The organism is Paraburkholderia phenoliruptrix (assembly GCF_902859825.1).
In the GTDB taxonomy this organism is placed as follows: domain Bacteria; phylum Pseudomonadota; class Gammaproteobacteria; order Burkholderiales; family Burkholderiaceae; genus Paraburkholderia; species Paraburkholderia phenoliruptrix.
Map to the genome: position 1 here is coordinate 1 of NZ_CADIKB010000019.1, position 57044 is coordinate 57044.

Below are 57044 nucleotides of genomic sequence, written 5' to 3' on the forward strand. Positions count from 1 at the left end.
TTGCCTTCCAGGACGGCGAGCCGGTGCAAGACGATCAACCGGGTCAGCAGAAACTCGCCGCTTGACGTCGCCCGCTATCAACTGCCCATACACCAGACTTGACCTTATCTCGTGGAACGGTCGTTCCGTGCCGTCGCCTGGGGGGGCAAGTCATCGGCCTCTACGGACGCTTAGACCCGTGAGTTGGTGAGGCGGCTTGGCTACCCGCGCGGGCGGCTTTTGCGCTCATGCAGCAGCCTCGCGCATCAGTCGTTCGCGCGTCATCCGCAGATTGCTTAGAGCGAACAGCGTATGCAACTCTGCGTGTTCTTCATCAAGCCGCGATAGCGCACTTTAGATGCCACCGTGCGCGGCGATGAACATGGCGACGGCCGACCGGCAATAGGACTCGATTTCGTTGTCGTCAATTGCCCTCGCCTCATCGAAGCGTGCGATAAGCAGCAGATCGCATCCTTTGAAGAGCGCGCCAAACAAGCGGGCGGACCGGTGAGCATCGGGCACGTTCAGAATCGCTTTCGCGTGCAACTGACGCAACACGGCCTCGATTTGGGCGATGACATAGGCGGGCCCGGCTTCGTAATGGAGCTTGCTTAACGACCTTTGATTCGTCTTGTCGGCCAAAACCATGGCTTCGACACTGCGGACGTCCGGGCTCAACAGCGTGCGAAGCAGAGATGATCCGACCGCCATGAGCTGATCTTCGGCCGAACCGTCGATGCCTTCAGAAAGGGCCTGCGGTGCAAATTGATTGCAGCGGGCCACCATGGCCGCGCTGAACAGCGCCTCCTTGTTCTCGAAGTGCCGATAGATGCTGAGCTTGGATATCTTCGCGCGCTGGGCGACCTTATCCATGGTCGTCGCTTGAAAACCCAATTCCACAAAGAGTTCGCAGGCAGCGTCGACGATCGTTTGGCGAAGCGCCTCGTTGGCGGGCCGGCCGCGCCGGCCGTGGCTATTTTCGGTCACGACAATTCCAGTACTTGACAGTATTCAAATTCTTGAATTACGATACCATTAAGTATCGAAAGGTGCAAGCCAAGGGTAGGTTTCCCCCGGGCCGACCGGCGATATCGAGCGGCATTGTCGGGCTGGTCAATACAGCCATGGGCAGCTTCTTACCAATGTCGAAGCCGTGCTCGCTGACTGTCTCAAACGCGTATCGCCGGACGATGTTGCACACCACGCTCAGCCAACCTTCCATCCGCAACACGGAGCCCATCACCATGAATGACGTCATCATCATCGGCGGCAGCTTTGCTGGCCTCGCTGCTGCCCTGCAGCTTGGCCGTGCCCGCCGCAAGGTCACCGTTCTCGATACCGGCCGGCCGCGCAACCGCTTTGCCGGCCACTCGCATGGCCTGCTCGGCCACGATCACAAGCCGCCGCTGGACATCCTGGTCGAGGCGCGGCAGCAGTTGTCGCGCTATCCAACAATCAGCCTCGTCAATGCCCGGGCAGAGAGCGTGTCTGGCGCCATCGACGATTTCTGCGTCGTTACTGAGGATCACGAAAGACTGAGGGCGCGCCGCTTGATCCTGAGCTATGGCGTCGCCGACCAGATGCCTGATGTTCCGGGCTTTGCCGAAAGCTGGGGCACGTCCATCGTGCCCTGCCCCTATTGCGACGGATTTGAAGTCGCCGGCCAGCATTGGGGCCTCGTCTGGTCCAGCCCGCAGTCGTACCAGTCTGCCAGGCTGTTCCGCGATTGGACCGACAAGTTGACTGTCTTCGCCGATGGCCATGACATTGCGCCCGATATCCAGGCCGATCTGGCGCGCCGCAACATATCTCTCATCGATGGCCGGATGGTCGAGATCGCCCACCAGAATGGCCATATCACCACCGTCAATCTCGATACCCGCCGCAATGTCGCGGTCGACGTCCTGTTCGCCCATCCGCGCAACAAGCCGTCCGCAAGCCTGCATGAATCACTGGGCCTCGCCACGGTCGACACCCCCACGGGCATCGTCCTCAAGGTCGACGAGCGCCGCCAAACCAGCATGCCCGGCATCTATGCCGCGGGCGACCTCGCCACGCCCTTCTTGCCCTCGGTCACCCAGGCTTCATCGCAGGGCGCGATGGCGGGTATCTTCGCCCAGCAGTCGATGGTTGTTTGACAGCACACATTGCCTTCTCCCGTTGCGCCCTTGCCTCCGAAAAGGTTGGCGTAGATCGGCGCGGTGATGGACGGATCGTCGAGTCAAGGAGATGACATGGCAGAGCAAAGTGCCGATCAGGTCGGTGACTGGAATGGTCAAAGCGGGGAGCGCTGGGTCGCCAACCGGGCCCGGCTCAACGCTCTGGTGGCGGTGTTCGGCCAGGCCGCGATCGAGGCCGCCGCGCCCGCGACAGGTGAGCGCGTGCTGGACATCGGCTGCGGCGCGGGTGCGTCGAGTCTGGCTCTGGCCGCTCGCGTCGGCGCGGTGGGCCAAGTGCTGGGCGTGGACATATCCGAACCGCTGATCGATCGAGCGCGCGCGCTTGCGCGCCACGATACGCCGGCCCGGTTTCTGGTGGCCGACGCCAGCAGCGCAGAGCTGCCCGAAGGCGCGTTCGACATTCTGTTCTCGCGTTTCGGCGTGATGTTTTTCCCCGATCCGACAGCAGCGTTCGCCCACATGCGACGCGCGCTCCGGCCGGGCGGCCGGGTCGCTTTCGTCTGCTGGCGCGGTGCGGCCGAGAACGATTGGATGCGACTGCCGGTGGGCGCGCTCAAGGACATCGTCCCGCCGAGCGCGCTGCCCGATCCCGAAGCGCCCGGACCGTTCTCGTTTGGCGACCGGGAGCACGTGGAGCGCATCCTCACGGCGGCTGGTTTCACCGAAATCGTTATCTCGCCCTTCGACGCGGCCGTCCCGTTTGGCGAGGGCGAAACGCGGGACGCCGCGATCGACGACGCAGTGAGGATGACGCTTGAGGTCGGCCCGCTGTCGCGTGCGCTCGCTGGTCAGCCCGACGACATCCGCGCCCGTGCCTCCGCCGCAGTTCGTGCCGCCTTCGCGAGCCTCCCTAGCGAGGGGTCGGTGATGATCAACGGCGCGGCGTGGGTCGTCATGGCGCGAAATCCGGCAAGCTGACAGGGATTAGGAGGGGAGACGCCTCCTCTCGGTAGAGCTGGGCGTCGTTGGCCGCTCAGACTGATGTCCCTTCTGGCCGCTGAAGAGCGCTCGCCTTGCGACAATCAGATGGCCGGTTGCGAAGCAGAGCCGACGCCAGAGCGGCCTGCCGGCGGCGCATGTGACCGGCAGTTTGTGGCCGCTTACGGTCCGACGCGTATGCCCGCAGGCGGCCCAGTTCAGTCTTCCGTTCCACGCGTATGAACGTCATGACCGAACTCAACACCAGTCACTCCAGGCGTCGTTCATGCCCGAGCCTGCGCGCGACGCAGCCCTCATTGTGACGGACGCTTTGTCTGCCACGACTGGCCGACGGAGACCGCGGCGTGCGGCATCAGTTCGTTACATCGCGACGCGGTGGCGTGCCGAATTGCCTCGCATATTCCCGGTTGAATTGGGAGGGACTTTCATAGCCCACCTCGTAGGCAACTGTCGACGCGTTCAGGCCCTTGACCAACATCAACCTTCGAGCCTCGGTCAGGCGCAGCCACTTCTGGAACTGCAGCGGACTCATCGATGTGAGGCGCTTGAAGTGGTGGTGGAAGCGGGACACGCTCATGCCCACCCGGGCGGCGAGCTCACCGATGCGCAGGGGCTCACGAAAATGGTTTTTCAGCCAGTCGATGGCCCGAGCGATGCTCTGGTTCTGATCGGCAATGGACGCCATCTGCCACACGTGGTTCTTAACGTCGCTGCGAAGTAGGCGATAAAGGATCTCGCGCTGTAGCAGTGGGGCTAGTTCTGGCAATAACTCGGGCTCGTCCAACAGCCCGATCAGTCGATCCAAAGCAGACAGTAGCCCTGCCGTCGTCCTCCCCAACACGATGCCGGGACCGTTTGCCGCCCGCTCCCGATGATGCTGCAGGCCGGTCTCCACGACTATGTTACTGATCGCACGCGAGTCGAGTCGCAACACCACGCTCAGGAACGGCAAGTCGAGCGAAGCCTGCGCAACCTGCATCGCCACTGGCAGGTCCAACGACGTGAGCAAAAAGCGATGCCTGTCGTAGGCGTAGACCTCGGGGCCCAGCCACGTTTGCTTCACGCCCTGAACCGGCACCGCGATGGCGGGTTCCATCAGGCAGTCGAAGGGCGAATCGGCGTGTGTGTGTCGGTGCAAGGTCAGGCCTGCAATCGCCGGCCTGTACTGCTCGGCGTCGCCAGTCCACCGTGCGATTCGCGCCACCAAGCGGCGTCGATTTGTCTCGAAGTCGTCGTCCATGGGCCCAACTGTAAGAGTAGGCTCTGCCTTCATCAAGAAGATTGGCCTGAGGTCAGGAGGATTAGGCAATTTTCCGGGAGCATCCACCTTCCGCGACCGATCGCGTCGGGCCAAACTGCATTGCGTGCACGACGGGTGTCGTGTCAGGCGTGATCGCCGTTCTGAATACCGCAAAGGAATCCCGATGAAAGCTCATGTGTACCGCCGAAACGGCGAGCCGACCGAAGTGCTCGGCTTCGAAGACATCGCCGCCCCGGCGCAACCTGGTCCCAACGAAGTCACGGTCCGCATCACCAAGCGCATGGTGCATCCGATCGACGACTTGATGGTGCGCGGTTACATCCCCTCGCCGATCCCTGCCGAGGGAACTGTTCCCGGCGGCGACGGTGTCGGTGTCGTTGAACAGGTAGGCGCGGACGTCGATCCCGGCACCGGCATCAAGCCGGGTCAGCGCGTGATGCTCTTCCCGGCGCACGGTACGTGGTCGGAGCGCGTGATCGCACCCGCCATGGCCGTCATTCCGGTCCCGGATGATGTCAGCGATACGACCGCGTGCCAGATCGCCATCAATGGCATCACCGCGATCGTGCTCATGCGTGCGGCACTGGCTGCCTCCGGCGGTGCGCCGTTGCTGGTCACGGCCGCCGGCTCCGGCGTCGGCCGCAACGTGATCGCGCTGGCGCAGATGCGCGGTGCCAAGGCCATCGCGCTGGTGCGCAGCGACACCGGTGCAGCGATCCTGGCGCCCAGCGTTCCCGGCGTGGCCGTCGTCAGCTCGGAGCACGACGGATGGGCTGCCAAGGTGACCGCCGCAGGCGGGCAGGCCCCTGCCGTAGCGATCGATCCGATCGGCGGCGAGATGACCGCCCAGATCCTGAACGTGCTCGCCGATGGTGGCACCTTGCTGACCTATGGTGGCCTCGACCCGCGCCCTTCGGCGATCTCCACGACCCCCCTGACGGTTCGGCAACTGACGTTGAGGGGCCTGAACGCCTATGGCTGGCTTGCGAGCACGCCCGCGCAACGTGCGTCCGACATTGCCGACCTGTTCGAACTGGCGCGCCGGGCGCCGCAGAACTTTGCTGAATACCGCGAGTTCGCTTTCACGCAAGCGACCGAAGCGCTCGCTGCGGTCCACGCGACGCCGCGACGCGGGGCGACGATCTTGACTTCGGAAACTTGAACCATGCAGCAGCTCTTCCCTGACCTCTGGCAGACGCAGACGGAACACCCGTTCCACGGCGTCACCTCGCACGCCTATCTGCTGACGCGGCGGGAAGGCAACATCCTGTTTTACGGCACCGGTGTCTTGGCGGAGCTGCAGCTGATCAAGGATCTGGGCGGGATCGTCCGCCAGTACCTGTCCCACCGGGACGAGGCCGGGCCGGCACTGGCAACGATCAAGCAGATGTTCGGGTCGGCCCTGTGCTGCCACAAGCTGGAGGCCAAGGCCGTCAAGTCGCACTGCCCCATCGACGTGACCTTCGACGCGCGCGAGACGCACCTGGGCAACATCGAGGTCATTCCGACACCGGGGCACACCTCGGGCAGCACCTGCTTCATGTACCGCTCGCCGTACGGCAAGACCTATCTCTTCACCGGTGATTCGCTCTTCCCCAAGGCGCAGTCTTGGGGAACGCTGATCTGGCCCTTCTCGGGAGGGCGAGAATCCAGTCTCAGAGCCAGCCTTGGCCTGCTGCGCGAACTCGATCCCGACGTGGTGATTGCCAGCGCCTGCCAGGGGCCAACGCCCGTCTCGATGACCTCCGCGGATGAATGGCACGCCATCGTGGACCGTGCTATTGAACGGCTATAGTCATACGGCTGCGTTGATCTGATGGTAATTAGCACCGTCGCGAATTTCGTTGACGACAACGATGCGAACTGTCAGCGAATGGGATTGATGCGTGCGGAGGCTGGCAACAGCGGCGCGACGTTCCAACAGTTCGTCGATGCGGTTGACGGCACGATCGGTGATGCGTTCGATGACGTAGTGCAGGTACGTTTCTGGATCGATGCCGTTTAGCCGCGCTGAGCCAATGAGACTGTACATCGCCGCCTCGTCACTTCACAGGCCGGTGCGGGTCGGTCCATTGTGGAACGGGCCAGCATTCTGCCGACGAGTCCAGAGAAAGCGCTGATCGGCCGGATGGGGGCCTATTCGTAATTTCGTGGGCGAGGCATAACATGGGAGTAACTGCTCATGGACATGCCGATGAAGAAGAAACGCACGGTTGCAGCAATATCGGCAAATGCACCGATCTTCGCTCGTCAATGAGCCCCCGCTGTGGCGACAGCCAGCCGCCTGAGAATTCTTCCGTGCAGGTTCAATCGACGAGTTGCGAGCGGCGCCCAAAGCCAGCATTTCGGCTGCAAGTGAACGCACGCTCCGCTCTTGAAGGACTATATAGTGAGTAGACTGTCCGCGCCGGTCGGCACACACGGCTACCGCTGACCGTCGGCGCCGCGCGCCAGGATTGCAGGCATTCAGTTCGCAAAAAAGAAATCGAAGCGGAGACGCGAGATGAGCGAGACAATCGAGGCAGCCTCCATGATCGTCCGACAGTGCAAGCGCTGGACGGTGATTACCAGCGTCTGTCTGCTCGCATCGTGCGGTGGGTCGGTCAATTCGAATACGACCGTGCCCACATCCATCATGCAGATCATGCAAAAGCCGGTTTACAGGAATGCGAGCTGGTCGATGCAAGTGGTCGATCTGGACTCCGGCGGTGTGATCTACGATCTGAACTCAAACACGCAGATGCTCATCGGCTCGGTGCGCAAGCTCTTCTCGACCGGCAACGCGTTCAACGCTCTGGGCGCCGATCATCGCTTCGTCACGCCCGTCTACCGCCAAGGCAGCGTTGCACCGAACGGGACGCTCAACGGCAGTCTCATTCTGGTGGCGAGCGGCGATCTGACGATGGGCGGCCGTGCCAATCCGAACGGTACCACCGCGTTCACCGCCTTCGATCACAACGAAGCGAACGCGCTGGGCAACGCGGTGCTGGCTAGGCCGGACCCCCTTGCGGGCTACAATTCGCTCGCGGCGCAAGTCGCCGCCGCAGGCATCACGACAATCAACGGCGATGTCGTGATCGACGACCGCCTGTTCGAACCATTCAATTTCCGCGACCAGTTCGACGTGCGCCCCATCTTCGTCAACGATGACGTGGTCGACGTGACGCTCGCGCAAAGCGCGGGAGGTGCCGCGGTTCCGTTCGACTGGCGCCCGAAGTCGGCGGCGTTCTCCGTGCAATCCACATTGACAACCGGCAGCGCAACGTCGAAGCTCGCGATCGATCTCAACCCGGAATCGCCGACCTGCATCGGCGCGCCCAATTGCGTGGGCACGGTCAGCGGCAACGTTCCCGCGGGGCTCGTGCCCCCTTTGACGAATGCCTATCCACTGGTGCGCACGTTCCGCGTGACGCAGCCCTCCAATTACGCGCGCACCGTGTTTATTGAAGCCCTCGCGCGTGCGGGCGTGACAGTGACGGCCGCGCCGGTTGAGGCAAATCCCGTGCAACTGTTGCCCGCCAAGGGCGCGTATTCGAGTATCCAGCAAGTGGCGCAACTGACATCGGCGACCTATGCGCAGGACTTGCGATTCGTCAACAAGGTCAGCTACAACATCGGCGCGGACGTGACCTTGATGCAATTCGGTCTCGCTCACAATGGATCGACCACGATGGCGAATTCGCTCGCGGCGGAACAGGGCGAATTGTCCGCCACGTTCAACATCTCGCCGGATCAATATCATTTCATCGACGGCAGCGGCGGTGGCGATACGACGGCCAATGCCCGTGCCGTCATTGCGATGCTGCGCGGAATGAGGACGAAGCCAGCGTTTGCCCCCTATTTCGATACGTTGCCCGTACTCGGCGTGGACGGCTCTCTCGCGAGCATCACCGACTTCGAAGCCGACTCGACGCTCGCGGGTGCGAAAGGACAGGTTCACGCGAAAACAGGAACGTACGTCACCGAGAACCCGGCCACGCCGGGAACGCCGATTCTGAAGGGCCAGGCGCTCGCCGGTTATATCGATGCGAAGAGCGGCCGCCGCATTGCGTTCTTCGTCACGGTCAACAATGTGCCGATCACCGGCATCCCCGACGTCCTCAAGGTGTTCCAGGATGAGGGCACGATAGCGGCGATGCTCTGGAAGATGCTGTGATCGGGACCGTGCGCGAGTTGAGACGACGATTCGCCCTTTCGGCATGCCTCGCCAACACGGTCTATACAATCGTGTTTTCGTCGACGTTGCGCAACGTATTCTCCCTTTCCTCGCTGTTCAGAACTTGTGACGCAGGCCCACGCGCACGCCGAGCTGCTTGTCGGTTGCCGACGGCGCAAATCCGCTGATTGCAGCAACGGAAGACTGCCCGAGCGAATCGCGGCCCGTAGCCCGCTGCAACGCTGCTAGTGCATAGACATCGGTGCGCTTGGAGAGACTGTAGTCTACGGCGAAGTTCAATTGCATGTACTTGGCGCCGCCGTCGCCCTTCACCGAATTGCGCGTCGTATAGTCGAACGCAACACCCGCAAGCAGTGCCGGTGTAACAAAGGTCCGCACGCCCACTTCCGCGCTCGTGAACACCGCGTTGCCGCTATAGCCCAAAGTATTCGGCCCGGAGCTCGACCCGAGGCCTTCGAACCGCGTGTTGGTGACAATCGCGCTCACTGTCGTCTGGCTCAGCACATAGGAAGCGCCGACGCCGATGATCTCGAGCGTATTGGCCGACGCGTAACCAGCGTAAGCGGGCAGCGCCTCCGGCGCCGTTGCAGAGCCGGCCGACCCAATGTTGTTCGCCGTCGCAAGGCCCTTGTTGGGCGTATTGCCGTAGAACGAAACGTTGGGATTGCGCGCATTCAGGTAACCTGCGCCGGCGGAAAACGCGCCGCCGTTGTAACTGACGCCGAGCGACCAGATCTGGTTGCGCGACTGGCTGCCGGCGACTCCGCCGAAACTGTAGAGTGCCCCCGCCTTCAGGCCGCCGAAGCTCGGCGTCGTATATTTGACCGAATTGTTGATGCGGTTCGTGTTCGCGAGATTGTCGATATCGCCGATATGGGATGACATATAGCCGGCCCAGAAAGGCGCGGAAAACTGCTGGATCGACTCCACCACGGGATCGTATTGACGGCCCGCGGTCACCGTGCCGGCGTTCGGCGACGAGAGGCCCACGTATGCCTGGCGGCCGAATTGCGCGCCGCCCTGCGCGAGCGTGCCGCTATTAACCATGAAACCGTTCTCGAGCACGAAGATCGCCTTAAGCTGATTGCCGAGATCTTCGGTGCCACGCAGGCCCCAACGGCTGCCGGATAAGCCGGTGGCGTGTGCGTCGGTCATCGCAACGAGGCTTTTTCCGTTGATCTGACCACCCTGCTTTCCGGCTTGAGCGCTATTCTGATAACTCAGGCCCACATCCACAATGCCATAAAGCGTCACACTGCTTTGCGCATGGGCCGACAAAGCGGTCATGAGAATTGCACCACTGCACACCGTCTTTTTCATTGCGAAGTCTCCATTAGTTTTACTATTAGTTCTACTATTCGTTGTTGCTGCTTCTATCGCGTTGCCGGCTCGAAAGCGGCCGCGCCGCTAGCCGAGTTCCTGCTTGAGCTTGCTTGCGGATGTCATGGCGGTAGTCGCCTCCACCGCTTCACTGCGGCTATCACAGCCGCAATCTGCCGATCTGGTCGCGAATCGGACCGTCACCGCCGCTCCCGCCGCCGCGATCACAATGGCGAGCAGGGTCGCCTGCGAGCTGCCAAAGATCTGTTGCAACGCCCCGCCGATGAAAGGGCCGAGAATCGCGCCGAGCCGTCCGACGGCGAGTTCCATGCCCACCGCGGTCGCGCGCATCCGCGTTTCATATGAAGTCGCCGTGAAATTGTTGAGAACGAACTGACCGCCGATAATGCAGAAGCCCGCCATCGCGCTGCAGACCAGGTTCACCCAATGCGACTGGAGGAACATGAGCGTCAGCACGGCGACCGCGCCCGTTGCCCACCACGCGCAAAGCCAGAATCGCGGACGGCCGGTTCGATCGACGAGGCGTCCGCACACGAGGCCGCCGACAAAGGACATGACCTGCATCAGCGCGCCAAACGCGAAGCTCGCGCCGAAGCTTTCGCCGCGTGCCTGCATCAATGTCGGAATCCAGCCCGAAAGGCCGAAGATGCAAAAGAGGCTCAGAAAACTCGTCAGCCAGATGGCGATGGAAAGCCGGCGATACGGTGCGGCGAGCAGGGCGAGAACAGGTGCCTTTTCGGAGGTGGTGGGCTTTCTGATCGAAAGCGTTCGATAAAGATGAGCCCGCTGCGGCCGCAGCCTGGCGAGAATATCTCTGACCTCGGTCTCACGGCCTCGCAGTAGCGCGAACTTCGGCGACTCCGGCAGGTAGAGGTGCACGAACGGAATCAGCAGAACGGAGAGCGAGCCGATCCAGTATAGCCCCTGCCAGCCCGTGTGCGGCGTGACAAACACGCCGACGAGTCCAGCCGCCGCGCCGCCCGCGGCCCAGCCGAGAGCCACGCCCCATAGCGCGAAGGTGTTCTCGATGCGCCGCGGCGCAAGCTCGTTGATGTAGGTCGTGGAAAGCGGCAATAGCACGCCGAGACCCAGGCCCGTGAGAACGCGCAACGCGCAGAAGCTGGCGAACGAGTCTGCCGCGAGTGCTGTCAGCAGCGAGAAGATCGTTGTGATCCAGAGTCCGCCGATGAGCGTGATACGGCGGCCGAAGCGGTCCGCGATCGCACCATGAATCGCTGCGCCAAAGAGAAAACCGACGAGGCCGCTCGACACGAGCAGCCCTGCCTGCTGCAGCGACAGTTGCCACGGCCCGCGCACATAGTGGATGACGTAAGCGGGATTGAACGTGTCGTAGCCGTCGAATAACGTCATCAACGCGAGCAGAATGCCGAGCTTGATGTGCATGCCGCCGACAGGTGCATCGGCCAGCTCTGCATTCACATCGATAGAATCGTTGCGCATGTGTCTCACTCCATTTTGTATTGTCGAACCCGGCGCATCGCGGCTCGACATTGCCGCGCGCGCCCGTCGTTTTATTGCTCTATTGCTTTATTCCTTCATGCTCTGCTGTGCGTATGAACGACCGTCACGGCTCCAGCTTGAACAGGCGCGCTGCATTGGTTCTGGCGATCTTGATGCGATCGTTTTCGCTAATCGCCGCGTCGTCGAACCATTGCGCCGCATGATCGACGTTTTCAAATGGCCAGTCGGTGGAGAAGAGAATGCGGTCCGAGCCTATTTCGAGCATCGCATCGATCAAGGTCTGCGTCCGGAAATTACCCGACGTGGTAAGCCAGAAGTTCTTGTGAAAGTACTCGGCAATGCGCTTCTTCGCCGGATAGTTCGGCTGGGTCTCGACCCATGCGTTGCGGTTGTCGATGCGCCACATGCTATAGGGCAGCCCTTCTCCCATGTGCCCGAGAATGATCTTCAGTTCCGGGTAATCGTCGAAAAGACCGGAACCCATCAGCCGCAATGCATGCACTGCCGTTTCCTGGCCGAAAGCCCACGTGGGACCAAGCAGCCACGGGTGTCCTTCGTAAATCGGCGCATGCGCGGGCAACGGATTGCGCGGATGCAGATAGAACGGAACGTCGAGCGCCTGCACCACCGACCAGAACTGCCGGTACTGAGGCAAGTCGTAGTAGAGCGCCGTGGCGGACTCCTCGACCTGCGAAAAACCATTGACCAGCGCGCCGACGAAATTCAACTCCTTGACGCAGCGCTCCAGTTCGCGCGCGGCAAGGACCGGAGACTGCATCGGCAACGCGGCAAAACCTTTGAAACGATCCGGCCGCTTCACAATCTGCTCCGCAAGAAAGTCATTGGCGCGGCGCGACAGATCGTAGGCGTCCTTGATATTGGGCACGGCCTGCACGGTCGGCGCATTGAGCGACAGCACCATCAGTTCGACACCATTGCGGTCCATTTCGTCGATGCGACGATCATGAATGTCGAGTAGGCGCCGTTTCAACTCCACCCAATACGACGGCGGCACGAAGCCTGCGGAATCCTGCACCGTCGCGTCAATGGCAAAGTGCTCTTCGAGCGCGATTTTCCGGCTTGCTTTGAAAGCCATGCGATGTCTCCTTCGACTTTAATATTGGCCCTTAGGCTCGAGGCCGAGCGCCATCTGCCCGTACATGGTGCCCACCGTGTCCCAGTTCATGCTGATATGCCGGCCCACCGCATTGACGTCGCGCCATGCGCGCTGAACCGGGTGAGAAAGATCGAGGCCCTGGCCGCCCGTCGACGCATTAAGCGCCTCTGCCGCGCGAATGGCGAGCGACACGGCGAATGCCTGTCCGAGCCGGCTCCTGATGCGCTCCTCGACCGACACCCGTTCGCGCCGGGCAACAGTGGCTTCGCGTTCCCGCAGGTCGCTGAGCAGGATCTTGCGCGCGGCATCCGTATTCGCTGCGGCCTCGGCAACACGCAACTGGATGGTCGGAAATTCAGCCATGCGATTCTGCGCACCGGCCACTGCGCCTCGTGTCACGCGGCGCGCCGTGCGCTCGAGGTAGTCGTCGAACGCGCCCTGTGCGGCCCCAACCGCAACCGATGCAAGGCACGACGGAATCGCGCTCAACATCGGAATGGAAAACCCGGGGTTCCCGCTATAGACGCGCGCACCGGGCGTTTCCCCACTGGTGGTCTCCGAGAAGAACAGCAGGCGATGCTTCGGCACGAAGACGTTATCGAGAACAAGCGTCTTGCTGCCCGTGCCCGCGAGTCCCACTACATGCCAGGTGTCCTCGATCCGATAGTCGGACTCGGGCACGAGCAGGAACGCGGGCGCCGGCTTATCCCTGTCGCCTTCGGGTGGAATCACCGCGGCGCACAGCGACCACTGCGCGCATTCGCAGCCACTCGCAAAACTCCACCGTCCGCTGAGCAGGTAACCGCCTTCGGTTGCCTGTGCCTGACACGCAGGCGCATACGATCCGCAAACAAGCGCATTGGGATTGCTGCTCCACACATCTCGCTGCGCCTCTTCAGCGAACGACGCGACGAGCCACTGGTGCGCCGCGAGAAGCCCCGCCACCCACGCCGTGGAAGCGCAGCTTTTTGCGAGGTCCATGTTCAGATCGACAAGCGCGGAGAAGTCATATTCGAGCCCGCCGAATGCCTTCGGCTTCACGAGATCGAAATAGCCGATGTCGCGCAATGCTTCAATGTTCTGCATCGGCACGCGGCGCTCGGCTTCGACCTTCTGCGCGCGAGATTTAAGCACTGCGCCGAGCGCGGATACGCCGGCACGAATCTGCTCGACCGTGGGCTGCCCAGCCCCATTCACGGCCCGTTCTTCTTTTTCTGCAACAAACATGATGTCCCTCCAGATATTCGATCCCCGCCCGCGTGCGTCCATCCGCCGGGCCGATCTGCGTTGGTGTCACTCAGTAATAAGCCGCGTTTCTATATAGAAGTGGACGGTCGTCTTCGTTTAGCAGCACCTCATCCGCTTGACCGATAAAGATAGTGTGCGTGCCGAACGGAACCGCCGCGACCTTGGTGCAAAACACATTGGCCTGCGCGGTGCCGAGATAGTCGACGCCGCCTTCCGCTATGCGCTTCCAGTCGCCCACATCGAAACGTTGCGCGGCAGGCGTGGCTCCGCTGAATGCGGCGGAAACATCCGCCTGGTCGTACTTGAGAACATTCACGCAGAAGCACCTGGCCGACATCAGGATGTCGTGGAGGAACGTGTTCTGGTTCACGCAGACGATCATGGAGGGCGGTTCCATCGACAACGAACTGACGGCTGTCATGGTCATTCCGTGACGACGTTCGCCATCCGAAGCGGTCACGACTGTCACAGTGGATGCGATGCGTCGCATCGCGGCCCGAAAGGAAGTGGCAATCGGCGCCCGCGCCGGCGGAGCAAGTGGTGGCGATACGGCAGTGGTGTCCATGGCGTCTCCTTGAAATATCGGGCTTCATCACCCTGTTGCACCCACTATAGTTTCATTTGCAACTGTTGGCAATGAAAATAATGAAGCCGAAACTGTTGCTTTGATAGAATCCGCCAATCGATATCGAGGGGCCACACCGTGTACAAGTTCACCGAATCCTTCCCCTATCTGCTGAACCGCGTGGGCGTCCGCATGGGAGATCTGTTCTCGCGCCGCATCGCCTCCTACGGGGTTACCCTGCCGATGTACCGTGTCATGGCCGCGCTGCACGAGGTGCCGGGACAGCGCCTGAACGATCTCGCCGACATGACCACCATCGAGCTTTCCACGCTATCGCGGTTGATCGGCACAATGGAAAAGACGAGGCTCGTCTCGCGCAGCCGGCTCGAGAACAACGCCCGCACCGTTGCGATCAGCCTGACGAATGCCGGGGAAAAACTGCTTCAGCAACTCGTGCCTATCGCTCAACACTTCGAAGCTGTGGCAATCGGCAATCTCTCGCCGACCGCGCTAAAGGTACTGAAGAAAAACCTCTCCGATATCTTCCTGTTGCTCGACAAACTGGAAGAAGAACTCGCCGCCTCCGCTGACGAAAGCTGACGTCTGGCTTTTCGCAGCGTCCGGCTCATGCCGCCACGCAGTCCGGCTGGTTTTGCGGCTTTGCAGCCTCGAACGCGGGATGCGTGAGCGCGTGCTCATACACGGCAACGCTTCGCGGATAACGGGCCAAATCGCAGCCCATGCGCTGCGCATTCGCCATCTGCGGAATGAGACAGCAATCGGCAAGCGTGGGCGCGTCGCCAAAGCACCACGCGCCGCTTCCATGACGTTCCAGAATCCGCTCGACGCCTTTCATTCCTTCGTGCACCCAGTGCACGTACCACGCGCCCTTCTGCTCGGGCGAGACCATCAGCACCGTCTGCAAATACCCGAGCACGCGCAGATTGTTGAGCGGATGCATGTCGCACGCGATCAGCGACGAAAGCTCGAGCACGCGCGCCCGCAGTGCAGGCTCGGCCGGAATAAGCCGCGGCTCGGGATAACGCGCGTCGAGATAGTCGATGATGGCGAGCGACTGCCCGAGCGTGAAGTCGCCGTCCTGCAAAGCGGGCACCGCCGCCGACGGATTGACCTGCTCGACATAGCGCGTCTCATGATGGTCCCCGGCACGGATATTGACCGGCCGATAGTCGTAGTCGAGGCCTTTCAGTGCGAGCGCAATGCGTACGCGATACGAGGTCGAGCTGTTAAAGAAGCTATGCAACTGCATCACGCCCGCCTCCCGCTCATACGACCGCAACGGTCAATTGGCCGAGACGCTCCACGCCTACGGTCATCGTGTCGCCTTGGGTCACCGCGCCGACGCCCTCCGGCGTGCCGGTGAAGATCACATCGCCCGGCTGCAGTTCGAAGTACTTCGAGAGATCCGCGACCGTCTCCGCAACCGACCAGATGAGGTGCGAGACATCGCTCTTCTGCTTCGTTACGCCGTTGACGTCGAGCCAGATCCCGCCTTCAGTGAAATGCCCGACCTCGGCGGCAGGATGGACCGGTCCGATCGGCGCGGAGCGATCGAACGCCTTGCCGATTTCCCAGGGGCGCCCCATCTCGCGCATCTTCATCTGCAGATCGCGACGCGTCATGTCGAGCCCGACTGCATAACCCCACACATGATGAAGCGCCTCGCCGACCGCGATATTCGAGCCTGCTTTGCCGATCACTGCCACCAGTTCCGCTTCATAGTGGTAGTTGCGCGTTTGCGGCGGATAATCGAGCCGCAGCGTTTCGCCATACACGGCAGGTACCACTGCATCCGCAGGCTTGCAGAAGAAAAACGGCGGCTCGCGATCCGGATCGAAGCCCATCTCGCGCGCATGCGCGGCGTAATTGCGGCCTACACAGTAAACGCGGCGCACCGCGAACCGGTCGTTGTTGCCGGCAACATGCAGGCTGACAGGTGCTTCAGGAGGAAAAATGAAAGACATGATAAGAGAGCTCGCTGAGTGGGAACAATAAGAAAGACGGGTGCCATGCATTCCGGTCGGCGCGCGCCGTCACGATCTGTATCTTCAGGCGCGCTCTTCGCGCAGCAGATTTAATGCTGAAAGTACCGGCCTGTCCGAATAGCTGAACAACACGCAGTCGCTCGATGCATGAAGCGCGACCGGTTGCCACGACGGCACGACGAACACGTCGTGAGGCTCAAACGCGAATGTGTTGTCGCCGATGCGCGCCGCCCCCGCACCCTCGACAACGCAATAGACGGTCGCGTCAGTGCTGCGATACGTCCTGCCTGTAAATCCGCCAGGCAGGAACTGCATGAACGCCGCAATGGTCGGCATCGGCCAGCCACCCGTAACCGGATTGACGTAGCGCAGCTTGACGCCGTCCCATGCATCGAGCTCGCCGCGACGAAAGAGCGCATCCAGTGCCTCACGACTTCTTTCATACGGATAACTGAATATCGGTGACGATGGTCCGCTCGACTGGTGACGCACCGGCATCATGTTCTGTCCGAAACGTGCGAAGCTGTCCCCTTCTGCACGCAAGATAGGTTGCGTCGACTCGGGATACGTTTCGGCGAAGCCGGCGTCGAGATTCGCAATGAGCGGAATGTCGAGGCCGTCGAGCCAGATCACCGGCTCACCGCCTTCGTCCACCGGCGGATTGCCGTGATCGTGCCATGTCCACGACGGCGTGATGATGAAGTCCCCCGGCTTCATGGTCGTTCGTTCGCCATCGACAGCCGTCCATGCGCCGCGGCCCTCGACGATGAAACGCAGCGCGGACTGCGTGTGCCGGTGGCTCGGTGCAATCTCGCCGGGCAGGATCAGTTGGAGTCCCGCATATAGGGTCGGCGTCATGCTCGACCTGCCAGCGAGCCCAGGGTTCTCGAGCACGAGCACGCGCCGGACTGCTTCTTCAGCGCTGATCAGGGAGCCCGATTGCATCACGAGTTCGCGGATCTGCGCATACTTCCAGATGGCGGCCTGCGCTTGCGGCCGGGGCGCTTTCGGCACAAGGTTGTGCAGCGATTCCCACAGCGGCGCGAGTCCCTGCTGCGCGATCAGCGCATAATAGGCCGCGCGGTCTTCATGCCGGGTTTGCACAGTCATGTGTGTCTCCTACGATTGCGGGTCGATGTTCACGAACACACTCCCGGCTTCGATCCTCACCGGATAGGTCCTGATATCGCTGGTAAGCGGCTCACACATCGCACGTCCATTGCGAATATCGAAGCGTCCCTGGTGGAGCGGGCACTCTATTTCGTGGCCTTCGAGGAAGCCGTCGCATAGGCGCGCATGGCCGTGCGTGCAGATGTTGTCAGTGGCAAATACCTCGCCATCTACGCCATAAATGGCCAGTTCCTTCCCGGCCGCCTGCACGGCGACAACGTCGTCGCTGGGCACTTGAGCCAACTCGATAACTTGGGTCCATTGCTGTGTCATGAGTAGCCTCAGATCGGATAGATGAGCGAGTTGGCAATCATTTCGCTGTCGAACACGCAGAGTCGCGACTCGAACTTCAGACCTTCGTTCGTTCGCCGAATCGTGTCGACGTAGCGCCCCACGTTGAACACACTTGTGATGTCGTCGGGCTTCGTGCGAAACACCGCGTAGTTGGCCTCGGCGCGGATCCGCTCGGCGTCCACGTCCAGGATGCGCGGCACGCCCACCACGTGCCGCTGATAGTACGGGTCATGAAAGATCGTCTCTGTCACGCCATAGACGCGGTCTTTCAACATGCCGCGGCTCTCGAAGGCGAGTGTCGCAAGCGGAAAACCGCGCTCGTAGTTTTCGCGAGGCTGCACCTTGTACACGCACTGCTCGGTAAAAAACTCCGGCCACTTCTGCAATTCGTTGTTGTCGAGCGCGGCGGCATAATCGGCGTAGAGGGTGAGCAGTTGCTGGTAAGTTGCGAAGTCAAGCATCTCAAGCCTCCATCACGCTGCGCCAGTAGCGATACATGCCGCGGATCAGCGTTTCGGTCACCATATGGTCGGCGTCGCTCACGTCGCGCCCGCCCAGTTCCGCGATAGTTCGATGAAACGGCTTCTGTTCGAAACCTTCCTGCGAGAATTCGATTACCTCGCCGTCGTCAGCGGAAACGAAACCGGCTGGCCCGAACAGGTTCGCCTGGCGCAGCCGGCGCCTCTTCATCTCCTCGCTATCTTCTTCGAAGCCGAAGTGCGTCCACACGAAGTCGAATGAGTTGTGGCCGTTAGGCTGAATGTGTCGTGTGGATACCGAATTAACCTGCTGCTGGATGATCACGCTCGGAAAAAGCGTCATCATCACCGCGGTCGGTGCGCCCCACCACTCTTCCTTGACCACATCGAGAAAGCGCTCGTCGTGCAAGGTCATCTGTTCCTTGAAACTGGACACGCCGCTTGTCACGTCACCTTTGCCGCCCGTGCCGCGCGTGGAGATCATCGCGGCGTGGCGGCCATGCTCGTCCATTCGAAGCTCCGATTTGTTGTCCGCGCGCCAGAGGCCAAAAGTGACGAACCATGTGTGCAAGAGGCCGGGATGATAGGGATCCTTGATGTTTTCCTGCATCAGCTTCCAGTTACCGGGAATGCGCTGTCTGCTGTAGCCGAGAATGGTGAGCTTGCGCCCATCGAATACGCGGTCGAAATAGCGCAGGATCGTCGGACCCAGATACTCTTCGAGCGACGGCACGTCATGATCGAATGACGCGAACACCACGCCGTTTCGCACGGCGACGTTCAGCTTGGTCAGCCCGTGCTCCTTCGGGTCGAAGTCCGACGGCATGCCGCCGTTGATCTTGCCGTCGAGCTTCACGCCGCGCCGGAAAGGCACACCCACAAGGTTGCCCTTCAGGTCGTAATTCCACTGGTGATACGGGCAGGTGAAGTCCTTCCGGTTGCCTGACTTTTGCCGGCAAAAGCGCACGCCGCGATGTGCACAGACGTTTTCGACGACATGTATCTCGCCGTCCGCCGCCCTTGTGACGATCACGGAACGCTCGCCCACGACAGTGCGCTTGAAGTCGCCCGGATTCCGGATCTCTGCTTCCAGCGCGACATAGCACCAATGCGCCGAATAGAAGAAGCGCTCGAGCTCGCGCCTGTAGATGGCTTCGTCCGTGTAGGCCGAAAACGGAATACGGCTACTGCCTGAGTCTTTCCAGTCCGGCTGCCGGAACGCAACGGTGGCCTCGGTCATGTGAGTCTCCAGAAATAATGATTCGCGCTATGGGTCGCTCAAACGCCACTCGCATGAAATGCGTCCGCGTAGATGCGCTCGGGCGCCACGCCTTTTTGCCGCAACAGGAGCGACGCGGCATCGACCATGACGGGCGCCCCCGCGACGTACGCACTCCAGCCTTTCATGTCGCGCCAGTCGTCGCTGACAGCCTGGGTGACGACGCCGCTGCGGTAGTCGTCCGCCGCTTTGCCCGACGCCACCACGACGTGAAATCGCATACGTTTGACGTGCTGCTGCAATTCGGCAAGCCAAGGTTCGCCGTAAACATCGGCTTTCGATCGCACACCGAAATAGACATGCACGTCGTTAGCCATCTCAGCCTGCTCGATACCCCTCAGAATGGCGAGAATCGGCGCGAGCCCGGTTCCTCCCGCGATACAGACGATCGGGCCAGCCGTCTTGCGGCGCAGATACGCGGCGCCGAGCGGCCCGCTCACGCGCACGCTGTCGCCGACCTTCAGGTCGTTTGCTATATAGGAAGTCACGCGGCCGTCGGGCACGACGCGAATGTGGAACTCGAGTTCGTGGGGATTCTGCGTGACGGCCATCGAATACGGCCGTACGTGCTGAGGCGTGAACTGAAGATTGGCGTACTGTCCGGGTGAAAATTCGAATGCCTTGGGGAGTTTGAGCCGCAGACGCTTGATGTCGTGCGTGAGGTTCTCGATGGAGAGCACAGTCGTCTTCAGGATCTTCGCGGGATGAACGACGATCTCGTCCATCTCCGGAATTTCAATGGCGCAATCCTCCACGAGCGTGGTCTGGCAGGCAAGCACCGCTTCGCCGTTGTTGACCGGCGCATGAGAGTCCGCATTGCCGGCCGTGAGCACCCGGCCCGACGCGACGCGGCAACGGCACGTGCCGCAACGGCCCGACATGCAGCTATACGAAACGGGAACCTCGTTGGCTCGCAGAACATCGAGCAGATTGTCTCCGGCACGCGCATCCAGCGTGCGTTGCAGCGGCACGATAGTGATCTTCATGGCGCCAGTGTCTCCGGGCTGGTCTTGGTGAAGCACATGATGCGACCGGCCAATTTATAAATAAATAGAAGTCGCTTGATATGCGTTATCACTGGCAGTGATAATGTGAAGCGTGGGAAAACGCGAGAGACAAGCCATGGAGCTTCACGACATCGACCTGAACCTGCTGGTGGTTTTCAACGAACTGCTGCGGCAGCGGCGCGTGTCGGCCGTCGCAGGCACGCTCGGCATTTCGCAGCCGGCCATCAGCAACGCGTTGAACCGGTTGCGCCGCCTTCTCGGCGACGAACTGTTCCTTCGGACATCGAAGGGAATGATCCCGACGCCCTTCGCCGAGGCGCTCGCAGAACCTATCGGCTATGCGCTGGGCGCGATCTACAACACACTGAACGCCACCACGACATTCGATCCCGCGTCGAGCAAGCGCAAGTTCACGGTTGCCATGACGGACATCGGCGAAATCTATTTCCTGCCGGCGCTCATGAAGCGGCTCGGCAAGGCCGCGCCGAACGTTACCGTCAGCACGGTACGCAGAACGTCCGAAACGCTTCAGGAAGAAATGGAGGCGGGGCGTGTGGATCTGGCAATGGGCTTCATACCCGATCTGAAGACAGGCTTTTTTCAGCGCCGTCTCTTCAAGCAACGCTATGTGTGCATTTTTCGCAAGGGTCATCCCATTGCGAAAACCGGAATGACGCTCGGCGCATTCCGCGAGGCCGAGCACGTGTCGATCGTCGCGGAAGGCACGGGCCACGGCATGGTGGATGACGTGATCGAGCGCGCCGGCGTGTTACGGAACGTGCGCCTACGTGTGCCGCATTTTGTCGCCGTCGGTCATATCCTTCAGACGACCGACCTGATTGCCGTCGTACCGCAAGCCTACGCGGCAAAGACACTCGCTCCGTTTGGGCTCGAAGAGGCACCCTGCCCCGTGAGGATTCCCGACATTGCCATTAACGTGCTGTGGCACGCGAAGAATCATCGCGAGCCGGGTAATCAATGGCTGCGGCATCTCGTGTTCGACGAGTTTTCGCTGTAGTTGCGGTGGTCGCGTAAGCCTGAGTGCGCCAAACGGTGAGTGGTCGGTTCACGCTTGTCTGCGCCGCCCGCTTCGGAGAAGGTCGTCTGAGCGCAGCGGGTCGGTTTGCGTTCGCCCAGTCTTCGAACGCATCGCTCGAAAGCCGCCATTGGAATGCGCCAGCCCGCAGGCAGCCAGAGCTTCGACGGCAGCGATGAGAGCGATCCGGTCATCCGTGCCCGCGCCTCATCTCATGCGTGGCACACGACTTATTGCAGAAACCCTGCGCTGCGCAGTGCTTCCTCAGCGGCCTCATGATCTTGAACGGATGATCCGCCAGAAATACCGATGCCCCCAACCAGACGCCCTTCGTGGAAGATCGGTACTCCGCCGCCGACCGGCGTCAGCCGCGGATGGTGCGCCAGCGGGGCAACGGCGGGTTCGGCCATGTACTCATTCCATTGGCGCGTGGCCATGCCGAAGGACGCGGCGGTCCATGCCTTGTCGATGGCCACGTCAACGGAACGGCGGCGATCTGCGGCACATGTTGCCTGCGAAGGTCGTCGGCTGGCCGGTCAGCGTCCCGTGGCTCAATGCGACGCTCATCGCAGCCGTGCCAACGCGAGGCCGCGCCTCGATGTGCACGTTCATGCACGTTTACATTCTTGTTTGTGCACGTTATCATGGTGCATGAACGACGACATTCCTCTTTCCCGGCGCGATGAGATCGCCAATCGGCTTGCACAGGGCCAGCCAGTCGTGGCAGCGGCACTCGCTGCCGAATTTAATATTTCCGAAGACGCCATCCGCCGCGACCTTCGCGCTCTGGCGGCCGAGGGGCGCTGCCGGAGGGTCTATGGCGGGGCGCTGCCCATCACACCCGCTTCCGTGCCGATGGCTGGCCGCCTTGATCGAGCCTTCGAGCAAAAGTCGGCATTGGCCCGTGCGGCCGTTCCTCAAATCCAACGAGGGGAACTCTTGTTTCTCGACAGCGGCAGTACCAATTTCGCGCTCGTTGACCTGCTGCCCGAAGACGCCGACATCACCATCGCGACCAATTCAGTCGATATCGCTGCCGCGGTGCTGCGCCGATCCGACATTCGTCTGCTCATCGTCGGCGGCTCGGTTGATCCAGCGGTCGGCGGATGTGTCGATGCGAGCGCCGTGCAAAGCGTTTTGCAAATGGATATCGATCGATGCTTCATCGGATCCTGCGCGATCTCGCCAAAGAGCGGCATCAGTGCGTTCGACCTCGCGGACGCGACTTTCAAACGCGCCGTTCTGGCGTCCAGCGAGCACAGCGTGGTACTGGCGCTCACTGAGAAGTTCAATGCTCGCGCCCCTTACAAGGTGGCCGCCATCAAAGAGATCGACTGTGTAGTCGTCGAACACGATCTGCCGCGCGTACATCGTGCGGCCTTGTCGAAAGCCGGCGCATCCGTTGTGCCGGCACAGGAACCCGCCAAGCCATGAACAGCCGGCCCAATCTGCTCGCGTCGCGAGCAACGGCTCCGGGCCTGCCTGCGGCCCGACTCGCCACCCGCCTTGCGTTCCTTGTGGCGGGATTTGGCGTAGCTTGCTGGGCACCGCTCGTGCCTTTCGCGAAGCAGCGGCTTGGCGTCGATGACGGCGTGCTCGGACTCCTGCTGCTGTGCATCGGCTTCGGCTCAGTCATTGCAATGGTAGTCACGGGCGCGCTCAGTGCACGGTACGGGGCCAAACCCATCATCGTTGCGGGCGGCTCGGGGCTGGCCGTCGTTTTGCCCCTGCTGACCATCGTCAGTACGCCGCTGACGCTTGGCATCGCGTTGCTCGCGTTTGGTGCGTTCCTCGGCTCACTCGATGTCGCGATGAACATTCATGCGGTCGATGTCGAGCGCGCGGAAGCTCGACCGTTGATGTCGGGCTTTCACGCGCTCTTCAGCGTCGGTGGATTCGCCGGCGCAACGGTGATGACTTTCCTGCTTTCCTTGCACATCGGAATGCTCGCAAGCGCATTGCCATGCGCCGTTCTGATGCTCGTGGCCATCGCGGCGGCGCGCTCTCGTCTGATTGTGTCGACACACGCGAGCAATGGGCCGCTGTTTGCGTTGCCGCGCGGCATTGTGTTCATGCTTGCCGCGCTCGCCGCAATCACCTTTCTGGTCGAAGGCGCGCTGCTCGACTGGAGTGCCTTGCTCGTCACCGGGACCGGACTGGTTTCCGCCGCGCACGGAGGACTGGGCTATATCTTCTTCTCGATCGCCATGACCGCCGGCCGGTTCGGCGGTGGCGCGCTCACCGCGCGCATCGGCGACCGCGCGACTATGTTCTGGGGAGGACTGCTCGCAACAGTCGGTTTCGTCGTGCTGCTGACTGCACCGACCGCACCGCTCGCAATGAGCGGATTTGTGCTGATTGGTCTCGGCGCTTCGAATGTCGTGCCAGTGTTATTCCGGCGCGCCGGGTCGCAGTGCGCAATGCCTTCAACGTTCGCGGTTGCCGCAATCACGACGACGGGTTATGCCGGGCATCTCGCCGGACCTGCTGGCGTGGGCTTCATTGCGAAGGCTGTCGGATTGCCGACTGCCTTCTGGGTATTAGCCGCGATGTTTTGTCTCGTTCCTGCCTGCGCCCACCTGGCAACGCGGCGGCTTCCACAGGACTGCTCATGAACATTGCCCACGTTGCCCTGTGGACGCGCGATCTCGACGAGGCTGCCCTGTTCTGGCGTCGATATTTCGACGCCGATGTTGGCGCGGCCTATCAGAGCAAACGCCGGCCCGGCTTCGTCTCACGCTTCGTGAGATTACGGGGCGACCAGACCATGATCGAATTGATGACAGGCCCCTGGATCGCGAATGGTTCGTCAATGGACCGCGTCGGCTGGGATCATCTCGCCATTTGCCTTGGAGACTCGCTTGCGGTTGATGAACTGGCCAGGCGCTGCCAAGCCGATGGCTTGCTCATATCAGCGCCTCGAACCACAGGCGATGGGTTTTATGAAGCCGTAATCGCAACACCAGACGGCACGCGGATCGAGATTACTGACTAACGGCGCGCACCACGGACGACGACGGGGTGCCATATGATGCTGTTACAGAGGCTAGGCGAGAACGTTCGTTGTCCGATGTAGAGTCGATCGAGTGTCGTACAGGATGCCACGTCGGATGGCTGAAAGTGGTCTGTGAGCAGCGAAGCCCACGCCCGCTCTGCCTCGTCGGAGATGGCGGAGTAGGTTCGGATCATCTTGAAGAACGCTTCCCTATCCACTCGACCACTCTCCTGGTTTTTCGCTGCGAACCGCCAAGGTTTGCACCGTGCTCGCGCTCACTTCTTCCCATCTACCACCGCGACCACCTCGTCGCGCGTGTACTCCTTGTTCGCAAGCGCGCCCGCCGGCGTCTTCGCAAGCACGGCGTCGAGTTCGTCCGGCTTCACTTCGAGCACCGGCATGCGGATATCGTGCGGCACCTTCTTGCCGGCCAGGATCTGCTGCGTGACCCAGAACGCGAACGTCGACGCGCCCGGCGGAATTGTCACCGACATCGTCTCGTAGCCGGCCTTCTTCTGATCGGCCCACCATGCAAGCTCTTCCTGACGGTTGCCGAGAATGATGATCGGCGTCGGCCGTCCTGCGGCCTTGATCGCCTGCGCGGCGCCGAATCCGTCGCCGCCCTGGGTGACGACGCCGTCGATCTTCGGCAAGGTCGGCAAGATGCCCGCGACCTGCTTTTGCGCGACGGTCTGCGTCCAGTCGCCATGTACCGAGCCGACGATCTTCAGCCCCGGATACTTCTTCAGTTCATCCACGACGCCCTGGTGAATCTCGTCGTCCACCGAAACGCCTGCCAGCCCGCGGATTTCCAGCAGGTTGCCCTTGCCGTTCAAACGCTTCGCCAGATAATCGACCTGCATGCGGCCCATGCCCTGGAAATCGACTGCGATCCGATACGCGCACGGCTCGGTCGCGATTCCGTCGAACGACACAACCGTCACACCCGCCCCGCACGCCTGCTTGATCACGCCGTTGAGCGCGGTCGGCGACACGGCATCGACGGCAATCGCCTTGTAGCCTTGCAGGATCAGGTTCTGGATCTGCTGGACCTGCTCGGTCGCCTGACTCTCGGCCGTCGTGAAGCTGGGCGCGGCCGCGACGATCTTCTGTTTCACCGCGGGGTCGGCCACGTTCGACCAGCTCTTGAGCATCTGCTGGCGCCAGCTGTTGCCCGCATAGTTGTTCGACAGCGCGATCTTCATCGACGACGTATCGCCGGTTGCGACCTGCGCCGATGCGCCCACCGATGCCGCGGCGAGACACAGCGCCACCGCGATTGCTGACATCTTCATGTTCGTCTCCGGTTTTTGATGTTGTGACGTTACCGCCCCGCGCCGCGCACACCGACGTGAAGCGAATAGATCGACGAGGTCGCTGCAATAAACAGCCGATTGCGGTTGATGCCGCCGAACGTAAGATTTGCGACCACCTCGGGAATCAGTATCTTGCCGAGCAGCGTTCCGTCCGGCGCATAGCAATGCACGCCGTCTTCCGCGCTCGTCCACACGTTGCCGTGCTCGTCCACGCGCATGCCGTCCGGCACGCCGCTTTGCATTTCGATGAAGACACGTCCGTTGCGCAAACGGCTCTCGCCCGCCACGTCGAACACGCGGATATGACGTGGCGCCCGGTCGTCGTGCGACGCGCCGGAATCGGCGATATAAAGGCGCGATTCATCCGGCGAGAACGCGAGACCGTTCGGCTTCACGAAGTCGTCGCTGACCAGTTCCACACGGGTAGTGTCCGGCGAAATGCGATACACGTTACAGCGGCCGATCTCGCTCTCCGCCCGATACCCTTCGTAGTCGCTTAGGATTCCATAATCAGGATCCGTGAACCAGATGTGGCCATTCGAATCGACGATGACATCGTTCGGCGAATTCAGCCACTTGCCTTCGAAATGCGACGCCAGCACGGTCACGCTGCCGTCATGTTCGGTGCGCGTCACGCGCCGCGCGCCGTGCTCGCAACTGACGAGCCGGCCTTCTCGATCGCGCGTATTGCCGTTGCTGTAGTTCGACGGCGCGCGGAACACGCCCACGCCCATGCCCGGTGCCCAGCGCAACATCCGGTTGTTGGGTATGTCGCTCCAGATGAGCAGGTCGGTTGCCGGGAAATACACCGGCCCTTCGGCCCACAGGCATTCGTCTGTCAGGCGGCTCAGGAATGCATTGGGCTGAAGCAGCCGTCTGAACCGCGGATCATGCACTTCGTAGTCGCTGGATTTCATGTCTCCTCTCGTTCTCGATATGAATCGGAAAAACGGTCGACGCCTCTTCACCGCACCGTCTTTCCACCGGCCGCGACCGTCACCGCGATGATGAGCACGCCATAGACGATCGAGCGCACGCCCGCATCCGCGCCGAGCGCGTTGAGCGCGGCGTTCGTGAGAAACAGGAACATCGACGCGCCCCACACGCCGACGATCGTCGCCTTGCCGCCGGCAACCAGCGTGCCGCCGATCACGACCACGGCAATCGAAATCAGCATGTACTCGACGCCCATGTCGAGCGACGCGCCGCCCGAGGTCGCCGCGAGCAGAAGCGCCGTGAGCGCCGCGATCATTGAGCACAGCACATACGCGACGCATCGCGTGCGATGCACGTCGACGCCCGCGAGCCACGCGGCGCGTGCGTTCTGTCCGATCGCCGACAGCTTGCGGCCGTACACCGCGCGATGCAGCAGCACCGCCAGCGCGGCCGACAACGCCAATGCAAGAAGCGCGATATACGGCACGTTCAGGAACCGGCCGGTCGCGAACGCACCGAGCGCGGGCGGCGGCGGCGGAAGCTGCCGCCCTTGCGTGATCGCAATCGACTGAATCATGAAGCTCGACGACAGCGTCGCGATGATCGGCGGAATGCGCAGCAACCTGATCAGCATGTAATTCGCGAGGCCCACCGCGACACCCACGCCGAGCGCGGCCGCGACACCGAGCACGATTCGCCCGTCTGCTCCGCCCATGACGTGCATGCCGATTACGCCCGCGAGCGCGATGGTCGACGGCACCGAGAGGTCGATGTTGCCGACGCCCGACGTGATCACGAGCATCTGCCCGAGACCGACCAGCACCATGAACACGCCGTAGGTGAGCGCCGTCTGCGCGACATTGCTGGCAATGCCGAAGCCGAACACGCCGACGATGCCGAACCACACCAGCACCGCGCCGACGAACGACCACGCCCACGGCGCCTGAACGCTGCGCAAGCGCGACCACGCGGTTTCGTCTGCGCCGATTGTCCTGCCGGTTACCTGCGATTTCATTGGCGCTCCCCGCGTTGCAGCAGCACGCGCAGCGACAGCACGACGACGAGGATCGCGCCCTGCATGCCGACCTGCCAGTCCGCCGAGATATTGAGGAAGGCGAGGAACGACGCCGCGAGCGTCAGCGTGATTGCACCGAGCACCGCGCCGATCACCGACACGCGTCCGCCGATAAATTCGCCGCCGCCGAGTATCACCGCCGCGATGGACAGCAGCGTGTAGCGCAGCGCGAGATTGGCGTCGGCCGAGGTCGTGAGGCCAAGCAGCGACAGACCCGACAGCACGCCGAAGATCCCCGCGATGCCATACAGCGTCGCCTTGCTGCGCACGAGCGACCAGCCGAAGCGGCGCATCGCGCGCGGATTGCCGCCCGCGCCGCGGATGCGCACGCCGGCCGACGTGCGCATCAGCAGCACGTGCCCGATGATCGCGACCACGACCGACCACACGATCGGCGCCGCGATGAGCGGGGTCTGATAGTTCATGGCGGTGCCGAGCCAGCCGGGACTCGTGCCGCCCGGCGAAGGCAGCAGCACGATCGCGATGCCGCTCCACACAAACGACAGACCGAGCGTGACGACGATCGACGGAATCTGCCGCAGCTCGATCAGCGCGCCGACTGCCGCATACGCGAGCACGCAGCCGATCAGCGCGAGCGCGCCGAGCCACGGCTCTTTAACGAGCAACGTCGCGCCGATGCACGCCACGAGGCTCACAAAAGAACCGATCGACAAATCGAGGTCGTTCACGGTGATGATCGCGAGCTGCGCGAGCGTCGCGAGCACGATCGGCACCGCCAGATTGAGCAGCAGGCTGGAGCCGAAATAGCTCATCACCGCGGGCTGCATGAGGAGAATGGGCACGAGCACCGCGATCAGCGAGATCGCAGGAAGCAGCGCGCGTAGGCGGGCCTGCGTGCTCTGGATCGAAAACCGCGCGGGCGTCATGCGGCCTGCTCCTCGAAGCTGGCTGCAAGCAGTGCTTCTTCCGTGCATTCGTCGGCGGTGAGCACGCGCGTGACGGCGGCCGAGCGGAACACATAGGTGCGGTCGCAATGCGACAGCTCTTCGTTTTCGGTCGTGTACCAGATGAAGGTGCGGCCCTTTTGCGCTTCGTCGTGAACGAGCTGATAGATGTCGCGCTTCGTGCCGACATCCACGCCGCGCGTGGGATCGTCCATCAGGATCAGCGCCGCATCCGATGCGAGCGCGCGGGCGAACAGCACTTTCTGCTGATTGCCGCCAGACAGCGACAGAATGCCCGCGCTCATCGGCGCGCCGCGTATGCCGATCTTTGCGCGCCACGCTTCGACGAGCGCGCGCGCCGCCGCGCGATCGACGAGACCGCGCTTCGGCGTTGCGCCGCCGAAAAGCCAGCGCACGTCGAGGTTCTGCGCGATCGACCAGACCGGAAACACGCCGTCTCGGCCGCGATCGCCCGCGACGAAAGCGGCTTTCACGCGCCCTGCGCCGCGCCGCGTCGCGGCCTCGTAGATCGACAACAACGCTTCGGTCTGACCCTGGCCGGCGAGTCCCGCAAAGCCGACGATCTCGCCGCGCGACGCTTCTATCAAAGTCCGTTTATGCGCGCCGACATTCCAGCGAAAAGCGCGCTCGGCGCCGCTCGCGTCGCGCACGCGCGCGGCAGAAGGCGCCTTGTCCGCTTCGAGCTGCTGACCCATCGCCCGGATGATCGCCGCGCGGCTCACCGCGTCGCGCGGCAGCACGCCGACAATTGCGCCGTCGCGCATCACGACCACGCGATCCGCGACGCGCTCGATTTCGCCCAGCATGTGCGTGATCAGCACGCAGGTGATGCCTGATTGCGCCGCGCGACGCACGAACGCGAGCAGCTGATCGGCCGTATGCGCATCGAGCGACGATGTCGGCTCGTCGAGAATCACAAGGCGCACCGGTGCGTCGGTCACGGTGAAGCCGCGCGCGATTTCGACCATCTGCTGTTGCGTGAGCGTCAGATCGGAAACCAGCTCATTGCCCTTCAGCCCATTGCCCGGAAAGATTTCTTCGAGCTTCTCGCGCATCAACGCGGTGGCCTTGCGGCGCCAGCCGGCCCCGCGCAATTGCGGATGCACGATCGTCATGTTTTCGGCGACGGTCAGGTTCGCGCACAGCGACAACTCCTGGAACACGCAGCGCACGCCTGCATCGCGCGCGGCGTTCGCGTCGTAATGCGGCGCCGGTTGTCCCTCCACGTCGATGCGTCCCTGCGTCGGCGCATAAACGCCGGCCAGCACGGCCATGAGCGTGGATTTGCCCGCGCCGTTATGTCCCGCGATGCCGACGCATTCCCCGCGCATGAACGCGAAGTCGATGTCGACGAGCGCGCGAACCCGGCCGAAGGTCTTGCCGATGCCTTCAAAGCGAATCAGCGCGCCCGGCTGAGCGTTGCTTGATGTTGCGCCCATTCACATGCCTCCATGCGTGGCGTCGCGCGTGTGCTTACTTTTTGTCGAGCAAGGCCACGGTTTGCGGCAACGTGTAGGTGACGTCGGCGATACCGCCTTTCGGCGTCGCGGCGAGCTTCGCCGGCAACTCCTGTTGCGAGATCGCAAGCAGCGGTACGTTGATGGTCACGTCCTTGGGGATAGGCTTGCCCGCGAGAACCTGCTGCGCGACCCAGAACGCGAACGAGACCGCGCCCGGCGGGTTGGACAGCGAGCGCGACTGGTAGCCCGTTTTCGTCTGCTCGCTCCACCATTCGAGTTCCGGATAGGTGCTGCCGATGATCATGGGCGGCGCGGGACGATTGGCCGCCTTGAACGCCTGCGCGATGCCGAACGACATCTCGCCTTCGGTCGCGACGCCGTCGACTTGCGGCAGCGTCGGCAGAATGCCGGCGACGGCCTTTTGGGCGACCGATTGCGTCCAGTCGCCGTTCACCGAGCCGACGAGCTTGAGACCTGGATGTTTCTTGAGTCCGTGGAGCACGCCTTCATGCATCAGGTTGTCGACGGAAATGCCGGCCACGCCGCGCACTTCGAGAATGTTGCCTTTGCCGTTCAGCCGCGCTGCCAGATAATCGACGCCCTGCTCGGCCCAGCCCTTGAAGTCGAAGTTCACGCGATACGCGCACGGTTCGTCGACCACGCCGTCGAACGACACGACGACGATGCCCGCGGCGCACGCTTTCTTGATCGTACCGTTGAGCGCGGTGGGCGATACCGCGTCGATCACGATCGCGCTATAACCTTGCAGAATCAGGTTCTGCACCTGCTGCGCCTGTTCGGTCACCTGATTTTCCGCGGTGGTGAACGCGGGCGCGGCAGCGATTTTCTTGTCGCTCACCGCTTGTTGGGCAATCGCGTTCCAGCTCTTGAGCATCGACTGCCGCCAGGCATTGCCGGCGAAGCTGTTCGATAAGGCGATTTTCTTTTGCGACGTGTCGCCGGTGGCGACCTGTGCGTGCGCCGCGCTGCCGAGCATGCATGCGACAAGTGCGAGCGCGGCCCTGACCTTCATTCCTTTACGGAACATCCTGTCATCTCCTTTCGTTTTTCTTCGCGCGCCGTGACTTGATCGACAACGCGCCGTTCGCCAGTCTGCGTTGATTCGTGCTGCGGTCAGGCCAATCGGTTTTGGTCAGGCCACCGATTGCGGAGCCAGTATAGCGACTGGTGTGAGCGTGTGCAATTCCGTTTAGTTACCGGTAACGACGACGGTGCCGGCGGGTGTGCCGGCCGTTGGGGCAGCCAGCACGCTCATCGTCTTCCCGTTGTCACGCGAGTGACACCGCGTCGTGCGCGCTGCCCGCGTGCACCCGCGACGGCGCGGCGCTCAGCGACCGCCAGCGCAGATAGCTGCGATCCAGCGCGGCAATATCGCTGCAACCGAGCAGACCCAGCCCGCGGTCCACTTCCGTTTGCAATATCTGGATTGCGCGGGCGGCACCCGGTTGGCCGCCCGCGCTCAGGCCATAGGTCGTCGCCCGGCCAAGCAGTACGGCATCGGCGCCCAGCGCCACGGCCTTCAGGATGTCGGAGCCACGGCGAAATCCGCCGTCGAGCATCACAGCGAGTCGGCCGCGCACCTGATCGACGACTTCCGGCAGCACGTCCATCGCGGACACCGCGCCGTCGAGCTGCCGCCCGCCGTGATTCGACAGCACGATCCCGTCGACGCCCGCCTCTATCGCGCGCAACGCATCCGGCGCACCGAGCACGCCCTTCACGACGAGGCGCTTCGGCCACAGATCGCGCAGCCAGCGGATGTCGTCCCAGGACAGCGACGGATCGAGCTGCTGACCCAGCGTAATCGTCGCGCCCTTCACGCTGGTCTGCCCCGGCGGCAACAGGTCGCCGAGATTCGCGAAGCGCGGCATCCCGCTCGGCCAGAGCACATTGCTCATCCAGCGCGGATGGCCTAGCACGTCGAACTTGTTGCGCCAGTCCAGCATCAACGGTTTGATGTAGTTGCGCAGATCCCATTCGCGTTTGCCGAACACGGCGCTGTCCGTCGTGACGACCAGCGCCTCGATTCCGGCCGCAAGGGAGCGTTGCGCAAGCTTCGCGACGAACTCGCGCGTGCGGTACATGTAGACCTGCATCCACACGCGGCCGCCCGCGCGTTGCACGACCTCTTCAAGCGCGACCGTCGACGCGTTGCTCAGCACGAACGGAATGCCGGCCGCCGCCGCGGCGCTCGCGAGCTGCACGTCGCCCTCGCGGAACATCAGTCCGCTGTAGCCCGTCGGGCCGATCATGAACGGCGACGCCGTGCGCTGACCAAACAGCGTGCTGCTCTGGTTGCGGTGTTCGACATTGACGAGCGTGCGCGGCAAAAACGCGATTTCGTCGAACACGTCCCGATTGCGGCGCAGCGTCGCCTCCGTTTCAGCGCCGCCTTCGATATATTCGAAACAGAAATTAGGCAGCCGCCTGCGTGCCATTGCGCGCAGATCGTCGATGCTGTGCGCGCGGCTCACGTCGCGGCCTGAATAAAGGCGGCGTTTCAATACAGCTCTCCTCTTCTATGCGTCTCTCTGGCGTGCATGCGTTTCCCGGTGACCATGCTCAGGTCACCACGCCGACCTGCCAGGGCACGAACTCGCTTTGTCCATAGCCGTGCAGCTCGCTCTTCGAGCGCGTGCCGGATGCGCAGTCGAGCATCATCCGGAAAATCGCTTCGCCGAGCTCGTCGATGGTCGCGCTTCCGTCCACTACGCCGCCGCAATTGAGGTCGATGTCGTCCTCCTGCCGCTCCCAGAGCGCGGTGTTGGTGGCGAGCTTCAGCGAAGGTGACGGCGCGCAGCCATATGCGGAGCCTCGCCCGGTCGTGAAGCAGATCAGGTTCGCGCCCGAGGCGACCTGCCCCGTCGCCGATACGGGGTCGTAGCCGGGCGAGTCCATGAATACGAAGCCCTTTGCATCGATAGGCTGCGCATATTCGTAGACCTCGACGAGGTTTGTCGTGCCGCCCTTCGCGACCGCGCCGAGCGACTTTTCGAGGATCGTCGTCAAGCCGCCCGCCTTGTTGCCGGCCGAGGGGTTGTTGTCGAGCGCGCCGCCGTTGCGCGTGCAGTAGTCCTGCCACCATGCGATCCGCGCGAGCAGCTTGTTGCCCACCGCCTGGCTCGTGGCGCGGCGCGTCAGCAGGTGCTCGGCGCCGTAGATCTCCGGCGTCTCCGAGAGGATCGCGGTGCCGCCGTGCCGCACCAGCCGGTCGACCGCGGCGCCGAGCGCGGGATTCGCGGAAATGCCCGAATAGCCGTCGGAACCGCCGCACTGAAGACCGACGCACAGATGCGACGCGGGCACCGGCACGCGTTCAACGCGGTTCGCGTCGGCGAGCATCTCTTTGACGAGCGCGACGCCGCGCTCGATCGTTTTGCGCGTGCCGCCGCTGTCCTGAATCGTGAAGCTGCGCAGCTTCGCCGCTTTGCCGGCCGGGCCGGCCGCTTCGAGCACGCCGTCGATCTGGTTCGTTTCGCAGCCGAGTCCGACGAACACGACCGACGCGAAGTTCGGATGCACCGCGTAGCCGGCCAACGTGCGGCGCAATACGGCGATGCCTTCTCCCTGCATGTCGATGCCGCAGCCGAGTCCGTGCGTCAACGCGACGACGCCGTCCACGTTCGGGAAGTCGGCGAGCGCTTCGGGGCGCACGTCGCGCCTGAAGTGATCGGCGATCGCGCGCGCGACCGTGGCCGAACAGTTCACACTCGTCAGGATACCGATGTAATTGCGAGTCGCCACGCGGCCGTCGTCGCGGCGAATACCCATGAAGTGCGCCGGCTCGGCCACGTACTCGGTCGGATGCGTGTCGGCGCCGAACGCGTGATCGCGCGAGAACTCGGACATGCCGAGGTTGTGCACGTGCACGTGCTGGCCCCGCGCGATCGCTTCGCGCGCCACACCGATAATCTGGTTGTAGCGCTTGACCGGTTCGCCCTTCGCAATGTCGCGCGTGGCCACCTTGTGGCCGGGCGGAACGAGTCCCGTCACGACCAGTCGCTCGGCGTCGATGCGCGTGCCGGGCAGGAGCTGCCGGGTCGCGATGATCACATCGTCGTTCGGATGCAGGCGAATCACCTGGGGCGCGCTGCTAGCTTGAGTCAACATAAGAAGGCCTCGAATGGAATGGATGGCGGCCCGCTACCCGGCTGCCGGCTACGTCAGACTGCCGAGCCCACACGCGTCGACGCTTCTTCGGTATCGGAAGCCATGGACAGCGGTTCGATGCGCCCCACGATCACCAGATAGCTGAACGCGCCGAGAAAGCAGAAGCCGCCGGCCACGACGAGCGGAATCGTGAACGAGCCCTTGGTCATCGCGACCATCACGCCGGTGAAAGTCGTGATCACGATGCCCGCAAGGTTCGACGCAAAGTTCTGAATGCCGCCGATCGACGCGACATGGTCCGGCGTCGGCGCGACGTCGCCCGGCAGCGACCAGATGCTGGCCGCGGCGAACGCGAGGCTGCCGTATGCGATGCCGAAGAACGCGAGCATCAGATAGACGTTCGCCGTGAATGCCGACAGCGTGATCACCGACGACAACAGCATGCCGCCGACCATGCATGTCTTGCGCGCAGCGGTCAGGCTCCAGCCGCGCCTGAACAGCGCATCCGACACATAGCCGCCGAGCCAGCCGCCGGGGATGGAGATCAGCGCCGGAATCATCCCGAGCGTGCCGAGCGATTTCAGCGAGAAGCCGCGCGTCTGCACGAGATAGCTCGGGAACCAGGTGATGAAAAAATAGATCACGAAATTCAGGCAGAAGAAGCCGAGCATCATTCCCCACAGCGTGCGGTGGCGAAACAGCGAGCTCCAGGTGACGCGTTGGCGTTGGCCTTGGCCGGCGACGGGCGCGCTGGCGGCCGCATTCGAGCTGCCCGTATCGAGCGGCTCGGGGTTCCGATAGATCACGAACCAGCCGAGAATCCACACCGCGCCGAGCGCACCGGTGATGACGAACGCCGCTTTCCAGCCGACCGAGCTGATGATCAGCGCGACGACCGGAATCGACAGCGCGGAGCCCACACGCGAGCCGCTATCGAAGATGCTCGTCGCGAGCGCGCGCTCCTTGACGGGAAACCACTGGCTCACGAGCTTCGCGCACGACGGATACGCGCCCGCCTCGCCGACGCCGAGCAGCAGCCGGCAGCCGAACATGCCCGCCACGCTGCTGGTGGCCGCGGTCAGCGCGGTGAACACGGACCACCAGCCGACGGCGAGCGGCAACGCAATGCGTGCGCCGACGCGATCGACAAACCAGCCGAACGGCATCTGCATCAACGCGTAAGTCCAGAAAAAGCCGCTCAGGATGAAGCCCATCTGCGCCGGTCCGATGCCGAGCGCCTTTTCGATCTCGGGCGCTGCGACCGCCAGATTCGCGCGATCGATGTAGTTCACCGCGATCGCCAGAAAGCTTAGAAAAATCACCACCCAACGCATTTTGCGCATAGCTTGTCTCCTCCATTATCGAATATGGGACCGGTTCCCTAACCGCGCGCAATGCGGGCCATCGTGCGATTGGGGCGCGCAGCACATCGCCGTTGCGCGGTACCCGCGCCGCACTCAAGAACTTGTCTGGCCTTACCAGATCCGACAAATTAAAATGCGACTGGGCGAGTGGTCAAGCCAATTTTGGGGAAATTCGGGAAATCCCCGGGTTGGACACACCTCTCGTGTTGCGCCGCGTTTCGCCGTTTGCGGGCAGCGCGCTTCGATCTACAATCGGCGCTCGCCTCAACGGCGCGTCGTCACGCCAGCGCGCCACCTCGCCAGGACAGCTTGTGACAGACAAACCCGCCGACCCTCGCCGCCTCTATCTGCAGATCGCGGAAAAGCTGCGCGATCTGATTGCGCAGCCGGAGTTCGCGCCGAACGGCCGCTTGCCTTCGGAGCGCGCGCTCGCCGCAACGCTGGCCGTGTCGCGCCCGTCGGTACGCGAGGCGCTGGTTGCGCTGGAACTGGAAGGGCTCGTGGAAATCCGTATGGGCTCAGGCGTCTACGTGTGCCCCACGCCGCCGACGCACGGCAAGGAGCCCTTGTCGCGCGCCGAACTCGGCGACAGCCTGCTCGACATCATGGGGGCGCGCTGTGTGATTGAAGGCTCGATCGCGGCGAGCGTTGCCCCGTTTTGCAAAGCGAAGGACCTGAAGCACCTGCGCGAGCTGTACGAAGAAATGCAGCGCGAAGTCTCGGCGGGACGGATTCCGGTCGCCGCCGACCGCGCATTTCATCTCGCGATCGCACAGATGACCGGCAACGAGGTGCTCGTGCGCACCGTCAGTTCACTGTTCGATGCGCGACATAGTCCGCTGTCCGAAAAGCTGCGCGGCCATTTTGAAAACGAGAGCACTTGGGGCGCCGTTCCTGACGAGCATCGCGTGATCCTCGAAGCGCTCGAAGCGCACGATCCGATCCAGGCTCAGGCGAGCATGCAGCGTCACCTGAAGATGTCGCTGGAACGGGTGATTGCCGGCGGGCGGCCGAATGCGCAGCGGCGCTGAAAGCAACGGCCGATGCACATCCAACGGCAGTTTGTCGTTGACGCATGGCGGGAAGCTTTTTTCGAGCAGGCTTCGCGTGAGCCTCGATGCCGGGCTCGCGGCGGTCGGGCGGGGCGCCCATCACTGGGAACCCGCCGATGCGAGCGGCTCGGCCTCGTGCTCGGCCATCCGCGTGAGCCATTGCTCGAATGCGGCCACAGCATTGTCGTCGACGCGTCCCGTACTTCTCACCAGCATGTAGTCGTCGGCGCGCCAGGCCGGTGTGGCGATGGGGCACACAAGACGCCCTTCTGCAAGATCGCGCCTGATTAGCGGCAGTGATGCCAGCGCCACGCCAAGACCTTCGACGGCTGCACCGAGTTGGAGATTCACGTGGTCGAACTCGGCATGACGGGCGGCCCGCAAGTCGGACGCGCCGGCTTCCTTCAACCAGTGAGACCAGGCGGCACGCGTCGTGGCGGAGTGCAGCAAGGTGTGATGGCGCAGATCGGTCACGACCTGAATAGGCCGCTGACGCAGCAGTGCCGGGCTGCAGGCAGGCACGCGCAAGTCGGGCATCAATGGACGGGAGACCACGCCGGCGCCCTCTTCGGGTCCCGAACGCACGCCGATATCAAAGGCGTCACCGACGTAGCGCAATTTGCGCGAGGTAGTCGACACCCTCACGTCCACCTCGGGATAACGCGCCTGGAAATCGGCAAGACGGGGCAGCAGCCAGCAGAGCGCGAAACTCATCGGCACATTGGCTCGCACGACGCCCGATATCCGGTGTGTCGAGCGATTGTGGCGCAGACGCACCGCCGCCACGCCGAGGCGCTCGAACGCCTGGCTCACGTCGTTCAGCAGCGCGGCGCCTTCATCCGTCAACACAACGCCCCTCGGGCGCCGCTCGAACAGGGGCACGCCGAACCAGTCCTCGAGCAGTCTGATCTGTTTTCCCACGGCCCAATGAGTGACATGCAAAACCGTGGCGGCCTCCGCGAAGCTGCCATGACGGGCGACTGCCTCGAACACTCGCAGTGCATTGAGCGGCGGAAGTTCGTCTCGTTTGTTTGCGACGCGTGGGCCTCTATTCATGACGTGACTTTTTGTCTCTGTTGCCGCGATATTAGCTCAGTTGAATCGCGCAATCGTGCGGCCATAAAATCGTCTGTCCAACTTTTACGCCCTGCACGCGCACGCCCTTGCGATCGCGCGAGGGAGAACAATCGATATGCGTCCATCCGTTCTGGTCCCTTCAGCAGAAGGACAAGGTCCGCCGTCGCGCTCCCGCGTGCTGTGGCTCTCCTGTGTCGCGCACGCATTGCACGACGGCTATACGGACATGATCTACGCGTTGCTTCCGGTGTGGCAGGCGGACTTCGGTCTTGATTTCGCCGGTCTGGCCATCCTGCGCGGCATTTATGCCGGCACGATGGCGACGCTGCAAATCCCCGCCGGCCACCTGGCAAACCAGTGGGGCAGCCGCGCTACGCTCGCGCTCGGTACGCTGCTCGCCGCACTCGGCTATGCGTTGGCGGGAATGTCGGGCGGCCTGGCGGGTTTGTGTGCGGCGCTGGCGATTTCGGGCAGCGGATCGAGCACCCAGCACCCCATCGCCTCGGGCGCGGTCGCGCGTGCGTATGACCGCAAGGCGAGAGGCCCTTTGAGCATCTACAACTTTTCCGGCGACCTCGGCAAATCCGCGTTGCCGGCCGCCATTTCACTGCTCGTGACCATGATGTCGTGGCGTCATGCGTTGTGGGTCGTCGCGGCAGTGGGCTGCGTGACTGCCGCCGTCATCGCGCTATCTTTTCCCAACCTGCCGCGCCGCGAGACGCCGGACTGGAGCGCGCCTGCCCAGCGAGGTCCCGCTTTGGGGAAAGGGTTTTCGTGGCTGTTCGCCATCGGCGTGCTCGATACTGCGGTGCGCATGGGGCTGCTCACGTTCCTGCCGTTTCTGCTCAAGGCAAAAGGCGTATCGCCGCAACTGACGGGAACGGCGCTCGCGCTTGTATTCATCGGCGGTGCGGCCGGCAAATTCGTTTGCGGGTGGATCGGCGCGCGAGTGGGCGTCATTCACACAGTACTCCTCACCGAGGGGGGCACGGCGGCGTGCATCGTCGCTGTGATGTTCCTGCCTCTGGCTTCGACTTTGGTGCTGCTGCCATTCCTCGGCATGATGCTCAATGGCACTTCCTCGGTCCTCTACGGAACCGTGCCGGACATGTGTCCTCCCGAGCGTACTGAGCGAGCGTTCGCCCTGTTCTATACCGGGACCATCGCGTCGGGCGCGTTGTCGCCGGTCCTGTATGGCTTTCTCGGCGACAGGATTGGTGTGCATGGCGCCACGGTCGCCACCGCGTTCACCGCCCTGGCGATTTTTCCGCTCGCGATCGCCCTTCGCTCGTATCTCGGCGACAACCGCAAGGAGGTCGATACCCATGACGATGTCAGATAGACCAACCATCGCCCTTGTGGGCCCCGGCGCAATCGGCACGACTGTCGCCGCGGCGCTGCATGAGGCAGGGCGCAGGCCGACCATTTGCGGCCGTTCAGCGCACGAGCACCTGACGCTCGAGTTCGACGGTGGTCAGATCGTGGTACCGGGCCCGGTGCTGACCGATCCGGACGGCATCCGCGACAAATTCGATCTGGTGTTCGTTGCCGTGAAGTCGACGCAGACAGCGAGCGCGGCGCCGTGGCTCTCTGCACTGTGCGACGCAAGGACGGTTGTCTGCGTGCTGCAAAACGGCGTCGAGCAGATCGGCCTGTTCAAGCCATTCGCGTCCAGTGGCGTTGTCTTGCCCTCCGTGGTGTGGTTCCCTGCGCAACGCGAATCCGCATCGTCGGTATGGTTGCGCGCGGCGCCGCGCCTCACCTTGCCGGACGTGCCGGCCGCCCGCGTGGTGGCTTCCGCTTTGCGCGGCACGCGGTGTTCCGTCGAGGTGGCGGAGGATTTCGTTTCCGTCGCGTGGCGAAAGCTCCTGCAAAATGCAGTTGCCGGACTCATGGTGCTGACAGGACGCCGCGCCGGTATGTTTTCCCGGAGCGATATCACGACGCTGTCGCTCGCCTATTTGCACGAATGTCTCGACGTCGCGCGTGCGGAAGGTGCGAAGCTGGGCGATGACGTTCCGCAGCAGATCGTCGACGGGTTTCATCGCTCGCCGCCGGATCTGGGTACATCCATTCTTGCGGATAGAGAGGCTAGCCGCCCTCTCGAGTGGGACTGCCGGAACGGCGTCGTGCAGCGACGCGGCCGCTCGCACGGTATTGCTACGCCTATCAGCGATCTGCTCGTGCCGCTGCTCGCCGCCGCGAGTGACGGGCCCGGTTAGCCGTGCGCGGCTACGCGCCGTTGCACGCCGTTGCATCCCGTTGCAATGAACACTGCATTCCCGATTCAGCCACGCACCTTTGCAATCTTCGGAAGCGACTGCCGTTCGCGAATGAGGTTGATCAGCCGAAGCAAGGCGGGATGGTTGTAGCGACGACTGCTGTAGTAGATATGCAAGGGATCCTCCGGGCACGCATGCTCTTCGAGGACCACTTTCAGAGTACGCCGCGCAAGCTCGTCGGCGATCCGCGCCTCAAGAACATACGCGATCCCCATTCCCGCCTTGCATGCGCTGATGGTCGTCACCGTATCGTTGATCGTGATGACCCCGGGCACCCGGATAGACTTTTTCTTCCCTGCGACGTCGACTTCCCAGCGGTAGCTGGAATTGTCGCCGAGCAGAAGCTGCAGACACTGGTGGTTCGCGAGTTCGCCGAGTTGGCGGGGCGTACCGTGCTTCTTCAGATACGCGGGCGACGCAACCATCACCCATCGCTGCGAGCGAGTGAGGGGCACTGCGATCATGTCTTCCGGAACGTGATGACCGTAGCGAATTCCCGCGTCGTAGCCTTCCGCGACGATATCGATCGGACGATTGTCGACAACCACTGTGAGCTGCACTCCGGGACACACTCGTGCGAATTCCGGCAACGCCGGTGCGATCAGCAGGTGAGCCGCATCTGCGAAAACATTCAGGCGAAGAGAACCTAGTCGCGCCGTTCCAGGCGCTGCGAAGCTTTCGAGTGCGGAGCCGATCTGGTTGAAGCCGTCCTGCAATCGCGAGGCGAGGTCGAGCCCCGCCTCCGTGGGCGACACCGCCCTGCTCGTGCGGTTCAGCAGCTTCGCGCCGAGCCGGTCTTCCAGCCGCCGCATTGCGTGACTGACAGCCGAGGGCGTTTGTCCTGCTTCAATGGCGGCAAGCCTGAAGCTTCCACATCGAACTATGGCGAGAAACAGCTTCAGGTCGGCGAAGTCGATGCGATCGTTCTTGGGCATGGTGAATGCAATTCATCGGTTCAGTGAACCTGTTTCATTTTACGCCATGTCATTATTTTCCCGATTGGATACCTGTGGCGTGCGGCAGCCGCCGCGCGTCGACGGATCCGTTCGGAGGACAATGCCATGTCTCAACTTGAGCAGATACAGATTGCCGACCTGAAGGACACGAAAGTTCTCATTACCGGCGGGTCGACCGGAATAGGCGCGGCTGTTGTTCGAGCGTTCGCCGCCCAGGGCGCCCACGTGGTCGCGCATTTCAACGAAAGCGAAGCCGCTGCCCAAGCGCTGCGTGCGGAATCGCCGGACCGCATCCGTCTGGTTCGCGGTGACGTGAGCGAAGCGGGCGAGGCAGCGCGCGTCGTGCAGGAAGCAGCGGACTTGCTAGGCGGGCTCGATGGGCTCATTAATAACGCGGGCGGCATGCTGGGACGGTTGGCCTCCGTCAGCGCATCGGCGAGCCATTTCGAACAGGTCGTCAATCTCAACGCGAGATCGGTCTGGGAAGCAACGTCCGCGGCCTATCCGTTCCTGAAGGCGACCGGCGGCTACGTCATCAATACGACGTCCATTGCGGCGCGCACGGGCGGCGGGGCGGGCGCGGTGCTTTACGCAGCGTCGAAAAGCTTTGTCAGCAGCTTGACTCGCGGCCACGCAAAGGAATTCGTGAATGACGGCATCCGGGTCAACGCGGTATCGCCGGGACTGATACAAACGCCCTTTCACGACAAATACACGCCGGCGCAAATTCGCGCTTCGCAGACAGCGACGGTGCCGATGGGCAGAGAAGGATTGCCGGAAGAATGCGTGGGCGCATTCCTGTTCCTCGCGTCCCGCGCGATGTCGGGATACGTCACCGGGCAGATTATCGAGGTCAACGGCGGGCAATTGATGCCATGAACGGAGAATCAGCATGAAACAACGGAAGTTCGGCAATACGGGAAGCAGTGTCTCCGAAATCGGATTCGGCGCCTGGGCAATCGGCGGCTCATGGGGCGACGTCGCGGAGAGCGACGCAAAGTTAGCGCTGCACGCGGCGCTCGACAACGGCACGACGTTCATCGATACGGCCGATGTCTATGGCGATGGCCGCTCGGAGCGAATCATCGCGGAGGTACTCAAGGAACGCACCGGTCCGCGCCCCTTTGTAGCGACCAAGGCGGGTCGCCGGCTTGACCCGCATCGAGCGGAAGGCTACACGGCGGCGAATCTGAATGCCTTCGTGGACCGGTCTTTGAAGAACCTGCACGTGGAGTGCCTCGATCTGGTGCAGCTTCACTGCCCGCCGACGGAGGTCTATTACCGGCCTGAAGTTTTTGATGCAATGGACCGTATGGTCGTATCGGGGAAAATTCGTGGCTATGGGGTGTCCGTCGAGAAAGTCGAAGAAGGGCTGAAGGCGATCGAATATCCGCGCGTGAAGTCGGTGCAGATCATCTACAACATCTTTCGACAGAGGCCGGCGCGATTCATTCAGGAAGCGCACGAACGGGGCGTCGCCGTGATCGTGCGCGTGCCGCTCGCATCGGGTCTGCTCACCGGAAAGATGACGCGTGAGACGACGTTTGCGGCCAATGATCATCGCCTTTTCAATCGAAACGGTGAGGCCTTCGACAAGGGCGAGACCTTCGCGGGCGTTCCTTATGAAATTGCGCTCGACGCCGTCGACGAAATTCGCTCGCTGGTTCCGCAGAATGCAACCATGGCGCAGTTTGCGCTGCGCTGGATTCTCATGAACGAGGGCGTGACGACCGTCATTCCCGGGGCGAAGAACGCGGCGCAAGCCAGGGCCAACAGTGAGGCGAGCGAGTTGCCGCCCTTGAGTGATTCGGCCATGGCTGTTCTTCGCGAGCTTTATCTGAAGAAGATTGCGCCTCACGTGCACCATCAGTGGTGAAGCTGCTGTTTGGGCCGCGCCGCGGGTCGGCGCGGTCCGAATTGCGGGGCCGGCTCTGCTGCGACACTCTGCCAGCTCTCTTCCGTGATTTCGAACTGCACCGGCCGTTAAGTCTTCCGCTTCTTCTGTTTCCTCCGATTCGCGTTCCGCGCCGTGATGGCAAGTGGCTTTCCGCCATTTGTCCGCCGCAGCACGCCCTATCAAGGCTCGCGACTGCTGAATACCATTTCAACCCGCTAGCATGACTTCCGAGACCATTGATTAGCACTTAGAGGTGTTAACAGAATGACTTTTGCAGGTGTCGCCAGCATATGATGCAGCAGGCGATTCTGAGGAAAGCCTCGTGGATGAAAGCGAGCTGTTCGAAGCGGATGCGCAGTCGGCGGAAGTTGTGAAGCCACGAGATGGTCCGCTCCACAACCCAGCGTGTTTTGCCTAGCCCACTACCATGAGGCTGACCACGTCGAGCGATTTCGGTTGCAATGCCGGCGGCATGCAGTGGACGTCGATACTTGTCGTGGTCGTAGCCTCTGTCGCCCTGAACGACCCGAGGCTTCGATAGTGGCCTGCCACGCTTGCCGCCGATTGGCGGAATTGCCTCGACCAGCGCGTGAAGTTGAGTGACGTCGTTGCGGTTGGCGCCGGTCAGAATCACCGCGAGCGGGATGCCCTGCGCTTCGGTGATGAGATGGTGCTTTGAACCAGGTCGCGCGCGGTCTGTGGGATTCGGTCCTGTTTTTGACCTGAGCCCACAGCGCGGATTGAAGAGGAGTCGACGATGACGCGAGACCAGTCGATTTGGTCGGCTGCGCGCAATCGCGCAAGCAGCACCTCGTGCAACTGCTCCCAGACGCCAGCGGCTTGCCAGTCACGTAGGCGACGCCAGCAACTCATGCCGCTGCCGCAACCCATCTCGCGAGGCAGCAGGTCCCAACGCAGGCCTGTCTGTAAAACGAAGAGAATGCCGGTGAGCACCGCACGATTGTCGAGCGGCTTGCGACCCGGATAACGGGTTCGCCGTGGTTTGGGAGGGGGCAGCAACGGTTCGATGAGTGCCCACAGTTCGTCGTCGAGTATTGGCTTGGCCATGTCCTTTTCGTCGTCGAAACAATGAAAAGGTTAACAGCATTCATCGAGGGTTAACAGCCCCTACGTTCATTTTGTTAAGGGTTCTTAGCCCACACATCAATTCCGATAGTCGGCATCCGCATAGGTAATGTCGGTTTCTGAAGGGAGATGGCCCTGTTTACTGCTAACGAGCTTGTCGGCACTGCACGGTTAGTCAAAAAGATTCTGGAATGGCCTGTTCATAAGTTCATCCCGGTTGCGATCAAGGCCGCGATTCTGCCGCGTCGCAACACCTCAATCTCGGATCAAAGATGGAATCGTGAATACCAATCCGGAGAGTGGGAATTTCTGTCCACTACCAAGGAGGTCGGCCGCTATAGCGTGATTCTCGGATATTGTCTGCACTTCAAACCGGCGGCGCGCGTTCTCGACGTGGGGTGCGGTACAGGTATTCTTGCGCATTGGCTTTCGAGTGCCGCCGTATCCAGCTACCTCGGTATCGATCTGTCGGCAGCCGCCATCGAGAAGGCCCGACAGTCGACCCTTGAGGGAGCGGAGTTTGCTGTAGCCGATGTGGCCGCCTTCAAGACCTCACGGCTGTTCGACGTCATCGTCTTTAATGAAATACTTTATTATCTTAGGAGGCCTGAATATGATATGAGAAGATTGGCGCAGTCTCTTGCGCCTGGCGGGATATTTATTGTCAGCATGTGGCACCACGCCGATGGCGCAAGCACCTGGAAACGGTTGCGGGCGGGATTCGAGGAGCTTGATTGTGTCCGGATCGCGCACACCCCCTCGGGACTCAAATGGAACGTGGCCGTGCTCAGACCACGTTGAATCCATCATCCCTTCAGGACGGCAGCACGTTCACCGTTCTCGATCTCCCACCTGACAACAACCACCTCGACGATGCCGCGGTGATCGTCGGCCTGGATTCGGCGCAAATTCACACCACACTCTCAACGTCCGTGTATCGAGCGCGATGCTCGTTGGTTAGAACTTAAAGTTCACGCAAAGAGCGCCGTTAAGCAGTTTGCCACTGCTTGAATTGCCGTGAGCGATGACTTCGGCCCCCATACCCCGGTGAAGCGGATGCAAAATATCGCTCTGTTGCCGGTCTCAAGGATGGCGAGCACGCCGTTGTCGTTGCCATTGGGCGGAATCTGACGAAGCACCAGCGACGAACCGGGCTCACCGGCGCTTGCTACGTTTCTTCCGGGTCCATAACGGCTCCTACCCGTTTACCCACTGCCTCAAGCCATCCCGCAGTCGCCGGGGCAAAAAATTTTACGCCCGCCACAATATTTGCGCGTCTGAAACGTCTTCAGACGCATGGAACCGCCCGCCACCTCGCACACGATGACCGAACGAGACAACGACATCACCGCGACCGTGGTCCGTGAGCACAAGAGGCTCGTCAATTTCATCCGGCGACGAATACGCGATCCCGAAGATGCGGAAGACATACTGCAGGATGTCTTCCAGGAATTTGTGCAGGCTTATCGGCTGCCCGCTCCGATCGAGCAGGCAAGCGCGTGGCTTTTCCGTGCTGCGCGCAACCGTATTGTCGATCGTTTTCGCAAGAGGAGAGAGGAGCCTCTGGCAGATCTGCCGGAGGGCGAGGAAGAATCGAGCGGCGAGTATCGCCTCGACCTCGCCCTGCCGGCGCACGATGCAGGCCCTGAAGCGCTCTACGCTCGCGCTGTATTGCTCAAGGCATTGCAGGACGCACTCGATGACTTGCCGGCCAATCAGCGTGAGGTATTCATCGCGCACGAGCTGGAGGGGCGGTCCTTTAAAGACATGGTGGCGGAGAGCGGCGTTACGCTGAACACACTGCTTGCACGCAAGCGCTATGCAGTGGTGCATCTGCGCGCCCGATTGCAGGCCATTTATGACGAACTGGGTATCTAGAGGAGTCGACGGATGAATTTTCGAATCAGATGTGCGGGGAAAGTGCTGCTCGTTGTGGTCGGCCTCGCCGTGCTTAGCTGGGTGGTCATGACGCTATGGAATTGGGTAATTCCGGCGTTGTTCGTCGGCGCCCGTACGATCGACTTCGTGCATGCGTTGGGCTTGCTGGTTTTGAGCCGCATCCTGTTTGGCGGATTCCGCGGACACGGCGGCTGGCGCGATCGACGTCATTGGCGCAAATGGGAAGCCATGACGCCTGAGGAACGCGAGCACTTTCAGACCGCATGGCGATCGGCGCGCGCCCGTCGTACGGGCGACTGAACATGGCCGTGAATGCAGGTCATGCCGTGTTTGCGTCACGGCGTGCGCTGAATGTGCAATCAAGCTCACCGGAACAGCATAGCGGCGTACGTCCCCGCTGACGGTGGAAGGACATTGCGTGCCGCCTGAAACAACCATGAGCCGCCTCGCCCGAGGCTTCACCGACCCAACGATCCCGTCAAGGAGCGCACATGTCGCCGTCAAGCACAACCCTTCTGCGGCACCTTCACGAACAGAGCCAGACCGAAGTGATAGCTCGCGCGCAGGCGCAGTTTTGCGGTTCCAGCGAGGAGTTCCTGACTCTCGCGGACGAATACGACACGCTCGCCCCTCGGCTGCGTGGACGGTTCCTCGAAACGCTCGGGCTATCCAGCCACGATTTTAAATCGTCGCAAGGCGCTCCGCTTTCGTTAGCCGTGTCGGCGAAAACGGGCAAGTTTTTGCACAACATGGTGCTTTCGCTCAGACCGGCTCGAATCCTGGAACTCGGTAGTTCCTGCGGCGTGTCCACGCTCTATCTTGCCGATGCACTTCGTACGTTAGGCAGCGGAATGGTTGTCGCGACTGAATGTGACTTGGCGAAGTGCGCTCTTTTTCAGGCCAACCTCAAGGCGGCGGGCCTGAGTGCCTATGTTGATCTTTGGGAAGGCGATGCGTTTGAGACCGTTGCGCGACTGGAAGGCGCTTTCGACATGGTGTTTATCGACGTATGGACCGACACCTATCTGGACCTATTCAAGCACACAGAGCGCCTGCTCCGCCCCGGATCCATCGTTCTCGCCGACAACATGTACACCGCCGAGGACGCCGTTCGGCCATACAAGCGCTACCTTGACGACGACCCGCGTTTTTCGACGACGACGCTGGACTTTGAATCCGGACTCGAGTTTACCGTTGTCGTTTCTTAAGCTGGCAGCGAAGGAGAAACCGCACCTTGCCGCAGTTCGCTGCAATGGTGATTCGATCCGACAAAGCGCGCAAGTTTATTTGATCACCTTGCGCCAGAATACGAGGTACGCGGCCGTGCCCGATGCGATAAGAAGGATTCCCCACATGGGGGCCATGCTGATGAGAACGGACGTGGCGGACATTTCATACTCCTGACTAGTGCGATTGGCTTTCACAACACCGCTGATTCATTCGTGCCTACACGACGCGACCGGCAAGTGCTGTGTTTTAGCGACGTATTCATGGTATCGCTCCGCCCGGCCGCATCCCTGTGGTCCCGTGTCGCACCGGCTTGCGCCAGATCAACTTTCGTCCCGCCGACATTCCGCTTCGCAATGCGCGATTCGCGGTTCCGAGGTCGAGGGCTTGGTTTGCACCGTTCTGTTTCGGACTTGATCAAGCTCGAATTGCAACAATAATCACCGATGGCTGCCTCTCGCTGTTCACGAGCCCATGGCATGGTGCCCGCATGCAGACACACTACCCTCAGCTTCTCGCACCATTGCGCCGATACAGATACGTTCGAAGAAATGCGTATGGCGGCCCACAGATCGAGCGCCTGCTTCCATGCAGAATCAGTGCGTCGCTCCGCGGCCTCGCACTGATCTCGTCTCCTGGGTACGCAATGAATTGGAAAAGCTTGCTGACTGAACTGCCGGTTTGGGCGATGGGCCGCCTGTCCCCGGCGCAATACGATCCGCGTCGCAGCGAACCGCGTGAGATTCTCGTCCTCAGGCCGAACGATTTCGGTGAACTGCTCACCGCGACGCCGATCTTCGAGGCGCTCAAGAAACGCTTCCCCGCCACGCGTATCGTTGCCGGCATTGGCAGTTGGGGGCGACCGGTTCTCGAGAACAATCCGTTCGTCGATGAGATCGTCGAGCTGAATGCACCGTGGAACAACAAGATTGTCGAGGATCGCTCGCCGGGTGCTGTGATGCGCTTCCTATTGCGATCGCCGCAAGTCGTCGCACTGCACAAGCGCGGCGGATTCGACGTCGGGATCGATGTCCTCGGCAGTTACATGGGCGCACTATTGATGATGCGGCTCGGCGCCCGGTACCGCATCGGCGTGCGCGGCTATCGCGGCGGCCACAGCGGCTGCCACGCCTACATTGATTTCGCGCGCCGTCAATCCGGTCGCGCAGCGCTGGCGCAAGCTGCGTTGCTGGGCGCAAAGGAGCTTCCCGACGCGCGTCCACAGCTTTTCCTCACGGCAGCCGAACGAGCGAGCGCCGCAAGGATCTGGTCCGCCAGTTATCCTAACGATGGTACACGTTGGCGAGTCCTTGTCGGCGTGGGTGCAGGTGTGTCCAGCAAAGCCTGGTCTCCCCGTCAGTTCGGCGCTGCGCTTTTACAGATCGCGTCTGCGCTCGGACAGGGCGGCGACCAGTGCGACATCGTCATAGTCGGCAGCGAGGCCGACAAACCACGCGCTGCAGAAGCCATCGCGGCTGCAGGCCCTCACGCGCGCGTGCGTTCGGTAGCGGGAGACGTGTCGATGCGAACCGTCTTCGCGCTCGCCGAGACAGCGAACGTCGTCCTGACCAATTCTTCAATGCTGATGCACGTGGCTGCCGCGTTCCATCGGCCGACCGTCGCCGTGCTGGGGGGCAGCATCACGAGGCCGATGGTTCACGATGCGATCTGGGGATACCCCGAACATTATCGGAGCGTCGCGCCCGACGTCTATGTGGAAGGCCAGCAGGAAGCAAACTGGCCGGAGGTCGAACGGGTCGTGAACGCGGTGCTGGACTCGTTGCGAACGCAACGGACACCCGCCGCTGTGGGTCAAGCCCCACACGCCGTGCCGGGGCGCGTGATATAGATACCGCCACCGGGCAATACCACGCAGCACACCTCACCGCCAACGCCCTTGTTGAGTTTTCGTAGTACGTCGCCCACGTGGCGCGTGAGCATGTCCTCAACGTGACACTCGTTTTTGACCTGCTCGACCACACCCGCGCCAGGCGCATAGGTAACCGTAAAACCGTGCAAGGCATGCGCAAATACCGCAGCTTGCGCACTCAATCCCGCACGCGGCACACCAGTTAACGCCGACGTATCAGAGATACAGCCTACCCCTCCCCCTTCAGTTTTCCAATAGCAGGCCGTTATTCCATCTGACGTGCGCCATGCGCATCTATAACCCTGACGTTGGAGCGAAATAAATCGGCGTTCCGGCGATCAGAATAATTAACGAGGAGTTAAGCCATCATGCTGTTGCGTCGAATCGCCATCTATGCCCTGAGCGCGTCCATCCTTGCGGGATGCGCGGTAGGGCGGACAACTGTCGATGTTTCCGCGCCTCAAGGCACCAACCCCACGACGGGCAAATACGTGCGAATCGATTCAGTTCAGGACAAGCGGACCTTTTCGGTCAAGCCCCCTAGCGCCGACATGGCATCACTGGATCCGAATGAAGATTCGAGCGACGCGTCAAAAGCGCGTGCGATCGGCCGCAAAAGAAACGGTTATGGCAAAGCGCTGGGCGACGTGGTGCTGCCTCAAGGAAAGACGGCTTCCGGGCTCGTTGAAAGCGCATTGGCCACCGGCTTTCAGGATGCGGGCTACATTGTCGTGAAGCAGGGTGATCCGAACTTCGCGGCGGCCGCTCCGGTGACTGCGCAGATCATCGATTTCTGGGCGTGGTTCGAGCCCGGCTTCTGGTCCATTAAAACGAACCAGAAGTCCGAACTGCAGTTGTCGGGCGATGTCGGCGCTCTTCATGGTGAACAGACAATCAAGACGCGCGTGAGTGAATCAAAGCAGGTTGTCGTGTCCAGCGACTGGCAGGAGATCGTGGAAAAAGGCCTCGCGGCCATCACCCAGCGAACGAAGGAACTGGTCAGCGGTAAGTAGTTCCGCGAGAAGAGGCGCCCTCCCGTGCTCGTGAAGGTGACGAGAGGGTCGCCAGACTGTCTAGCAGCATCGCAGCGAAAAATCCTCGATCAGCGAAGAGTATCCTCGAACGACCAGACCTTACGCGTGTCCATGCGCAGCTGGATCCGCCAGAGAAGCGGCGCGCGACAAGGCGGTTACGCGGACCTGATCAGTATGCGGCCTATTGACACACATAACTTGCCGACGAGCCAACCGCGCCGCCAACGTACTGCACCGTCTGCGGGTACATGCAAAGGGGTCTGGATACGCTAGCGTCAGCGGAACTTACCTGGATCTGGGACGGCGCCTGCCCTTTCTCGACCCAGTTGCGCAGGGCCAGAAACATTTCGTCGCGTCCCGCCGCAGGCTGGGGCAACGGCATTTTCGCCGTGCTGATCGGGGCGTTGGTGCTCGGGTCGATCGAGGCGCTCGTGGCAAAACTGCTGTCGTGCGCGAGCCCCGGAATGAGAAACAGACGATAAAACGACTGCACCGCCGACACACCGCCCATCTGCGTCGACACACGATCGAAATAGTTAATCGATCCTGCCGGGAAAATCTTGTCGTCCGCAAGTCCGTGGTATGTGAGCATCTTGCCGCCCGCTGCGTGAAAAGCGCTCAAATCAGGATTATCGGTGTTGATGTTGCTGAACGAACTCTGCAGCGCAACCCCTTGCGCGTAGGCGTTCGCGAGATCGCTATAACCTAGTTGTTTCCACTGGTTGGTCCCATTGCCGGTCGCATTCAAAAAAGATGCTTGTGCATAGGCCGCATTTTGCAATTCCAGCGCGACCTGATCGGTCGCAATGCTGAAGGGATTCGTGCCTGCCAGCGATAACGAAAGACTCGTTCCGCGTGTCAACCCGTACCAGAGTTGGCTCGAGGCGAGAGTCGCCGCATTGCCGTTGTCGAGCGCCGGGTCCGGTACGCTGCCATCCGTCGTCTGACCGTACCAGATCTGGTTGACGACGTGCGCTTCGTTTGCACTGAGACATGCACTGTTCGTACTGGCCCCTGTCACACCATTTCCGGCCGCTCCCGCACACAGCACGTTGGCATCCTTGCTCGGATCGTAGCGGCATTGCATCGGATTGAGCAGATAGCCCAATCCCACCGTATCGCACGATTTGACGGCGGCACCGCTAACGAAAGCGAGCTTCGCTGCCGCGACAGGCGCGCCCAACGACTGTTGCATCGCGATCTGCGGATACAGTTCGGCGGTAATGAACTTGCTCCAGTTGAAAGCCGGCGAGCCCGCGAGAATACCGTCGAAATCCGTAGGGTACTTCTGCGCGATCTTGAATCCCTGACGCCCGCCGGTGGAAAACCCATCCCAATAGGCGTAGGTCTGCACGTGCCCGTAATACGCCTTCACCAGTGCTTTCGTTTTGACCGCCATTTCGTGCATGCTTCGTTCAGCGAAGTCCTGCCACAAAACAGTGTTGATAGTCCCGTCCGGATTCATTGCGAACGATCCGTTGTTCAGAATGACGTGACCGTGATCCGATGCACTCACGACATAGCCTTTGTTGACCGCCGCCAGGTATAGGGACTTCGTGGCTAACTGCGTGGGATCGGAGTGCGCACCGCCTGCCCAACCGCCGCTTCCTGTCGCCCTGATGATGTTGTTCCATGCCGAGGCCATTGGCAGCCAGACCTCGATGCCGATCCCTGCGGAAGTCGATGGCGCGCCGGCCGGCCCCGGATTTCCCGGCCCTACGAGGAGTTTTACGAGACACACGTCGGTAGCAGCAACGGGCGGTGCAGGTGATGCCGGCGTGTTGGCAAGCGCATAAGACGAGCCCGCCTTGAACTGCTTGACGAAAACAACTGTCGTGTTTGCGTCTGGCTTGAACGCTGCTTTCATGCTTTCGTCGCAGCTTAGCAGTCCCGATTGTTGAGCAGACGTCGAAATGTCGTCGTGACCTCCACAGCCCGAGACCAGGAAACTCATCACGACCACTAGCAGAATACAAAGCAGAGACCCAACGCTACTTTTTCCAGTGTCGTTTTCGGCTGTCATTTCCTCGTCTCCTTGGCTATGGGTCGTCCAGCGACGACTCAGCAAAATAACCGGCAATGCTGTTTCATTAGTTATACGAATTTATAAGAGCGAAGTTCGAGGACGATGTGTCAATTGACCGCCTGGTCCCAGTCGATACAAGCGGCGCAACAAGATCACGGATGCTTGCCGCGAGCACGGATACAGCCGAACTCGATAGAGATTGCATGATAGTGCAACAGTCGACGCCAACACAAGCAATGAAGTACATGCAGACGTCGGCGGTTTACCCTATGTTTCGCAATGTGCCCCTCAACTCAAACGTGGGTGAGCGTGCATGAAAACCTCATGCAACGGTTCACGCTGCCGTGAGACGTCCGACGCGCTCGTGCAGGAACTCATGGAATGTGCGCGTGAATAACAATGGCGTAATGGCGGCACGCGTGTCGGCCCGCTTTGCCCTCGGTCAGAACGCCGGCAGCTGTCGCTTCAAACATAGGGGAAAACCCCCGCTGCCCGCCCTAACGCCGTTTCCACAGCACATGCATTGCAACGCGTGGCCGATTTCGTTGATGCCTTTGCCGAAAGCGCGGAGACGTGATGCTCGCTGTGAAATAGTGCTGCGGTATGCTGTTTCTCATGAAGAAACTTATACTCTCCGCGACCGGCGCTGTGACCTCCATGCTTCCCCTGAGGCTCCGGCATGTTATGGCGAAGTCGCTTCTCGAAGACAGCTCGCTCGCGAGGGAGTACGGCTATCTTTATCTCTCCAGCCTTTCGCGCAAGCTCAACGTCGTGCGGCTCTCGGCAGCGGGACAGTACGGCACAATGGTGAGCAGCTCGAACGACCTGAGCATTCTGCGCAAATATGCCGAAACGGGCCGCTGGGCGCCCGAGCTGGCAGAGAAGCTGAAAAAGTTCTTCGCAGAGTCCGGCGGAACTTATCTGGACATCGGCGCGAACATCGGCATGACGACCATTCCGATTGCGCAATACAACCAGCGCGTGAAGTGCTATGCGTTCGAGCCCGAGCCGGTGAATTACCGGAATCTGCAGCGCAACATTGCTGAGAACTGTCCATCGTCCAATATAGAGACCTTCCAGCTTGCGCTCCACGAACGCGAGGATGTACTGCCCTTTGAAATTGCCGACGGCAATCTCGGCGATCATCGCCTTCACTTCGAAACCAGTCTGCCGGCAAAGCAGAATGAAATGGGCCGCAAGATTATCGAGGTGCGTTGCGTGAGGCTCGACGATATCCCCATCGAATTAGCGGGGCCGGTCTTTGCGAAGATCGATACCCAAGGTGCGGAGCCCTATGTCTTCGCCGGCGGCAGCAAAACGCTCGCGAAAACCGATGCGATCCTCGTCGAATGGTCGCCCTATCATATGGCGCGCCTCGGCGGTGATCCGAACGTCGTGCTGCAGTTTCTCGAAGCGCACTTCAGTTACGGGCGCATCGAAGAGACGGACGCGAAGGCGGGCAAGCAAGGCGTAACGGAACCGATGGCAACGATCACCAGCCGCTTGAGGATGACGATTGGCCAGTGGCGCGACAATCCGTTGAACTATGTGGACATCTACGCCACCCGAACGCCGCCAGCCGCTGAATAAGCCATTGCCCAGCGAGCGCGCGAGTTCATTCCGTTACCGGCTTTTCGACGGCGCCAGCGTGTCCGCTGGCTGTCTCGAGGAACTCACCGTAACTGCGGCGGCAGGCATTCCAGCCGAATTCCTCGAGCGCCTTGCGATGGCTCGCGTTGCCGCCAAACGTCTGCCATGACTGGTTGACCGAGCGCAATATGGCGGGCAGCTCGCTGACGTCATCGAAAAGAATCACGTTGTTGAACTTCCTGGCTGCCCACGCCATAAAAGGCGTGGAGCGGGCGATGAGCACCGGTACAAGCCCAATCGCTTCGAAAAATGCGCCGCTGACCAGCATGGAATCGGCAGCATGCGGAAGGATCAGCACGTCGCTGTCGGCAATGCTCTGGGCAAACTCAGCGTCCGTGAGAAATCGCGATTCGAGATCCACCGCTTCTCGCAGCGATCTTCTATCGATGATCTCGTTCAACGTGGCCAGATAAGCGTCGGTGCCGTGTCCGGCGATATGCAACTTGCACTCGGGCGGCCAAAGGTCGAGTACCGCATCGATCTGTTTATACGGCCGAATCACGCCCAGCATCGTAAACAGCGGCGCGGACCGCTGCGGTTTTGCGTTGTATGGCGGGTGCCCTGGCGCGTCCCAATACAACGGATGCGGTAAATACTGCGCGCGGTAGGGCGCCTGGAAATCGGGCGCGTGCACGACGCGAAAGTCTGCAAGACGGCGCACGAACGCAATGATCCGCATAGACAGGCGTCTGTTGAATCCCACCGTATCGTGCACAGCCTGGTCATGTACGAAGTACACCACCTTCGCGCGCCCGAGCAGAATCACCGCACAATAGAAGGCAAAGATCAGCGAGCCAATCAGGCTCAGCTGCGCGGTGCCTTTCTGTCGCCTGAACGGGCGGTACTCGAGCCAATGGAACACCAGCAGGTTCTCCGGCTTGAACAGGTCGACGATGCCGCCCTTTAACAAGCCCTTGATCGACAACGGCATCACATCGTAGCCAACGGACCTGTACAGATCTTTCTGGATCTCTATATAGCGGTTCGTGGGATTGGTAAATGGGCACATCAGCACACGCGGTCGTACGCGGTTCAATTCATCTTTTCCATGCGCGCGACGCGCTTCCTGAATAATCTGCGACATTAGACAATCTCCGGCCGGACCGCCCCCGAGGAACATCAAGCAAAAGCGTTATCCCGACGTCTCAGGGTTCCCGTCGTTATGAACGCTTTTAGCAAAATGGAAAATGGTCTGAATCTGTATTCTTCAGTCCAGCTTAGCATGCAAAAAACGGCCACGTGTGGCTGCAATCACCTGAAAACGCGCCAATCGGGACAGGCGCTCACACGCCCATGTCCGAAAGTGCTGAACGCCTCGCACGCACCCGCCCAGCAATGCAGACGAACTGCCGCACGGCAAGAAATACCTAACGCACAAAAGCGGAAATATTGACGCGCATTTCATGGGGTCAAAGTGAAAAAAATGCAGGGCGTCCAGTCCCCATACCATAAGGAGAAAGTAGATTTTCTTTGTCATACGGGAGCCGATCGGAAAGGATCTTGCTTTCTGGCGGAAAAGGGCTAATTTTCGTTTTGACCGTCACGGGTTCCGGGTAAGATCTACCCCGTTCGCAGTAACAGTCCGCAATATTTACGTAGTGCAGGCTGTCTTTCTCGGACAAACGTTTGCGAAGGCGTCTCTCGTCTCACCGACGCCCGAAAACGAACCCGGTTATTCCACTGCTGATTGAACTCCATGCGCGAGGCGCCGCCCGTGGCGTGGGCGGCTTGCGCGCGTCAGCCCCGTCGACGCGGGTAGTTCAGCGGTATTAATCGTTTCGGCAAATACCTCTGCCTGACGCATCAACAGCACTCGGATTTCCTGGACGATCAGTAGTGCCAATAAAAATAACGTTATCTGATTTTCAATAGCAATTAACCCACATAAGAACCACATTTTTTGACTTTATTCGGGGACCTTCTCGATAGTGGAATAAATCACAATGTTGAAACGACGACAATTTATTGGTGCGCTGACGGCGCTTGGCGGCAGTGTGGTGCTGAGCGCCTGTGGTGGAGGCGGCACGGAAGAGGCAGGCGCAACGGCTTCGAGCTCAGGGGCTCAAAAGACCAGCGCCACGGCAAAAGCGACTTCGCCAAACGGCGCGGCCATGCCGCCCGCAACGTCGCTGATCGACGGTACGGGCGCGACCTGGACGCTGTCCGGCGGCGTCGCCTATCGCAACGGTGCGAAGGCGGGCAACAACTACAACGTGGTGCTCGCGCTGTGCTTTAACGGCAACATCTACGTTGAAAACACGAGCTCGCAGTTTTACCAGTGGACGGGCTCGACGTGGCAAGCCACGAGCGATCCTCGCCAGGGCACGACTTCGCCGGACGGCACCACGATGCCGTCGGCGTCCAGCATTATCGACAAGACGGGTGCCGTCTGGACGCTGACCAACGGCGTGATCTCGTGCAACGGCGCTGTGGTCGGCAACAACTACAACGTGAACCTGGTGCTCTGGTACGGCGGCAAGATCTACTGCCGCAACACGAGCGGCCAGTTCTATGCGAATGCGGAAGTCGCCGCTCAATGGTTGCCGTGCAGCGATCCGCGCACGGCCGTCGCGGCGACCGCGGGCAGCTTCTTCGGCATAAACGGTCACTTCGACTACACGTACACGCCCGCGCAGATCGTCTCGATTCTGAAAGGCCTCGGCTGTACCAGCTATCGTGTCGGCTGCACTGCGGACGCGAATGAACTGAACGCCGTCGTCAAACTCGCACAGGCGTTCCAGTCCGCTGGCATGACGCTGCTCGTGCTGGTGAACCTCGGCTTCCGGGACAGCAACGGCAACCTGCTGGCCGGCGAATCCGCGGCTTACAACGCCTGCTATGGATCGGCCTTCACGATCGCCAATACGCTCAAACCGTACGGCGTGACGTTCTATGAGTGCGGCAACGAGTTGACCCGCGACAATGCCATCATCATCGATTCGACTAACGCAGGCACGAAGGCGCTCGACTTCAACAATGCCAACTGGCCGACCATGCGCGGCGCAATGCGCGGCATGATCGACGGCGTGAAGGCGGCGCAGCCCAGCGCCAAATGCGGGATCAACTTCTGTGTCGCGGATGTCGGCGCGTCGGACGCTCTCTGGGACGGCATGCAACCCGACGGCAGCGGCGGCCATCCGAAGGTGCGTTGGGACATCACCACATGGCACAACTACGAAGTGTATGGCGACATCTTCAACATCGGCACGGACGGCGCGGGTCCCG

The 57044-nt window shown here is 61.6% G+C and carries 52 protein-coding genes and 2 pseudogenes (1 of these 54 running past the window's edge); 23 read left to right on the forward strand and 31 right to left on the reverse strand.

The window, feature by feature from the left end:
• Positions 1-225: 225 nt before the first annotated feature.
• Both HV711_RS18860 and HV711_RS18865 read right to left on the reverse strand, forming a co-directional pair.
• Positions 226-335 (reverse strand): annotated as a pseudogene (locus HV711_RS18860) (IS5/IS1182 family transposase); the annotation flags it as partial.
• Positions 334-966 carry a TetR/AcrR family transcriptional regulator gene (locus HV711_RS18865; RefSeq protein WP_035485850.1) on the reverse strand — a complete coding sequence of 211 codons (633 nt, stop codon included), beginning with the start codon at positions 964-966 and terminating at the stop codon, positions 334-336. The pseudogene HV711_RS18860 and the gene HV711_RS18865, both read right to left, overlap by 2 nt.
• A gap of 257 nt (positions 967-1223) precedes the next feature.
• Here HV711_RS18865 and HV711_RS18870 point away from each other — a divergent pair, with 257 nt between their 5' ends.
• Together HV711_RS18870 and HV711_RS18875 are read left to right on the forward strand one after the other, a co-directional pair.
• Complete coding sequence (locus HV711_RS18870; protein ID WP_035485855.1) at positions 1224-2117, forward strand: NAD(P)/FAD-dependent oxidoreductase; 894 nt, start codon at positions 1224-1226, stop codon at positions 2115-2117.
• A 96-nt stretch (positions 2118-2213) separates the two neighbouring features.
• A complete protein-coding gene (locus HV711_RS18875) occupies positions 2214-3077 on the forward strand; it encodes a class I SAM-dependent methyltransferase (protein WP_035485858.1) in 864 nt (287 codons plus the stop codon).
• Positions 3078-3450: 373 nt separating this feature from the next.
• Here HV711_RS18875 and HV711_RS18880 read toward each other — a convergent pair whose 3' ends face one another.
• A complete protein-coding gene (locus HV711_RS18880; RefSeq protein ID WP_035485861.1) occupies positions 3451-4338 on the reverse strand; it encodes an AraC family transcriptional regulator in 888 nt (295 codons plus the stop codon).
• Positions 4339-4522: 184 nt separating this feature from the next.
• On the opposite strand from HV711_RS18880, the gene HV711_RS18885 reads away from it, so the two are divergent.
• Together HV711_RS18885 and HV711_RS18890 are read left to right on the forward strand one after the other, a co-directional pair.
• Positions 4523-5521: a zinc-binding dehydrogenase gene (locus HV711_RS18885; protein ID WP_051224833.1), complete on the forward strand. Its 999-nt coding sequence runs from the start codon at positions 4523-4525 to the stop codon at positions 5519-5521.
• Between the two features lie 3 nt (positions 5522-5524).
• The gene (locus HV711_RS18890) at positions 5525-6154 is read left to right on the forward strand and encodes an MBL fold metallo-hydrolase (RefSeq protein ID WP_175145193.1); all 630 of its coding nucleotides are present in this window, start codon (positions 5525-5527) and stop codon (positions 6152-6154) included.
• Positions 6155-6225: 71 nt separating this feature from the next.
• On the opposite strand, the pseudogene HV711_RS18895 reads toward HV711_RS18890, so the two are convergent.
• Positions 6226-6397, reverse strand: a pseudogene (locus tag HV711_RS18895) (transposase domain-containing protein); the annotation flags it as partial.
• A gap of 465 nt (positions 6398-6862) precedes the next feature.
• Between HV711_RS18895 and HV711_RS18900 the strand changes: the two are divergent.
• Positions 6863-8515 (forward strand): D-alanyl-D-alanine carboxypeptidase/D-alanyl-D-alanine-endopeptidase, encoded by a 1653-nt coding sequence (locus tag HV711_RS18900; protein ID WP_035485871.1) that lies wholly within the window; start codon positions 6863-6865, stop codon positions 8513-8515.
• A gap of 117 nt (positions 8516-8632) precedes the next feature.
• Here HV711_RS18900 and HV711_RS18905 read toward each other — a convergent pair whose 3' ends face one another.
• The 5 genes from HV711_RS18905 to HV711_RS18925 all read right to left on the reverse strand — a co-directional run bounded on the left by HV711_RS18905 (position 8633) and on the right by HV711_RS18925 (position 14289).
• The gene (locus HV711_RS18905; protein WP_035485874.1) at positions 8633-9856 is read right to left on the reverse strand and encodes a porin; all 1224 of its coding nucleotides are present in this window, start codon (positions 9854-9856) and stop codon (positions 8633-8635) included.
• 87 nt (positions 9857-9943) lie between these two features.
• Entirely contained in the window at positions 9944-11338 is a 1395-nt protein-coding gene (locus HV711_RS18910) for an MFS transporter (RefSeq protein WP_035485878.1), read from the reverse strand.
• Positions 11339-11462: 124 nt separating this feature from the next.
• Entirely contained in the window at positions 11463-12455 is a 993-nt protein-coding gene (locus HV711_RS18915) for an amidohydrolase family protein (RefSeq protein ID WP_035485881.1), read from the reverse strand.
• Between the two features lie 18 nt (positions 12456-12473).
• Positions 12474-13703: an acyl-CoA dehydrogenase family protein gene (locus HV711_RS18920; protein WP_035485882.1), complete on the reverse strand. Its 1230-nt coding sequence runs from the start codon at positions 13701-13703 to the stop codon at positions 12474-12476.
• A gap of 70 nt (positions 13704-13773) precedes the next feature.
• Entirely contained in the window at positions 13774-14289 is a 516-nt protein-coding gene (locus HV711_RS18925) for a flavin reductase family protein (protein ID WP_035485886.1), read from the reverse strand.
• A gap of 138 nt (positions 14290-14427) precedes the next feature.
• Between HV711_RS18925 and HV711_RS18930 the strand changes: the two genes are divergently transcribed.
• Positions 14428-14889 (forward strand): MarR family winged helix-turn-helix transcriptional regulator, encoded by a 462-nt coding sequence (locus HV711_RS18930; RefSeq protein WP_015001782.1) that lies wholly within the window; start codon positions 14428-14430, stop codon positions 14887-14889.
• A 25-nt stretch (positions 14890-14914) separates the two neighbouring features.
• Here the strand turns inward: HV711_RS18930 and maiA are convergent, their stop codons facing one another.
• The 7 genes from maiA to HV711_RS18965 all read right to left on the reverse strand — a co-directional run bounded on the left by maiA (position 14915) and on the right by HV711_RS18965 (position 20503).
• Positions 14915-15559: a maleylacetoacetate isomerase gene (gene maiA / locus HV711_RS18935; protein ID WP_035485889.1), complete on the reverse strand. Its 645-nt coding sequence runs from the start codon at positions 15557-15559 to the stop codon at positions 14915-14917.
• A gap of 16 nt (positions 15560-15575) precedes the next feature.
• A complete protein-coding gene (locus HV711_RS18940; RefSeq protein ID WP_035485892.1) occupies positions 15576-16274 on the reverse strand; it encodes a fumarylacetoacetate hydrolase family protein in 699 nt (232 codons plus the stop codon).
• An 84-nt stretch (positions 16275-16358) separates the two neighbouring features.
• Positions 16359-17405: a gentisate 1,2-dioxygenase gene (gene gtdA, locus HV711_RS18945; protein ID WP_035485895.1), complete on the reverse strand. Its 1047-nt coding sequence runs from the start codon at positions 17403-17405 to the stop codon at positions 16359-16361.
• A 9-nt stretch (positions 17406-17414) separates the two neighbouring features.
• Positions 17415-17738 carry a non-heme iron oxygenase ferredoxin subunit gene (locus HV711_RS18950; RefSeq protein WP_013587303.1) on the reverse strand — a complete coding sequence of 108 codons (324 nt, stop codon included), beginning with the start codon at positions 17736-17738 and terminating at the stop codon, positions 17415-17417.
• Between the two features lie 8 nt (positions 17739-17746).
• Positions 17747-18220, reverse strand: coding sequence for an aromatic-ring-hydroxylating dioxygenase subunit beta (locus HV711_RS18955; protein WP_028362661.1), 474 nt, complete (start codon positions 18218-18220; stop codon positions 17747-17749).
• A gap of 1 nt (position 18221) precedes the next feature.
• Positions 18222-19478 carry an aromatic ring-hydroxylating dioxygenase subunit alpha gene (locus HV711_RS18960; protein ID WP_035485897.1) on the reverse strand — a complete coding sequence of 419 codons (1257 nt, stop codon included), beginning with the start codon at positions 19476-19478 and terminating at the stop codon, positions 18222-18224.
• Positions 19479-19516: 38 nt separating this feature from the next.
• Positions 19517-20503: an FAD-binding oxidoreductase gene (locus HV711_RS18965; RefSeq protein WP_035485900.1), complete on the reverse strand. Its 987-nt coding sequence runs from the start codon at positions 20501-20503 to the stop codon at positions 19517-19519.
• A gap of 136 nt (positions 20504-20639) precedes the next feature.
• On the opposite strand from HV711_RS18965, the gene HV711_RS18970 reads away from it, so the two are divergent.
• Complete coding sequence (locus tag HV711_RS18970; RefSeq protein ID WP_028362658.1) at positions 20640-21542, forward strand: LysR family transcriptional regulator; 903 nt, start codon at positions 20640-20642, stop codon at positions 21540-21542.
• 248 nt (positions 21543-21790) lie between these two features.
• Here the strand turns inward: HV711_RS18970 and HV711_RS18975 are convergent, their stop codons facing one another.
• On the reverse strand, positions 21791-22036 hold the full coding sequence (locus HV711_RS18975) for a heme-binding protein (RefSeq protein ID WP_244142701.1): 246 nt from the start codon (positions 22034-22036) through the stop codon (positions 21791-21793).
• 175 nt (positions 22037-22211) lie between these two features.
• On the opposite strand from HV711_RS18975, the gene HV711_RS18980 reads away from it, so the two are divergent.
• Genes HV711_RS18980 through HV711_RS18990 form a run of 3 tightly spaced genes read left to right on the forward strand, consistent with a single transcriptional unit; the run spans position 22212 to position 24555 of the window.
• A complete protein-coding gene (locus tag HV711_RS18980) occupies positions 22212-22994 on the forward strand; it encodes a DeoR/GlpR family DNA-binding transcription regulator (protein ID WP_035485902.1) in 783 nt (260 codons plus the stop codon).
• Entirely contained in the window at positions 22991-24175 is a 1185-nt protein-coding gene (locus HV711_RS18985) for an MFS transporter (protein ID WP_051224836.1), read from the forward strand. The genes HV711_RS18980 and HV711_RS18985 overlap by 4 nt, the downstream gene beginning before the upstream one ends.
• On the forward strand, positions 24172-24555 hold the full coding sequence (locus HV711_RS18990) for a glyoxalase/bleomycin resistance/extradiol dioxygenase family protein (protein WP_035485905.1): 384 nt from the start codon (positions 24172-24174) through the stop codon (positions 24553-24555). The genes HV711_RS18985 and HV711_RS18990 overlap by 4 nt, the downstream gene beginning before the upstream one ends.
• Positions 24556-24830: 275 nt before the next feature.
• Here the strand turns inward: HV711_RS18990 and HV711_RS18995 are convergent, their stop codons facing one another.
• From HV711_RS18995 to HV711_RS19035, 9 genes are all read right to left on the reverse strand, one after another.
• Positions 24831-25850 (reverse strand): ABC transporter substrate-binding protein, encoded by a 1020-nt coding sequence (locus HV711_RS18995; RefSeq protein WP_013587294.1) that lies wholly within the window; start codon positions 25848-25850, stop codon positions 24831-24833.
• 29 nt (positions 25851-25879) lie between these two features.
• Positions 25880-26788, reverse strand: a complete 909-nt coding sequence (locus HV711_RS19000; protein WP_035485907.1) for an SMP-30/gluconolactonase/LRE family protein — start codon at positions 26786-26788, stop codon at positions 25880-25882.
• Positions 26789-26835: 47 nt separating this feature from the next.
• Complete coding sequence (locus HV711_RS19005; RefSeq protein ID WP_035485909.1) at positions 26836-27822, reverse strand: ABC transporter permease; 987 nt, start codon at positions 27820-27822, stop codon at positions 26836-26838.
• Positions 27819-28769 carry an ABC transporter permease gene (locus HV711_RS19010; protein WP_035485912.1) on the reverse strand — a complete coding sequence of 317 codons (951 nt, stop codon included), beginning with the start codon at positions 28767-28769 and terminating at the stop codon, positions 27819-27821. Before HV711_RS19010 ends, HV711_RS19005 begins: the two co-directional genes overlap by 4 nt.
• Positions 28766-30247: a sugar ABC transporter ATP-binding protein gene (locus tag HV711_RS19015; protein WP_035485913.1), complete on the reverse strand. Its 1482-nt coding sequence runs from the start codon at positions 30245-30247 to the stop codon at positions 28766-28768. The genes HV711_RS19010 and HV711_RS19015 overlap by 4 nt, the downstream gene beginning before the upstream one ends.
• Before the next feature lie 34 nt (positions 30248-30281).
• Positions 30282-31316, reverse strand: coding sequence for an ABC transporter substrate-binding protein (locus HV711_RS19020; RefSeq protein ID WP_035485915.1), 1035 nt, complete (start codon positions 31314-31316; stop codon positions 30282-30284).
• Positions 31317-31557: 241 nt separating this feature from the next.
• Positions 31558-32793, reverse strand: coding sequence for an alpha-hydroxy acid oxidase (locus HV711_RS19025; protein ID WP_035485918.1), 1236 nt, complete (start codon positions 32791-32793; stop codon positions 31558-31560).
• A 58-nt stretch (positions 32794-32851) separates the two neighbouring features.
• The gene (locus HV711_RS19030) at positions 32852-34399 is read right to left on the reverse strand and encodes a UxaA family hydrolase (RefSeq protein WP_028362647.1); all 1548 of its coding nucleotides are present in this window, start codon (positions 34397-34399) and stop codon (positions 32852-32854) included.
• A gap of 53 nt (positions 34400-34452) precedes the next feature.
• On the reverse strand, positions 34453-35742 hold the full coding sequence (locus HV711_RS19035; RefSeq protein ID WP_175145196.1) for an MFS transporter: 1290 nt from the start codon (positions 35740-35742) through the stop codon (positions 34453-34455).
• Between the two features lie 332 nt (positions 35743-36074).
• On the opposite strand from HV711_RS19035, the gene HV711_RS19040 reads away from it, so the two are divergent.
• Entirely contained in the window at positions 36075-36794 is a 720-nt protein-coding gene (locus HV711_RS19040) for a FadR/GntR family transcriptional regulator (protein WP_013587285.1), read from the forward strand.
• Between the two features lie 120 nt (positions 36795-36914).
• On the opposite strand, the gene gcvA is transcribed toward HV711_RS19040, so the two are convergent.
• The gene (gene gcvA, locus HV711_RS19045) at positions 36915-37871 is read right to left on the reverse strand and encodes a transcriptional regulator GcvA (RefSeq protein WP_035485921.1); all 957 of its coding nucleotides are present in this window, start codon (positions 37869-37871) and stop codon (positions 36915-36917) included.
• A gap of 136 nt (positions 37872-38007) precedes the next feature.
• On the opposite strand from gcvA, the gene HV711_RS19050 reads away from it, so the two are divergent.
• Both HV711_RS19050 and HV711_RS19055 read left to right on the forward strand, forming a co-directional pair.
• Positions 38008-39234 carry an MFS transporter gene (locus HV711_RS19050; protein ID WP_035485923.1) on the forward strand — a complete coding sequence of 409 codons (1227 nt, stop codon included), beginning with the start codon at positions 38008-38010 and terminating at the stop codon, positions 39232-39234.
• Positions 39218-40114 (forward strand): oxidoreductase, encoded by an 897-nt coding sequence (locus HV711_RS19055; RefSeq protein WP_035485925.1) that lies wholly within the window; start codon positions 39218-39220, stop codon positions 40112-40114. The genes HV711_RS19050 and HV711_RS19055 overlap by 17 nt, the downstream gene beginning before the upstream one ends.
• A gap of 65 nt (positions 40115-40179) precedes the next feature.
• On the opposite strand, the gene HV711_RS19060 is transcribed toward HV711_RS19055, so the two are convergent.
• Positions 40180-41109 carry a LysR family transcriptional regulator gene (locus tag HV711_RS19060; protein ID WP_035485927.1) on the reverse strand — a complete coding sequence of 310 codons (930 nt, stop codon included), beginning with the start codon at positions 41107-41109 and terminating at the stop codon, positions 40180-40182.
• A gap of 126 nt (positions 41110-41235) precedes the next feature.
• Here HV711_RS19060 and HV711_RS19065 point away from each other — a divergent pair, with 126 nt between their 5' ends.
• Positions 41236-42009, forward strand: coding sequence for an SDR family NAD(P)-dependent oxidoreductase (locus HV711_RS19065; protein WP_028362642.1), 774 nt, complete (start codon positions 41236-41238; stop codon positions 42007-42009).
• 13 nt (positions 42010-42022) lie between these two features.
• Complete coding sequence (locus tag HV711_RS19070; protein ID WP_035485929.1) at positions 42023-43006, forward strand: aldo/keto reductase; 984 nt, start codon at positions 42023-42025, stop codon at positions 43004-43006.
• Between the two features lie 277 nt (positions 43007-43283).
• Here HV711_RS19070 and HV711_RS19075 read toward each other — a convergent pair.
• Positions 43284-44095, reverse strand: a protein-coding gene (locus HV711_RS19075; protein ID WP_175145198.1) for an IS5 family transposase whose coding sequence is annotated in 2 segments (ribosomal slippage) — positions 43284-43747 and positions 43747-44095 — 813 coding nt in all. Because the reading frame shifts where the segments join, the coding sequence is not laid out codon by codon here.
• Between the two features lie 147 nt (positions 44096-44242).
• On the opposite strand from HV711_RS19075, the gene HV711_RS19080 reads away from it, so the two are divergent.
• The 6 genes from HV711_RS19080 to HV711_RS19105 all read left to right on the forward strand — a co-directional run bounded on the left by HV711_RS19080 (position 44243) and on the right by HV711_RS19105 (position 50122).
• A complete protein-coding gene (locus tag HV711_RS19080; protein ID WP_035485933.1) occupies positions 44243-44914 on the forward strand; it encodes a class I SAM-dependent methyltransferase in 672 nt (223 codons plus the stop codon).
• Between the two features lie 495 nt (positions 44915-45409).
• Entirely contained in the window at positions 45410-45991 is a 582-nt protein-coding gene (locus tag HV711_RS19085) for an RNA polymerase sigma factor (protein ID WP_175145200.1), read from the forward strand.
• A 12-nt stretch (positions 45992-46003) separates the two neighbouring features.
• Positions 46004-46312: a hypothetical protein gene (locus tag HV711_RS19090; RefSeq protein WP_028362638.1), complete on the forward strand. Its 309-nt coding sequence runs from the start codon at positions 46004-46006 to the stop codon at positions 46310-46312.
• 191 nt (positions 46313-46503) lie between these two features.
• Positions 46504-47220: an O-methyltransferase gene (locus HV711_RS19095; protein WP_028362637.1), complete on the forward strand. Its 717-nt coding sequence runs from the start codon at positions 46504-46506 to the stop codon at positions 47218-47220.
• Between the two features lie 665 nt (positions 47221-47885).
• Complete coding sequence (locus HV711_RS19100) at positions 47886-49088, forward strand: glycosyltransferase family 9 protein (RefSeq protein WP_035485938.1); 1203 nt, start codon at positions 47886-47888, stop codon at positions 49086-49088.
• A gap of 389 nt (positions 49089-49477) precedes the next feature.
• Entirely contained in the window at positions 49478-50122 is a 645-nt protein-coding gene (locus HV711_RS19105; RefSeq protein ID WP_028362635.1) for a hypothetical protein, read from the forward strand.
• Between the two features lie 202 nt (positions 50123-50324).
• On the opposite strand, the gene HV711_RS19110 is transcribed toward HV711_RS19105, so the two are convergent.
• Positions 50325-52166 carry a tannase/feruloyl esterase family alpha/beta hydrolase gene (locus tag HV711_RS19110; protein WP_035485941.1) on the reverse strand — a complete coding sequence of 614 codons (1842 nt, stop codon included), beginning with the start codon at positions 52164-52166 and terminating at the stop codon, positions 50325-50327.
• A gap of 606 nt (positions 52167-52772) precedes the next feature.
• On the opposite strand from HV711_RS19110, the gene HV711_RS19115 reads away from it, so the two are divergent.
• A complete protein-coding gene (locus HV711_RS19115) occupies positions 52773-53759 on the forward strand; it encodes an FkbM family methyltransferase (RefSeq protein WP_244142702.1) in 987 nt (328 codons plus the stop codon).
• A gap of 25 nt (positions 53760-53784) precedes the next feature.
• Here HV711_RS19115 and HV711_RS19120 read toward each other — a convergent pair whose 3' ends face one another.
• On the reverse strand, positions 53785-54939 hold the full coding sequence (locus tag HV711_RS19120; protein ID WP_244142706.1) for a glycosyltransferase family protein: 1155 nt from the start codon (positions 54937-54939) through the stop codon (positions 53785-53787).
• 823 nt (positions 54940-55762) lie between these two features.
• On the opposite strand from HV711_RS19120, the gene HV711_RS19125 reads away from it, so the two are divergent.
• On the forward strand, positions 55763-57044 hold the 5' portion of the coding sequence (locus HV711_RS19125) for a hypothetical protein (RefSeq protein WP_015001738.1). It continues 281 nt past the right edge of the window; only the first 1282 of its 1563 coding nucleotides appear in the window; the start codon lies at positions 55763-55765; its stop codon lies off the right edge, out of view.

Excerpts from the sequence above, each read along its gene's own strand:
- HV711_RS18870 (WP_035485855.1), top strand. The coding sequence starts at position 1,224 with ATGAATGACGTCATCATCATCGGCGGCAGCTTTGCTGGCCTCGCTGCT.
- HV711_RS18875 (WP_035485858.1), top strand. The coding sequence starts at position 2,214 with ATGGCAGAGCAAAGTGCCGATCAGGTCGGTGACTGGAATGGTCAAAGC.
- HV711_RS18880 (WP_035485861.1), bottom strand. The coding sequence starts at position 4,338 with ATGGACGACGACTTCGAGACAAATCGACGCCGCTTGGTGGCGCGAATC.
- HV711_RS18885 (WP_051224833.1), top strand. The coding sequence starts at position 4,523 with ATGAAAGCTCATGTGTACCGCCGAAACGGCGAGCCGACCGAAGTGCTC.
- HV711_RS18890 (WP_175145193.1), top strand. The coding sequence starts at position 5,525 with ATGCAGCAGCTCTTCCCTGACCTCTGGCAGACGCAGACGGAACACCCG.
- HV711_RS18900 (WP_035485871.1), top strand. The coding sequence starts at position 6,863 with ATGAGCGAGACAATCGAGGCAGCCTCCATGATCGTCCGACAGTGCAAG.
- HV711_RS18905 (WP_035485874.1), bottom strand. The coding sequence starts at position 9,856 with ATGAAAAAGACGGTGTGCAGTGGTGCAATTCTCATGACCGCTTTGTCG.
- HV711_RS18910 (WP_035485878.1), bottom strand. The coding sequence starts at position 11,338 with ATGCGCAACGATTCTATCGATGTGAATGCAGAGCTGGCCGATGCACCT.
- HV711_RS18915 (WP_035485881.1), bottom strand. The coding sequence starts at position 12,455 with ATGGCTTTCAAAGCAAGCCGGAAAATCGCGCTCGAAGAGCACTTTGCC.
- HV711_RS18920 (WP_035485882.1), bottom strand. The coding sequence starts at position 13,703 with ATGTTTGTTGCAGAAAAAGAAGAACGGGCCGTGAATGGGGCTGGGCAG.
- HV711_RS18925 (WP_035485886.1), bottom strand. The coding sequence starts at position 14,289 with ATGGACACCACTGCCGTATCGCCACCACTTGCTCCGCCGGCGCGGGCG.
- maiA (WP_035485889.1), bottom strand. The coding sequence starts at position 15,559 with ATGCAGTTGCATAGCTTCTTTAACAGCTCGACCTCGTATCGCGTACGC.
- HV711_RS18940 (WP_035485892.1), bottom strand. The coding sequence starts at position 16,274 with ATGTCTTTCATTTTTCCTCCTGAAGCACCTGTCAGCCTGCATGTTGCC.
- gtdA (WP_035485895.1), bottom strand. The coding sequence starts at position 17,405 with ATGACTGTGCAAACCCGGCATGAAGACCGCGCGGCCTATTATGCGCTG.
- HV711_RS18950 (WP_013587303.1), bottom strand. The coding sequence starts at position 17,738 with ATGACACAGCAATGGACCCAAGTTATCGAGTTGGCTCAAGTGCCCAGC.
- HV711_RS18955 (WP_028362661.1), bottom strand. The coding sequence starts at position 18,220 with ATGCTTGACTTCGCAACTTACCAGCAACTGCTCACCCTCTACGCCGAT.
- HV711_RS18960 (WP_035485897.1), bottom strand. The coding sequence starts at position 19,478 with ATGACCGAGGCCACCGTTGCGTTCCGGCAGCCGGACTGGAAAGACTCA.
- HV711_RS18965 (WP_035485900.1), bottom strand. The coding sequence starts at position 20,503 with ATGAAGATCACTATCGTGCCGCTGCAACGCACGCTGGATGCGCGTGCC.
- HV711_RS18970 (WP_028362658.1), top strand. The coding sequence starts at position 20,640 with ATGGAGCTTCACGACATCGACCTGAACCTGCTGGTGGTTTTCAACGAA.
- HV711_RS18980 (WP_035485902.1), top strand. The coding sequence starts at position 22,212 with ATGAACGACGACATTCCTCTTTCCCGGCGCGATGAGATCGCCAATCGG.
- HV711_RS18985 (WP_051224836.1), top strand. The coding sequence starts at position 22,991 with ATGAACAGCCGGCCCAATCTGCTCGCGTCGCGAGCAACGGCTCCGGGC.
- HV711_RS18990 (WP_035485905.1), top strand. The coding sequence starts at position 24,172 with ATGAACATTGCCCACGTTGCCCTGTGGACGCGCGATCTCGACGAGGCT.
- HV711_RS18995 (WP_013587294.1), bottom strand. The coding sequence starts at position 25,850 with ATGAAGATGTCAGCAATCGCGGTGGCGCTGTGTCTCGCCGCGGCATCG.
- HV711_RS19000 (WP_035485907.1), bottom strand. The coding sequence starts at position 26,788 with ATGAAATCCAGCGACTACGAAGTGCATGATCCGCGGTTCAGACGGCTG.
- HV711_RS19005 (WP_035485909.1), bottom strand. The coding sequence starts at position 27,822 with ATGAAATCGCAGGTAACCGGCAGGACAATCGGCGCAGACGAAACCGCG.
- HV711_RS19010 (WP_035485912.1), bottom strand. The coding sequence starts at position 28,769 with ATGACGCCCGCGCGGTTTTCGATCCAGAGCACGCAGGCCCGCCTACGC.
- HV711_RS19015 (WP_035485913.1), bottom strand. The coding sequence starts at position 30,247 with ATGGGCGCAACATCAAGCAACGCTCAGCCGGGCGCGCTGATTCGCTTT.
- HV711_RS19020 (WP_035485915.1), bottom strand. The coding sequence starts at position 31,316 with ATGTTCCGTAAAGGAATGAAGGTCAGGGCCGCGCTCGCACTTGTCGCA.
- HV711_RS19030 (WP_028362647.1), bottom strand. The coding sequence starts at position 34,399 with ATGTTGACTCAAGCTAGCAGCGCGCCCCAGGTGATTCGCCTGCATCCG.
- HV711_RS19035 (WP_175145196.1), bottom strand. The coding sequence starts at position 35,742 with ATGCGCAAAATGCGTTGGGTGGTGATTTTTCTAAGCTTTCTGGCGATC.
- gcvA (WP_035485921.1), bottom strand. The coding sequence starts at position 37,871 with ATGAATAGAGGCCCACGCGTCGCAAACAAACGAGACGAACTTCCGCCG.
- HV711_RS19050 (WP_035485923.1), top strand. The coding sequence starts at position 38,008 with ATGCGTCCATCCGTTCTGGTCCCTTCAGCAGAAGGACAAGGTCCGCCG.
- HV711_RS19055 (WP_035485925.1), top strand. The coding sequence starts at position 39,218 with ATGACGATGTCAGATAGACCAACCATCGCCCTTGTGGGCCCCGGCGCA.
- HV711_RS19060 (WP_035485927.1), bottom strand. The coding sequence starts at position 41,109 with ATGCCCAAGAACGATCGCATCGACTTCGCCGACCTGAAGCTGTTTCTC.
- HV711_RS19065 (WP_028362642.1), top strand. The coding sequence starts at position 41,236 with ATGTCTCAACTTGAGCAGATACAGATTGCCGACCTGAAGGACACGAAA.
- HV711_RS19070 (WP_035485929.1), top strand. The coding sequence starts at position 42,023 with ATGAAACAACGGAAGTTCGGCAATACGGGAAGCAGTGTCTCCGAAATC.
- HV711_RS19080 (WP_035485933.1), top strand. The coding sequence starts at position 44,243 with ATGGCCCTGTTTACTGCTAACGAGCTTGTCGGCACTGCACGGTTAGTC.
- HV711_RS19085 (WP_175145200.1), top strand. The coding sequence starts at position 45,410 with ATGGAACCGCCCGCCACCTCGCACACGATGACCGAACGAGACAACGAC.
- HV711_RS19090 (WP_028362638.1), top strand. The coding sequence starts at position 46,004 with ATGAATTTTCGAATCAGATGTGCGGGGAAAGTGCTGCTCGTTGTGGTC.
- HV711_RS19095 (WP_028362637.1), top strand. The coding sequence starts at position 46,504 with ATGTCGCCGTCAAGCACAACCCTTCTGCGGCACCTTCACGAACAGAGC.
- HV711_RS19100 (WP_035485938.1), top strand. The coding sequence starts at position 47,886 with ATGAATTGGAAAAGCTTGCTGACTGAACTGCCGGTTTGGGCGATGGGC.
- HV711_RS19105 (WP_028362635.1), top strand. The coding sequence starts at position 49,478 with ATGCTGTTGCGTCGAATCGCCATCTATGCCCTGAGCGCGTCCATCCTT.
- HV711_RS19110 (WP_035485941.1), bottom strand. The coding sequence starts at position 52,166 with ATGACAGCCGAAAACGACACTGGAAAAAGTAGCGTTGGGTCTCTGCTT.
- HV711_RS19115 (WP_244142702.1), top strand. The coding sequence starts at position 52,773 with ATGCTGTTTCTCATGAAGAAACTTATACTCTCCGCGACCGGCGCTGTG.
- HV711_RS19120 (WP_244142706.1), bottom strand. The coding sequence starts at position 54,939 with ATGTTCCTCGGGGGCGGTCCGGCCGGAGATTGTCTAATGTCGCAGATT.